This window comes from Fontibacter flavus (assembly GCF_042432905.1).
Taxonomy (GTDB): Bacteria; Bacteroidota; Bacteroidia; order Cytophagales; family Cyclobacteriaceae; genus Fontibacter; species Fontibacter flavus.
Map to the genome: position 1 here is coordinate 57,672 of NZ_JBHLWI010000040.1, position 57,671 is coordinate 115,342.

Annotated in this window: 45 protein-coding genes and 1 other RNA gene (1 of these 46 only partly in view); 27 read left to right on the forward strand and 19 right to left on the reverse strand. The window is 40.5% G+C overall.

The features are described 5' to 3' along the window. Positions 1–414 carry the end of an acyl transferase gene (locus ACFFIP_RS14725; RefSeq protein WP_382388453.1) on the forward strand. 582 nt of this gene lie to the left of the window's left edge, so the window shows 414 of its 996 coding nt (coding positions 583–996); the start codon falls outside the window, past its left edge; it ends in the stop codon at positions 412–414. Positions 415–601: 187 nt separating this feature from the next. On the opposite strand, the gene ACFFIP_RS14730 is transcribed toward ACFFIP_RS14725, so the two are convergent. Both ACFFIP_RS14730 and rnpB read right to left on the reverse strand, forming a co-directional pair. Continuing rightward, positions 602–1,759, reverse strand: coding sequence for a sigma-54-dependent transcriptional regulator (locus ACFFIP_RS14730; RefSeq protein WP_382388454.1), 1,158 nt, complete (start codon positions 1,757–1,759; stop codon positions 602–604). Between the two features lie 18 nt (positions 1,760–1,777). Beyond that, an RNA gene (gene rnpB, locus ACFFIP_RS14735) (RNase P RNA component class A) lies at positions 1,778–2,175 on the reverse strand. A gap of 369 nt (positions 2,176–2,544) precedes the next feature. Here rnpB and ACFFIP_RS14740 point away from each other — a divergent pair. From ACFFIP_RS14740 to ACFFIP_RS14750, 3 genes are all read left to right on the forward strand, one after another. After that, positions 2,545–4,983 (forward strand): TonB-dependent receptor domain-containing protein, encoded by a 2,439-nt coding sequence (locus ACFFIP_RS14740; RefSeq protein ID WP_382388455.1) that lies wholly within the window; start codon positions 2,545–2,547, stop codon positions 4,981–4,983. A gap of 299 nt (positions 4,984–5,282) precedes the next feature. Next, entirely contained in the window at positions 5,283–5,435 is a 153-nt protein-coding gene (locus ACFFIP_RS14745; protein WP_382388456.1) for a hypothetical protein, read from the forward strand. Between the two features lie 67 nt (positions 5,436–5,502). Beyond that, positions 5,503–6,066 (forward strand): DUF3109 family protein, encoded by a 564-nt coding sequence (locus ACFFIP_RS14750; RefSeq protein WP_382388457.1) that lies wholly within the window; start codon positions 5,503–5,505, stop codon positions 6,064–6,066. A 20-nt stretch (positions 6,067–6,086) separates the two neighbouring features. On the opposite strand, the gene ACFFIP_RS14755 is transcribed toward ACFFIP_RS14750, so the two are convergent. The 3 genes from ACFFIP_RS14755 to ACFFIP_RS14765 form a co-directional block, all read right to left on the reverse strand. Then, positions 6,087–7,301 (reverse strand): arginine deiminase, encoded by a 1,215-nt coding sequence (locus ACFFIP_RS14755; RefSeq protein WP_382388458.1) that lies wholly within the window; start codon positions 7,299–7,301, stop codon positions 6,087–6,089. Between the two features lie 582 nt (positions 7,302–7,883). Next, positions 7,884–9,602 (reverse strand): lysine--tRNA ligase, encoded by a 1,719-nt coding sequence (gene lysS, locus ACFFIP_RS14760; protein WP_382388459.1) that lies wholly within the window; start codon positions 9,600–9,602, stop codon positions 7,884–7,886. A 122-nt stretch (positions 9,603–9,724) separates the two neighbouring features. Continuing rightward, a complete protein-coding gene (locus tag ACFFIP_RS14765) occupies positions 9,725–10,915 on the reverse strand; it encodes a proline dehydrogenase family protein (RefSeq protein ID WP_382388460.1) in 1,191 nt (396 codons plus the stop codon). Between the two features lie 248 nt (positions 10,916–11,163). On the opposite strand from ACFFIP_RS14765, the gene ACFFIP_RS14770 reads away from it, so the two are divergent. The 13 genes from ACFFIP_RS14770 to ACFFIP_RS14830 all read left to right on the forward strand — a co-directional run bounded on the left by ACFFIP_RS14770 (position 11,164) and on the right by ACFFIP_RS14830 (position 28,112). Next, positions 11,164–12,291 carry an acyloxyacyl hydrolase gene (locus ACFFIP_RS14770; RefSeq protein ID WP_382388461.1) on the forward strand — a complete coding sequence of 376 codons (1,128 nt, stop codon included), beginning with the start codon at positions 11,164–11,166 and terminating at the stop codon, positions 12,289–12,291. A gap of 55 nt (positions 12,292–12,346) precedes the next feature. Then, positions 12,347–13,447 carry a chorismate mutase gene (locus tag ACFFIP_RS14775; protein ID WP_382388462.1) on the forward strand — a complete coding sequence of 367 codons (1,101 nt, stop codon included), beginning with the start codon at positions 12,347–12,349 and terminating at the stop codon, positions 13,445–13,447. A 304-nt stretch (positions 13,448–13,751) separates the two neighbouring features. Next, on the forward strand, positions 13,752–14,849 hold the full coding sequence (locus ACFFIP_RS14780) for a chorismate mutase (protein ID WP_382388463.1): 1,098 nt from the start codon (positions 13,752–13,754) through the stop codon (positions 14,847–14,849). 272 nt (positions 14,850–15,121) lie between these two features. Then, positions 15,122–16,159 (forward strand): 3-dehydroquinate synthase, encoded by a 1,038-nt coding sequence (gene aroB, locus ACFFIP_RS14785; RefSeq protein ID WP_382388464.1) that lies wholly within the window; start codon positions 15,122–15,124, stop codon positions 16,157–16,159. Positions 16,160–16,186: 27 nt separating this feature from the next. Next, positions 16,187–17,392, forward strand: coding sequence for a 3-phosphoshikimate 1-carboxyvinyltransferase (aroA, locus tag ACFFIP_RS14790; RefSeq protein WP_382388465.1), 1,206 nt, complete (start codon positions 16,187–16,189; stop codon positions 17,390–17,392). A gap of 42 nt (positions 17,393–17,434) precedes the next feature. Beyond that, on the forward strand, positions 17,435–17,803 hold the full coding sequence (locus tag ACFFIP_RS14795) for a DMT family protein (RefSeq protein WP_382388466.1): 369 nt from the start codon (positions 17,435–17,437) through the stop codon (positions 17,801–17,803). A gap of 3 nt (positions 17,804–17,806) precedes the next feature. Continuing rightward, positions 17,807–18,622 (forward strand): prephenate dehydratase, encoded by an 816-nt coding sequence (locus tag ACFFIP_RS14800; protein WP_382388467.1) that lies wholly within the window; start codon positions 17,807–17,809, stop codon positions 18,620–18,622. 26 nt (positions 18,623–18,648) lie between these two features. Next, positions 18,649–19,806 (forward strand): pyridoxal phosphate-dependent aminotransferase, encoded by a 1,158-nt coding sequence (locus ACFFIP_RS14805; protein ID WP_382388468.1) that lies wholly within the window; start codon positions 18,649–18,651, stop codon positions 19,804–19,806. Between the two features lie 19 nt (positions 19,807–19,825). After that, positions 19,826–20,671 (forward strand): prephenate dehydrogenase, encoded by an 846-nt coding sequence (locus ACFFIP_RS14810; protein WP_382388469.1) that lies wholly within the window; start codon positions 19,826–19,828, stop codon positions 20,669–20,671. Between the two features lie 210 nt (positions 20,672–20,881). Then, the gene (locus ACFFIP_RS14815) at positions 20,882–21,589 is read left to right on the forward strand and encodes an SIMPL domain-containing protein (RefSeq protein WP_382388470.1); all 708 of its coding nucleotides are present in this window, start codon (positions 20,882–20,884) and stop codon (positions 21,587–21,589) included. Between the two features lie 372 nt (positions 21,590–21,961). Further along, complete coding sequence (locus tag ACFFIP_RS14820; protein ID WP_382388471.1) at positions 21,962–23,482, forward strand: M20/M25/M40 family metallo-hydrolase; 1,521 nt, start codon at positions 21,962–21,964, stop codon at positions 23,480–23,482. A gap of 248 nt (positions 23,483–23,730) precedes the next feature. After that, positions 23,731–26,712 (forward strand): SusC/RagA family TonB-linked outer membrane protein, encoded by a 2,982-nt coding sequence (locus ACFFIP_RS14825; RefSeq protein WP_382388472.1) that lies wholly within the window; start codon positions 23,731–23,733, stop codon positions 26,710–26,712. Positions 26,713–26,729: 17 nt separating this feature from the next. Further along, the gene (locus ACFFIP_RS14830) at positions 26,730–28,112 is read left to right on the forward strand and encodes a RagB/SusD family nutrient uptake outer membrane protein (protein WP_382388473.1); all 1,383 of its coding nucleotides are present in this window, start codon (positions 26,730–26,732) and stop codon (positions 28,110–28,112) included. 249 nt (positions 28,113–28,361) lie between these two features. Here ACFFIP_RS14830 and feoB read toward each other — a convergent pair whose 3' ends face one another. The 3 genes from feoB to ACFFIP_RS14845 all read right to left on the reverse strand — a co-directional run bounded on the left by feoB (position 28,362) and on the right by ACFFIP_RS14845 (position 32,561). Further along, complete coding sequence (feoB, locus tag ACFFIP_RS14835) at positions 28,362–30,485, reverse strand: ferrous iron transport protein B (RefSeq protein WP_382388474.1); 2,124 nt, start codon at positions 30,483–30,485, stop codon at positions 28,362–28,364. 3 nt (positions 30,486–30,488) lie between these two features. Then, positions 30,489–30,713, reverse strand: a complete 225-nt coding sequence (locus ACFFIP_RS14840) for a FeoA family protein (RefSeq protein ID WP_382388475.1) — start codon at positions 30,711–30,713, stop codon at positions 30,489–30,491. A gap of 69 nt (positions 30,714–30,782) precedes the next feature. Next, positions 30,783–32,561, reverse strand: a complete 1,779-nt coding sequence (locus tag ACFFIP_RS14845) for an alpha-L-fucosidase (protein ID WP_382388476.1) — start codon at positions 32,559–32,561, stop codon at positions 30,783–30,785. A gap of 156 nt (positions 32,562–32,717) precedes the next feature. Here ACFFIP_RS14845 and ACFFIP_RS14850 point away from each other — a divergent pair, with 156 nt between their 5' ends. Together ACFFIP_RS14850 and ACFFIP_RS14855 are read left to right on the forward strand one after the other, a co-directional pair. Further along, complete coding sequence (locus ACFFIP_RS14850) at positions 32,718–33,518, forward strand: endonuclease/exonuclease/phosphatase family protein (protein ID WP_382388477.1); 801 nt, start codon at positions 32,718–32,720, stop codon at positions 33,516–33,518. A 184-nt stretch (positions 33,519–33,702) separates the two neighbouring features. Further along, positions 33,703–34,587: a 3-keto-disaccharide hydrolase gene (locus ACFFIP_RS14855; RefSeq protein WP_382388478.1), complete on the forward strand. Its 885-nt coding sequence runs from the start codon at positions 33,703–33,705 to the stop codon at positions 34,585–34,587. Between the two features lie 152 nt (positions 34,588–34,739). Here ACFFIP_RS14855 and ACFFIP_RS14860 read toward each other — a convergent pair whose 3' ends face one another. The 5 genes from ACFFIP_RS14860 to ACFFIP_RS14880 form a co-directional block, all read right to left on the reverse strand. Next, the gene (locus ACFFIP_RS14860) at positions 34,740–35,627 is read right to left on the reverse strand and encodes a dienelactone hydrolase family protein (RefSeq protein WP_382388479.1); all 888 of its coding nucleotides are present in this window, start codon (positions 35,625–35,627) and stop codon (positions 34,740–34,742) included. 178 nt (positions 35,628–35,805) lie between these two features. Then, a complete protein-coding gene (locus ACFFIP_RS14865; protein WP_382388480.1) occupies positions 35,806–36,747 on the reverse strand; it encodes a DUF4097 family beta strand repeat-containing protein in 942 nt (313 codons plus the stop codon). A gap of 34 nt (positions 36,748–36,781) precedes the next feature. Next, entirely contained in the window at positions 36,782–37,810 is a 1,029-nt protein-coding gene (locus tag ACFFIP_RS14870) for a Smr/MutS family protein (RefSeq protein WP_382388481.1), read from the reverse strand. Between the two features lie 21 nt (positions 37,811–37,831). Then, a complete protein-coding gene (locus ACFFIP_RS14875) occupies positions 37,832–38,596 on the reverse strand; it encodes a hypothetical protein (protein ID WP_382388482.1) in 765 nt (254 codons plus the stop codon). Continuing rightward, entirely contained in the window at positions 38,589–39,158 is a 570-nt protein-coding gene (locus ACFFIP_RS14880) for an RNA polymerase sigma factor (protein ID WP_382388483.1), read from the reverse strand. Before ACFFIP_RS14880 ends, ACFFIP_RS14875 begins: the two co-directional genes overlap by 8 nt. A gap of 132 nt (positions 39,159–39,290) precedes the next feature. On the opposite strand from ACFFIP_RS14880, the gene ACFFIP_RS14885 reads away from it, so the two are divergent. Further along, a complete protein-coding gene (locus ACFFIP_RS14885; protein WP_382388484.1) occupies positions 39,291–42,008 on the forward strand; it encodes a cation-translocating P-type ATPase in 2,718 nt (905 codons plus the stop codon). Positions 42,009–42,221: 213 nt separating this feature from the next. Beyond that, positions 42,222–43,325, forward strand: a complete 1,104-nt coding sequence (locus ACFFIP_RS14890; protein ID WP_382388517.1) for an amidohydrolase family protein — start codon at positions 42,222–42,224, stop codon at positions 43,323–43,325. 38 nt (positions 43,326–43,363) lie between these two features. On the opposite strand, the gene ACFFIP_RS14895 is transcribed toward ACFFIP_RS14890, so the two are convergent. The 5 genes from ACFFIP_RS14895 to mltG all read right to left on the reverse strand — a co-directional run bounded on the left by ACFFIP_RS14895 (position 43,364) and on the right by mltG (position 49,320). Beyond that, the gene (locus tag ACFFIP_RS14895; protein ID WP_382388485.1) at positions 43,364–44,563 is read right to left on the reverse strand and encodes an acetate/propionate family kinase; all 1,200 of its coding nucleotides are present in this window, start codon (positions 44,561–44,563) and stop codon (positions 43,364–43,366) included. Positions 44,564–44,716: 153 nt separating this feature from the next. Then, positions 44,717–46,816, reverse strand: a complete 2,100-nt coding sequence (gene pta / locus ACFFIP_RS14900) for a phosphate acetyltransferase (RefSeq protein ID WP_382388486.1) — start codon at positions 46,814–46,816, stop codon at positions 44,717–44,719. A gap of 95 nt (positions 46,817–46,911) precedes the next feature. Then, on the reverse strand, positions 46,912–47,856 hold the full coding sequence (locus ACFFIP_RS14905) for a YihY/virulence factor BrkB family protein (protein ID WP_382388487.1): 945 nt from the start codon (positions 47,854–47,856) through the stop codon (positions 46,912–46,914). Between the two features lie 11 nt (positions 47,857–47,867). Next, positions 47,868–48,275 carry an acyl-CoA thioesterase gene (locus ACFFIP_RS14910; RefSeq protein WP_382388488.1) on the reverse strand — a complete coding sequence of 136 codons (408 nt, stop codon included), beginning with the start codon at positions 48,273–48,275 and terminating at the stop codon, positions 47,868–47,870. A gap of 1 nt (position 48,276) precedes the next feature. Further along, a complete protein-coding gene (mltG, locus tag ACFFIP_RS14915; protein WP_382388489.1) occupies positions 48,277–49,320 on the reverse strand; it encodes an endolytic transglycosylase MltG in 1,044 nt (347 codons plus the stop codon). Between the two features lie 75 nt (positions 49,321–49,395). On the opposite strand from mltG, the gene ACFFIP_RS14920 reads away from it, so the two are divergent. The 6 genes from ACFFIP_RS14920 (at position 49,396) to ctlX (ending at position 56,079) form a co-directional block, all read left to right on the forward strand. Continuing rightward, on the forward strand, positions 49,396–49,800 hold the full coding sequence (locus tag ACFFIP_RS14920) for a (deoxy)nucleoside triphosphate pyrophosphohydrolase (RefSeq protein WP_382388490.1): 405 nt from the start codon (positions 49,396–49,398) through the stop codon (positions 49,798–49,800). A 197-nt stretch (positions 49,801–49,997) separates the two neighbouring features. After that, on the forward strand, positions 49,998–50,627 hold the full coding sequence (locus ACFFIP_RS14925; RefSeq protein ID WP_382388491.1) for an L-threonylcarbamoyladenylate synthase: 630 nt from the start codon (positions 49,998–50,000) through the stop codon (positions 50,625–50,627). 218 nt (positions 50,628–50,845) lie between these two features. Next, a complete protein-coding gene (locus ACFFIP_RS14930) occupies positions 50,846–51,466 on the forward strand; it encodes a WbqC family protein (RefSeq protein ID WP_382388492.1) in 621 nt (206 codons plus the stop codon). Between the two features lie 81 nt (positions 51,467–51,547). Then, positions 51,548–54,082 (forward strand): ATP-dependent Clp protease ATP-binding subunit, encoded by a 2,535-nt coding sequence (locus ACFFIP_RS14935; RefSeq protein ID WP_382388493.1) that lies wholly within the window; start codon positions 51,548–51,550, stop codon positions 54,080–54,082. A 122-nt stretch (positions 54,083–54,204) separates the two neighbouring features. Further along, a complete protein-coding gene (locus tag ACFFIP_RS14940) occupies positions 54,205–55,110 on the forward strand; it encodes a YjiK family protein (protein WP_382388494.1) in 906 nt (301 codons plus the stop codon). Between the two features lie 27 nt (positions 55,111–55,137). Continuing rightward, entirely contained in the window at positions 55,138–56,079 is a 942-nt protein-coding gene (gene ctlX, locus ACFFIP_RS14945; protein ID WP_382388495.1) for a citrulline utilization hydrolase CtlX, read from the forward strand. On the opposite strand, the gene ACFFIP_RS14950 is transcribed toward ctlX, so the two are convergent. Next, positions 56,065–57,627 carry a SulP family inorganic anion transporter gene (locus ACFFIP_RS14950; RefSeq protein WP_382388496.1) on the reverse strand — a complete coding sequence of 521 codons (1,563 nt, stop codon included), beginning with the start codon at positions 57,625–57,627 and terminating at the stop codon, positions 56,065–56,067. The two genes, ctlX and ACFFIP_RS14950, sit on opposite strands and share 15 nt — an antisense overlap. Positions 57,628–57,671: the final 44 nt, after the last annotated feature.

Sequence of the window (57,671 nt, forward strand, 5' to 3'; positions counted from 1 at the left end):
TTGGATATTCCGAAATTGAAAAATTTTTTGGTGATGGAAACAGGTGGGATGAAAGGCAGGCGAAAGGAAATGATCAGAGAAGAAGTACATGATATTTTGAAGCCTGCTTTTGGAGTGGACAGGATACATTCTGAATATGGGATGACCGAGCTGATGTCGCAGGCCTATTCAAAAGGAGATGGGAAATACAATATTCCGGAGACGATGTGCGTTTTATTGCGAGATGTGAATGATCCTTTTAGTTTTTCAACAAAACGACAGGGAGGAATTAATGTGATTGATTTGGCCAATTTTCACTCTTGTGCTTTTATCGAGACGCAGGATTTGGGCAGAATTGCTGAAGACGGAATGCTTGAAGTGTTGGGTAGATTTGATAATAGTGAGGTGAGGGGCTGTAATTTAATGGTCAATTAATTTTGTATTCCTTTAAGAATTAGACATATTTGGTTTTAAAAATTTGAAAAGCATGAAAAGATTAGCAGTTGTTGCAATGGCTTTAGGCCTTTTGACTTTGGGTGCCTGTGCATCGAGCAAACCTTGCCCGGCATATGCCAAAGCAGTTGATAGCAAAGAAATCAGAGGGTAACAAATATGCTGACCGTTAGAAGTCAGCATATTTTTTTACATCATCCAGGCTGATTGTTTTTTCGCCCAAGATCACCAATCGTTCAATCACATTTCTTAATTCCCTGATATTTCCTGTCCATGGGAATTCCTGTAGCTTGCTGATGGCCTCTTTGCTGATGTCTTTTTTAGCAGAGCCATAATCATTGGCAATATCTTCAAGGAATTTTTCCACTAATAAGGGAACGTCTTCTTTTCTGTCTTTGAGCGCTGGAACCTGGATAAGGATCACACTCAGTCTATGGTATAAATCTTCTCTGAAGTTGCCGTCCTCAATTTCTTTTTTCAGGTCTTTGTTGGTAGCAGCCAATACGCGGACATCAACTTTGATATCTTTGTCTCCACCTACCCGGGTGATTTTATGTTCTTGAAGTGCTCTCAAAACCTTTGATTGTGCGGAAAGACTCATGTCTCCAATCTCATCCAAAAAGAGCGTTCCCCCGTTTGCCTGCTCGAATTTTCCAATCCTTTGCTTGACTGCAGAGGTGAAGGCTCCTTTTTCATGACCGAAAAGCTCACTTTCAATCAATTCTGCAGGTATAGCAGCACAGTTTACCGCAATAAAAGGCGCATCAGACCTGTTGCTTTTTTTGTGCAGCCAATGGGCCACGAGTTCTTTACCTGTGCCGTTTGGTCCTGTGATTAATACCCTGGCATCAGTTGGTGCAACTTTTTCAATGGTTTCTTTGACATGTTTAATAGCAGGAGATTCACCCACCATATCCATTTTCTGTGAAAGCTTTTTCTTTAGCACTTTTGTCTCAGAAACCAGATTTTTCTTGTCCAAAGCATTCCTGACGGTCAAGAGGAGCCGGTTGAGATCGGGTGGTTTAGGAATAAAATCGAAGGCTCCCTTTTTGGTGGCCTCTACAGCCGTTTCAATGGTGCCATGAGCCGAAATCATGATGAACTGGGGTTGCTTTTCCATTTCAGCCACTTTCTCCAACACTTCCAATCCATCCATTTTAGGCATTTTGACATCGCAGAGAACAAGGTCAAACTCCTGTTCCTGTATCATTTTCAGGCCTTGTTCCCCATCTTGGGCTTCGGATATTTCATACTTTTCGTATTCCAGGATTTCTTTTAATGTTGCTCGGATGACTTTTTCATCATCAATGATCAGGATTTTCGACATAGTTTTAAGTTTAATGGAAAAAGGTGCAAGCCTGTAAGCCGGGTTCTGTTCATCATTCCAGCGAATGAATCTCTTGTCATTTATCTAGGCCATGATTCACATCAGGGCTCAATCGATCTACCCATCCTGCATAGAGACGAGCAGCCTCTTATGAAACCAGGTTTCATGGCAGGACCTATTTGATCTTTCAACCCATAAGGTTTACCGTGCCCCCTTCATCACTGTCGGGGCGGTGGGCTCTTACCCCACCTTTTCACCCTTATCCACCACGGCGGACGGTATATTTTCTGTGGCACTGTCTGTAACCTTGCCGTCACCAGCAAGGTCCCTTCCCGTTAGGAAGTATGGCGCTCTATGTTGCCCGGACTTTCCTCCCTTCCGGATTGAACCGGAACAGCGACAAGTCGGCTTGCACATTGCAAATTAACGTAATAAATCTAATGTTGGCTAACGTATATTTTTTTTAAAAGGGTATTCTTTTATCTTTTAAAAACAGAAAATCTCCTTTTTATCATGCCAATGACGCAGTTTTGGAATTATTCGAATCAATAAAGGCTTCATTCCAAGGACTTAACTGTACAAACTTATTTTGAAGTGGATTTGATTTTCAGGCTTATTGTTCAGTATTAATAGGATTTATACTAGTCATTGACAATTTCTATTTAAACCAACAGGCAATAAATAAATAATATTGAAATCCGCTAGCCCTTATTTGGATTAAGTTTAAATAGAGAATACTTTTGTGTCGTTAATTGAATTAAATCTAAATAAGGATAAAGAAGAATATGGCTAGATTTTCAGTTGCCTTGATATTGGTTTTTGGATTGATTATTGGCGTTTTTGCCAATGTTGAAGCGGCGACATTCATCGGTGATAACGAAAAATCTCTGGTAATTACTGGCAAAGTGAGTACCCTAGAAGGAGAAGTGATTCCGTTTGCCAATATTTTAGTTGTCGGGACAGTAAAAGGAGCTTATACAGAACTTGATGGCACCTTTCAGATTTTTGATTTGGTCGATGGTGAATACACTGTGAAGGTGTCAGCCGTAGGCTACAAGTCGTTTACAAGAAATGTACAGGTCAGAGGAGGTCAGATCAGTGAACTGGATTTGATATTTGAAGAAACTGGGGTCGAGATGCCACAGATTACGGTTATTGCCAGCAAGGACAGGGTATTTAGTAGGGTGCCTGGTTCTGTCACCTATCTTGATGCCAAAGAAATCCAGACAGTAAACCCATTAAGTGGCAACGAAGTGTTGAGAAGGTCTCCTGGGGTCCATGTGGTGGATGAAGAGGGTCTTGGTATGCGGGTCAATATCGGAATTAGAGGATTGGATCCTGATAGAAGTAGGAGTGTGCTGGTTCTTGAAGATGGAGTACCGGTAGCTTTGGCCCCATATGGTGAACCAGAAATGTATTATACGCCGGCAATGGATAGAATGTCTGGTGTGGAGATTCTAAAAGGATCAGGACAAGTACTATTTGGTCCTCAGACCATTGGAGGTGTAGTGAATTATATCACCGCAAATCCTCCTCAGGAAGAAGAAGGCTCTGTGTATGTACAAGGAGGTCAGGGTGGATTCTTCTCAGGTATCGTCAATTATGGGAATACTTTCGGGAATACCGGGGTTCAGGCCAATTTATTAAGGAAAAGCGCTAATAATGTTGGTGCTACTGAATTTGACATTACTGATTTCAATACCAAATTCTTATTCAATATCAATGAAAAGTCTGAATTGGGGGTGAAATTGGGTTTGTATAACGAGTCTTCCAATGCCACCTACATAGGAATCAATCAGGTGATGTTTGATAGGGGAGGAGAAGAGGATTTTGTGAGAATGGCTCCTGACGACCGCTTAGATGTCAGAAGATATTCTTTGAGTTTTAGCCACCAGTATAGGTTCAATAAGAATGTTAGATTAAGGACGATCGCTTATGGCTATTCTACTACCAGAAATTGGAACAGACAGGACTTTAGTATCAATGATAACAATACTCCGCCGGCCAATTGGACGGGAGTTGTCTGGGGTGATAGAGAGGTTCCGGGAGGTGCAGTTTTCATGAGAGACGGTACTGGAAACAGAAACAGGCAATTTGAAGTAGGGGGCATTGAACCAAGGCTTGAGATCGACCATCAATTGTTCAACACAAAAAATGAATTAATTGTAGGCACCAGGTATTTATACGAAAGGGCCTTTGAACAGAGAGTAAACGGTACCAGGGCAGGTGTCAAAAGTGGCAATTTGGTGGAGGATGAAGTAAGGACCGGATATGCGCTTAGTGCTTATTTTCAAAATAAAGTAAACATCACCAAAAAAGTAGATGTGAATGTTGGCTTGAGGTTTGAAAACTTCGATTATGATAGGGACATCAGAAGAAGGAGTTTTGCAGGATTGGGATTGAGGGATACAGTGCTTGTTGCGGGAAATGTAATCAATGAAATCATTCCTGGTGTTGGATTCAATTACCGACCTACACAAAAAATCAACCTCTTTGGAGGTGTTCACAAGGGGTTTGCACCTCCAAGAACCAAAGATGCGATAACTTCTTTAGGAGAAGCATTAGACCTAGAGGCTGAAAGAAGTGTGAATTATGAGTTTGGATTGAGGACAGAGCCTGCAACTTGGTTATTTGTGGAAGCAACTGGTTTTGTGATGGATTTCAGTAATCAGGTCATTCCGGTTTCTGAATCCTCCGGTGGTCTTGGATTTGGTTTGGTTAATGGCGGTGCAACTTTGAACAGAGGAGTTGAAGCTGCAGTAGTGATGGATTTTAGTAATTTATTGGGCATGCGCAAAACCAAATTGACCTATGATATCAATGCAACTTACTTAAGGGCTACCTTTGCAGAGGATAGGTTTATAAATGGGGTGAATATAAACGGTAACAGGACTCCTTATGCCCCGGATTGGTTTGTGAACTCGGCTCTTACCTTGCAGACAGAGTCAGGTTTTGGATTGAGGTTGGTCGGGAATTTTGTCGGAAGGCAATTTGGAGATGAATTGAATACAGCTGAAGCCAGTGTTGATGGAAGGATTGGTGTAATCCCATCTTATAAAGTCTTTGATGCAGTATTCTCTTATGAGGTTTCTAAATGGCATTCAAGATTCAATCTTTCTATCAAAAACCTCACAGATGAAAGGTATATTGCTTCAAGAAGACCACAGGGAATCCGTGTTGGATTACCGAGATTCATCACTGCAGGATATGAATTCAGGTTTTAATCAGTCATCTCCTAAGAAGATTTAGGTTGGGATTCTTTTTATAGATTGGCGCAAGTATTCTTCATTTAAAAAAAATGAAATAATTTTGAAACAAAATAAAAACGTTCAGGTTATGTATTGGAAGGCTTAATAAGCTTTTCTTCATAGTGCTGGGTTGAGCCGTTCTGAGAAATCAGAACGGTTCTTTTTTTATGTTTATCCTGATCATCAACTTGGGTAAATATTACATTTTTTGAGACAAATCAGCTGAAATATATTTTATCCGACCGGGAAAAGGTACAGTTTACACTGATTTTAAGTTGAGTCTGGAAGAAATCACCTCAATTAAAAATGAAGAATATGTTTTGGGTAAGAAAACCATCACTTTTCCTTGTCAGGTGGTGGATAGCAATGGAGCAATTATCGCCTCACTTTCGAAGGATGTTTATGTCAGGAAGAAGGGTTGGAAGTAGTTTAGGTTGGCTATAGGTTGAATTTATCCCAATATGCCTACCTTTGTGGTCCAAAATTGATAAAACAATGATACTTGTAGGAAATGCCGTTATCTCAGATGATATCAAAGAGCAGTTTTTTGTTTGTGATTTAGAAAAATGCAAGGGGGCTTGTTGTGTGGAGGGAGATTCTGGTGCGCCATTGGAGGATGATGAGACGGGAATTCTGGAAGAGATTTATCCCGTAGTGAAAGATTACATCACTGAAGAGGGTAAAAAAGTGATAGAAGCCCAGGGTACTTGGGTGATAGATAAGGATGGTGATAAGTGTACTCCTACCATTGGAGATAACAGAGAGTGTGCCTATTCCTTATATGACGAAAAAGGCGTCTTGAAATGTGGTATTGAGCAAGCGTATTTAGATGGTAAAATTGATTTCAAAAAGCCAATCAGCTGTCACCTTTATCCAATCAGAGTAACCAAATATGACCAGTTTGATGCCCTAAATTACGACCGTTGGGATATTTGCAGTCCAGCTTGTAGCTTGGGGAGTAAACTTGGGGTTCCTATCTACAAATTTCTTAAGGATGCCCTGATTAGAAAATATGGGTTGGCCTGGTATGAAGAATTGGTCAAAGAGATTGAAGGATAGTGTTATAACTCCTCAAAATCCTATACTCTTGCCCTGCTCAAAGGCAATGTCATACATCTAGGACCGCCTAAGCCCCTTGACAATTCTGAGGAGGGGATTTCAAGAACTTCGACTCCCATACTTCGCAATGCTCGGTTGGTGTGGATATTTCGATTATAAGAAATCACTCTTCTGGGACCTATGGCAAAGACGTTAGCCCCATCAAACCATTGCTCCCTCATGGCATAATCAGGATTTCCATTGGCAGTGGATAGAATTTCCAAGTGAGGAATTTCTTTTTCCAAGACGGTAAGAAGTGACTCATTTAATACCTTCCGCTTGATATGGATTTTGTCTCCATTATTTTCTTTCAAGGTATAGAGGGAGGTTTGTAATACAGCATTGAGTGCATCCGGATAAGTTAAAACAAGATTTTCATCCAGGATAGTGAATACAGTATCCAAATGCATGTATTGTCTTTTTTTGGGCAGGTGGACTTCATACACTCGTTCTACTGTTCCCTCAGCCAAAAGTGACTTGGCAACATGGTAGATGGCTTTCTCATCCGTCCGCTCTGAGTTTCCAATAGCAATGGCTTTCTTGGATAATACAATGACATCCCCGCCTTCAATGCTTGGAGGATTGTCATGTCCATTGATGGGATAGATTTTGTTGACATGCTCTTTGAATTCAGGATGGTTTTCAAAAATTATTCTCAACAGGTCAGCTTCCCTTTGTCTTCCCTCCATTTTCATACTTGAAAAAATGATGCCGCCAGGTGTGATGGCCATCGGGTCCCTTTGGAAATATAAGTTGGGGCTCGGTGGGATTACAAAAGCATAGTCCATCAATTCTTTGTTGGGTAGCTTTGGGATTTTTCGTTTCAGTTCATGGACTTTGATGCCTGCAGTGAGTACAGTAGCACATTCAGCAGTGGAAAAGCGCTCCAAAATAGGTTCTTTGAAATCGGGAAGGCCGGATTTTTTCAGGGCTTCTTCCATGAGTTTTTCAAGAATGCTCCGATCTGAAAGGGTTTGGATCAAGAGTTCATGTAATCGGTATACATGGGCTCCTGTAGTCTGCTTGATCAAATCTGTGAAATAATCATGCTCTTTTTGCATGGCTTCCAGGTAGGGCACGTCTTCAAAAAGCAAATATTCTTTATTGTAAGGGGTCAACCTGTCTATTTCCTTGCCGGGTCTATGCATCAGGACAGCCTTAAGTGTCCCAAATTCGGAATTCAGTCTTAGATTCATGGTTCAAAAATTTATCTTCCATCTTAAAATTAACGTAAATAAATGGTTTTTTAGATGAAAAATTATCAATAATTGCTTTAATTTTTGGTTTTTTGTTAAAAATAGGACTTGATTTAACCTGTGATTGACAGGGGTTCTATTTGTAAGAAAGAAAGCGTCATTTTTCTCTTCAACTTTTTAAGTAAAAAAAATGTGGCTTGAATTGGTCTTGTAAAGAAAAAAATGGAATTCAAATAAATGGATATTCTGTCTAAATGAAAATGTTGAGGTTTTCAATATGTCTTGTCGTTGGTCTGATTGGTACTTTTCTTTCGGGACCGTATGATTTGGATATCATGATTTATGACTCCTATTATGTTATTGGGTGTGCAGTACTTTGGGTAATAATGGGCTTATTTTGGTTTGTGAAAAAATAAAACCGGGCCTAATGACCCGGTTTTGCAGATTAAATATCTAAAACTAACTCAAGCGGCATTGATTTTTCATTCTTTTCTATTACTGATTATGGATCAACCCATATTAATAAGTTGTCTAAAAGACCTCAATTCTCAAGAGTTTTTAAGAAGATATACCATCTTTGGTTCAAGCTAGCCATTGCTCAACTTCTTCTTTGGAGGGGTTGGCAACTTCTAATTTGAGTTTTTTCCTTCTTCCACAAACGTCATTGAAGAGTTTGTTTGCATCCTGTTCTTTCAATTGCTCAATGGTATAGATATTTAGGTCTCTGATGGCAGGAATCAAGCCGACAGGGATACCCAATTCCATAAAGTCCTCATCTGAAGCAATTTTTACTTTTTTCTCCGGTCTCATCTGAGGGAAGAAAAGGACTTCCTGGATGGTGGACTTATTAGTCAACAACATGGTCAGCCTGTCAATGCCAATTCCCAGCCCTGAGGTTGGAGGCATACCGTATTCCAGAGCTCTCAGGAAATCTTCATCCATGGCCATAGCCTCGTCATCACCTCTTGCTGCCAGTTTCAATTGATCTTCAAAACGCTCCCTTTGATCAATTGGGTCATTCAGTTCTGAATAAGCATTGGCTATTTCTTTGCCATTGACGAAAAGTTCGAACCTTTCCACCAATCCTTCTTTAGTTCTGTGCTTTTTAGCCAAAGGCGTCATTTCAACTGGGTAATCTGTGATATAGGTCGGTTGTATCAAGTGGTCTTCCACCTTAGCGCCGAAAATTTCATCAATCAATTTGCCTTTGCCCATACTGTCATCGATATCAATGCCCAGGTCATGGCAGACTTTTCTAAGTCCGTTTTCGTCCATTTCGCTGACATCTACACCTGCGTACTCCTTGATGGCGTCAAACATGGTCAGCCTTCTGTATGGTCCGGCAAAATCAATTTCATTTTCACCGACTTTAACCACTGTGGTGCCATGAATGGATGATGTCACCGTTTCGATAAGTTCTTCTACCATCTCCATCATCCAAACGTAGTCTTTGTAAGCCACATATATTTCAAGGGATGTGAATTCAGGATTGTGGGTACGGTCCATGCCTTCATTTCTGAACATTTTGCCGAACTCATAGACACCATCAAAACCACCTACGATCAATCTTTTCAGATAAAGCTCATTGGCAATCCTCAGGTAAAGCGGCATATCCAAAGTATTGTGATGTGTCTGGAAAGGCCTCGCTGCAGCACCTCCATGTACCTGTTGCAGGATTGGCGTTTCAACTTCCAGCCATCCATGATCATCAAAATAACTGCGCATGTTGGTGATGATTTTTGAACGGGTCAAAAACACCTGCTTTACTTCCGGATTTACCGTAAGATCCACATAACGCTGTCTATATCTTAATTCCGGGTCAGTAAAGCCGTCATAAACATTGCCTTCTTCATCTCTTTTTACCACAGGAAGTGGCTTTACAGACTTAGAGAGGATTTTTAACTCAGTCACATGAAGGGAAATTTCACCGGTTTGGGTGGTGAAAATGTATCCTTTTACACCGATAAAATCTCCAATGCCCAACAACTTCTTAAAGACAGTATTGTAAAATGTCTTGTCGTCTTCCGGGCAGATGTCATCTCTTCTGATATAAATCTGCAGTCTTCCTGTAGAATCCTGAATTTCTGCAAAGGAAGCAGAGCCCATGATCCGGCGGCTCATCAACCTTCCTGCAATTGAGATGCTTTTGTAGTCGGTTTTGTTGTTTTCGTAGTTTTTATGGATGTCTTCAGCGGTGACATTGATTGGGAAGGTTTCGGCTGGATATGGATTAATCCCCAGTTTCATCAATTCTTCCCTGTCTTTCCTTCTCTCTAACTCCTGTTCGCTTAATAACTGCATTGTAAATATAGATTTGAGATATATGGTGAAATCATCTGTTCAGGATGTTTTGATGTATCCATCACTTTTTTTAAATATGATGATTTTTAGGTTTCGATTACTCTTTTAACTTTTTTGTTTGATTAATGGTTTTTCAGAGCCTTTCTTCTGGCCATTTCTTTTCGGATCAGGTCAAACTCCCTACTGCTTTGTCCCGCCACAGAGGTGTTTTCCTCAGCTCTCCTTGACAGGTAAGGCATGACTTTTTCTACTGGACCATATGGTACATACTTCACTACATTATAGCCTGCATCAGCGAGATTGAATGAAATATTGTCACTCATTCCGTACAATTGGGCAAAATAAACCCTTTCATCATTCTCGGTCAATCCAAACTCAGAGATGAGTTCAGCTAGATAGTGATTGCTACGTTCGTTATGCGAACCGGAAACCAAATTCATGGTGGCAATATTTTCAATGCAGAACCTAACAGCTGCATCATAGTCCCTATCTGTAGAAGCTTTATCTGGTTGGATAGGGCTTGTGTATCCCATTTTGTCAGCTCTTTCTCTTTCCTTTTCCATATAAGCCCCTCTTACCAGTTTCGCTCCAAGGAAATATCCTTTTTGAGTTGCAATTTCATGGGCATCCTTAAGTCTCTGAAGCATGTCATGGCGGTACATTTGGAAAGTATTGAAAACCACACAGCTTTCTTTGTTGTATTTTTCCATGGCTTCATAGACCATTTTGTCCAAAGTGTCCTGATACCAGGAATCTTCAGCGTCTATGAGGATTTTGGTTCCTGCATCATAAGCTGCGCGGCATAATTCATCCACCCTTTTTTGAATTTTTCGGAAAGCTTCCTGCTCCTTATTGCTCAGCGTTTTACCTTCCTGCACTTTGGTCATGATCTGATAATCTCCAAGTCCTGTCACCTTGAATACCGCAAAAGGAATATTCGGGTCATCAGCAGACCTTTGGATGGTTTTCAGGATTTCATTTTTGGTGGCATCAAAACTTGCTTCATCTCCTTTTCCTTCTACAGAATAATCCAAGATGGTTTTGACATTGAATGAGGCAAGTTTTTGTACAGAGACTTCACAATCTGAGATGTTTTCACCTCCGCAGAAATGTCCGAACATGGTTGCTTTCATTAGGCCTTTGATAGGTAATCCTAAAGCAAAAGACCAATTGGCCAACTTGGTTCCCAAGCTTACAGCCAAATTATTGTTGACAGTGGCAAAGATGTAATACATCTTCCTCAATTCGTTATCCGATTTAGAGGCAAAGGCCACTTCTAAATTCTCAAAAGAAATTTTGGGTTTTACTGGCATATGGGTTGGATCAAGCTGCAAATATATCAAAAAAACTCCAGTCAGATAGCGTTTGTTTGGTTATTTGCAGCGGTTATTTTGATAGTTATTTCACTGTTTCAAAATGTGTTATTAGCTTTTAAAAATAGAAAATTCCTGGATAAGGAATTTGGTAATAGTTAAAATACTTTCTCTTTTTGCGGGAGTATTTTGGCTAAAAACCTTTATTTGTCGTAGAAAATTTTTGCGCGTATTATTCCAATCTAGGTATGAAAAGCACTTATGCAATTATTTTGTTATTGTTGATTCCGTATCTGACTGTTGCTCAGTCTTTTTTTAATTTGAAAAAAGATCCTCCAAGGTTTGTTAAATATCTTGATTTGAGTTTTGAAGGGGGGCCTATGTTGGGAAATGGGACGGAATTTGGAGATATGGTCAGGAATAGATCCACTTACCTGGGACTTGATGCTCGCTTAGGATTTAGACAGGGGGCAGAATCTACCTATGCAAAGGTGTACAGGTTTCCGATATTTGGAGTGGGTTTTTATGCATCTACTTTTCATAATGCAGATGTAGGTGAACCAAATGCCCTGTATTTTTTTATGGAAACGCCTGTGAGTCGTAATATTGATAAGAACTGGAAGCTCAATTATTTTTTCTCTTATGGGCTTTCGTATAATTTTAATCCTTTTGATCCGGAGGAAAACCCGCTTAACCTATTTATTGGCTCCAATAGGAATGCTTATCTTCACCTTGGTTTCAAACTTTCCAGAAAGTTGACAGACCGCACAGACATAGATGCTTCTTTAGGGTTTAAGCATTTTTCAAATGGTGCATCGAGCCTTCCCAATTCAGGTATTAATTTGATCCCGTTGTCTTTAGGAGCTTCTTACAGGCTGACTAAGGACCATGATAAAGATTTTAGCCATACCCAATTGTCCCAGCACCAAAGGAAAACGGTATTGCATGTATATGTTGCACCTGGGGTTAGGGAATACTTTATCGGCGATGCCAATAATTTAAAGCTGGCAAGCGGCGTACATGTGTTGCGTGAGATTTCCTATAAACATAGATTGGGAATCGGGTTTGACCATTTTTATTCTGCAAATGCAGAAAGTAGGTTGGCCAATGGGATTAGTTCTCCATTTTGGGATTCTAATTCCTTTGGTGTATTCGCTTCTTGGGAGTGGCTATTGACAGAGCATCTATATGCACCGATGGGAATAGGGGCATATCTGCACCGAAATTCCCACAATGATGAGTGGAACTGGTATTATCAGAGAGCAGGTTTGCGGTATAGGTTCAACAATAATATGTTTGCAGGGGTGAGTATCAAGGCCCATAAAGGAAAGGCAGATTTTTTTGAATGGACCTTGGGATACTCTATTTTTAAATAATTATGATAAACTTACCGGCGAAATTCAGTGTTTTATCTCCAAAACAAGATCAAAATTGGAAATCAAGAGCTTAAAAGACTGGGGACTATCCCCTCAGCAACCTTTTGTCATCGCAGGACCATGTAGTGTCGAGACACCTGAGCAACTGGATAAGACAGTTTCTGCTTTGGTAAAAAACGGAATCGACATGATCAGAGGAGGAGTGTGGAAGCCAAGGACCCGGCCAAACAGTTTTGAAGGTGTGGGAAGTATTGCCCTTCCCTGGATAAAGGAGGTCAAAGAAAAATATGGGGTGAAATTTGCTATTGAGGTGGCAAGTCCTTTTCATGTGGAGGAAGCATTGCGCTTTGGAATAGATATGCTGTGGGTAGGGGCAAGATCGACGGTCAACCCCTTTACTGTTCAGGAAATAGCCAATAGCTTAAAAGGTGTAGATGTACCTGTTCTGGTAAAGAACCCCGTTAATCCAGATCTTGCATTATGGATTGGTGCTTTGGAAAGGATCAATCATGCAGGTATTACAAGGTTGGGAGCCATCCATAGGGGCTTTTCTAATTTCAACGATACTGTTTATCGAAATAGTCCCACCTGGCAGATACCTCTTGAACTCAGGACCCGTTATCCTCAAATTCCCTTGATCAATGATCCAAGTCATATCAGTGGAAAAAGAGATTTGATTCCCCATATCGCACAAATGGCTTTGGATTTGAATTTTGACGGATTGATCATTGAGTCGCATATAGATCCCGACCAAGCATGGTCTGATGCTGCCCAGCAGCTAAAGCCGGAGGCTCTTGCGGAATTGATTGGCCAACTCCATACCCGATTGGTTTCTGTGGATAATCCTGTATTCGAGTCTCAGCTAGAAATTATCCGTGAGCATATTGATGAGGTCGATAGGGAGATTCTTGAAGCATTGAGCAGAAGGATGAGGTTGGTGGAAAAAGCAGGGGAATACAAGAAAATGAACAATGTGGCTATTTTCCAAATGGAGAGATGGAAGAAGGTGTTCGAGACAAGGCCTGAATGGGCGAGGGCCTTACAGGTCAATCCTGAGTTTGTTAAAGAATTATTCCAGCTTATCCATACAGAATCCATTAAGAAACAAGAGGAGATCATGGGCGTAGCCTTCTATTCGGAAGAGAAGAAAAAGTGATACGGAATATTATTTGGAATTTGTTGAAAAATTTATTCAAATTGCCTGAATGATGAATGATGTTGGCTCCTGTTGAATAAATTTTAAAAAATTATTCAAAAATTGATTTGTTTTTAAAGAAGTACCCTTTACATTTGAAACATGTTAATCGCAGTCTTCGCATATTTTACCTTCTTTTACTTTTACTTTCGTCCTGAAGGTCGAATCGGAGCTGCTTATTGTCTGGTAAAAAAATAAAAATCTATAAACCAAAGAAAGCCCGATTCGAAAGAGTCGGGCTTTTTTTATTTAAACCTAAATTGTCATGCAAGACCACTTACAAATCAAAGACTGGGGATTAGGCCTTCAAGGTCACACCATCATCGCAGGCCCATGTAGTGCCGAAACACCTGAACAGATTGAAAAAGTCTGTTTGGATATGAAAAAGGAAAATATGGTACCGGATATGTTCCGCGCAGGGATTTGGAAGCCAAGAACTAGGCCAGGATCTTTTGAAGGAATTGGTGAAGATGGTCTTAAATGGATGGAGATAGTAAGGCATCATCTGAACATTCCGATCACTACGGAAGTGGGCAATGCAGCCCATGTCGAAATGGCTCTGAAGCATAAAGTAGATGTCCTATGGGTAGGTGCAAGAACAACAGTTAATCCTTTTGCAGTTCAGGAGATTGCCGATGCCCTTAGAGGTGTGGATATTCCTGTGATGGTCAAAAACCCTATGAATCCTGATCTTCAGCTTTGGTTAGGGGCTCTTGAAAGGTTCTCTGCTATAGGCATCAAGAAACTGGCTGCCATCCATAGGGGATTCTCAGATTCCTATGATAAAAGGTTTAGGAACAAGCCGAACTGGTCTATGCCTATTCACTTAAAAAGAGAGTGGAAGGGAATGGAAGTGATCAATGATCCAAGCCATATAGTAGGTAACAGGGAAGGGATTCTGGAAACTGCCCAAAGGGCCATCAATTTCGGTTTGGATGGCTTGATGATTGAAACCCACCATGACCCGGATAATGCATGGTCTGATGCCAAGCAGCAGGTGACTCCGGCAAGATTAAAGGAAATTCTTTCCCAAATTGACTTCAAGGACACTTTAGGAGAGGAAAATCCCGGTGAAAGATTGAATGATCTAAGGGTAGCGATTGACCATCTTGATGATCAGTTGTTGGATTTATTACAGGAAAGGTTCTCCTTAATCGATCAGGTAGGTGCATACAAAAGAGAGCACCATTTGACTGTATTTCAATCTGACAGATGGAAATACGTGATGGAGTCCAGAACACAAAAGGGAGTCGCTAAAAATCTCAGCGAAAAATTCATGAAAGAATTGTTATACACCATTCATGAAGAATCAGTAAAAAGACAGGAAAAGCAGTTGCGTGCTGCTGACCCGGTTAAAAAATAACCATCAACAGTGATCAGACATGCAGGAAATTAATCCCTGCATGCTTGATCATAAAAGATAGAAGAACTCAGTTTAGATGGCCTCTCTATCATCGTTAGATTGCTTTCGATGGCATTTGAGCAGGAATCCATTGAATGTTCCCTATTCGGATATTAAGTGCCGTTTTTCAGGAAACATTTGAATTCAACTTCTTTAAGCTGCCTTCTTGACATTATGCTGAATCCTTACGTAGTTATTGATTTAATCATTAGTTTTGTTAAAAACAATTCAAATTGGAGTCCATTATATTTTCCAACAATATAGCCGAAGACCTGAAATCCTATCTGGGACAGCTTCATTTTTCCCAATTAGGAGTAATCACGGATTCGCATACAGCGATTCATTGTCTTCCAGTGATAGAAGGGAGTTTGCCGGCCAATACTAAAAAATTCAGTTTCCCCGCGGGAGAAGCGAATAAAAACCTTGAGACCTGTGTGCATATATGGCAATGGATGACAGATGAAGGTTTTGACCGAAAATCGCTCATCATCAATCTTGGTGGAGGGGTAACGGGAGACATGGGCGGCTTTTGTGCTGCCACTTATAAGAGAGGTGTAAGCTTTATCAATATTCCTACCTCCTTATTATCTATGGTCGATGCCAGTGTAGGTGGGAAGTTGGGGATTGATTTCAATGGTTTCAAAAATCATATCGGTGTGTTTACACAGCCTGATGCCGTGATCATTTCAGATTTCTTTTTGAAGACGCTTCCAGAGCGTGAATTAAGGTCGGGCTATGCTGAAGCCCTGAAACATGGATTGATCAGGAATTCCAATTATTTTCATTCACTTAAGATTGAAGGCTGGCAAACCCAATCATGGAGAGAAATCATTGAAAAATCCATCAGCATCAAAAAAGAAGTGGTGGAAAAGGATCCAAAAGAATCCAGTTTGAGGAAAATTCTCAACTTCGGTCATACCATTGGACATGCTTTTGAATCCTTTTACCTGGATTCAGAAAGACATTTGCTCCATGGAGAAGCCATTGCGATAGGGATGATTTGTGAAGCGTATCTTTCATATATCAAATGCGGGCTCCACAGGGGAGAAATGGAAGAAATAGTCGGGGCCATTCAGTCGGTATATGGGTTGATTGAAATTCCACAGGAGGATATTGAGGATATTATGATGTTATGCTATCAAGACAAAAAGAATGAAAGAGGGACGCTTAACTTTTCACTCTTGAGGCATTTGGGTAATTGTGATTATAACATTGCCGTCAATCTGGATGAAATCAGGGCCTCCATCCAATATTATCAAACATTGAAATAAGCTTTCAACTCTAAAAGCCTGCTCAAATTGAAATCCATAGTACTTAATCAAATAGCTTCATTTTCATCTGTCAAAATCCCTTTGCCTTCATCCAAGAGCGAAAGCAATAGGGCTTTGGTCATAGATGCCCTTACGAAAGGAGAGAATCAGCTCCAAAATTTAGCGGAAGCTCGTGATACCCAGACCATGATCCGCTTGTTGAAGGAAAATCCTCCTATTTTTGATGTGCTGGATGCCGGGACTACCATGCGCTTTTTAACAGCCTATGCTGCTGTGACAGGTCAGCATAAAGTGATGACAGGGACGGCAAGGATGTGTGAGAGACCAATTGGGATTTTGGTCGATGCCCTTCGCGAAATAGGAGCGGAGATCCATTATATGAATGTGGAAGGTTATCCTCCCTTGGCAGTTCATGGTCTCAAAGAACAACTGACTCATCGTGTAAAAATCAGAGGAGATGTGAGTAGTCAGTATATATCTGCCCTGTTGATGATTGCGCCAATTTTACCCGAAGGTCTGGAACTGGAACTGGAAGGGAAGGTAGGATCCCGGACCTATATTGAAATGACCATCCAATTGATGAAGTCATTTGGAGTGGACTGCATTTGGGAAGGGAACATCATCAGGGTAGCCCATCAGGATTACCGTCCAACTGTCTTTTCAGTGGAAAGTGACTGGTCGGGCGCGAGTTATTGGTTCAGTTTAGTAGCATGTGCTGAAAAAGGCGAACTGTTTTTGGAAGGTTTAAAGGAAGAAAGCCTTCAAGGTGATTCCAAGATAGTAGAGATTATGGACAGGCTAGGGGTGAAAACCGAGTTTAAAGCAGGTGGCGTTCATTTGAGCAAGCAGCAGGTCAAAGGATTGACTTCTTGGGATTTCAGTGATTGTCCCGACCTGGCCCAGACGGTGGCAGTCTGTTGTGCCATTATTGGGCAGAAATCGGTGTTCACCGGGCTAGAAAGCCTGAGGATCAAGGAGACAGATAGGATATATGCGCTTCAGCAGGAGTTGGCAAAGTTCAATGCCATTCTGGAAGAAACTGCACCTGAAGAATTCACAGTCATTCCTTCAGTGGAAATGCCTCATGAGGTAAAAATACACACCTATGATGATCACAGGATGGCCATGGCATTTATGCCCCTCATGACCAAAACCAGGGTGGTCATTGAAGAGCCTGATGTGGTCAATAAATCTTATCCGAGTTTTTGGAAACATGTGGATTTGATCCGTTAAACATTACTCAAAAAAACAAAATCAGACAAAACAATTTGGTGAATGAAAGGGATCCTGACCATATTTCTTCTGGTGTTGTCCAACACCTTCATGACTTTTGCCTGGTATGGGCATTTAAAGTTTAAGGAACTTCGTTGGTTTGAGAATTTAGGTTTGATTGCTATTGTCCTGATCAGTTGGGGAATAGCCTTTTTTGAATATATCTTTCAAGTACCGGCCAATAGGATTGGATTCAAAGAAAATGGCGGTCCATTTTCCTTGGTCGAATTAAAAGTGCTTCAGGAAGTAATCACCTTGGTAGTCTTTATGATTTTCACATTTTTGTTTTTTAAAAATGAGAGTATAAGGGTAAATCATGTGATAGGCTTTGGTTTTCTGGTATTGGCCGTGTATTTCATTTTTAAAAAATAGCTTATGAAAGTCGGTATACAAGGGATTCCAGGTTCATTTCATCATCAAGTTGCGCTCAATTGCTTTGGAGAAACTTGTGGTATTAGTGGCTACAGGACATTTGAAGAGGTGGCCAGATCAGTGAATGAGGGTAAGGATGATGTCGGTGTAATGGCCATCGAAAATTCAATTGCTGGCGCCATATTGCCGAATTACGAGTTGATAGACCGGTATGGATTAACCATTATTGGAGAGTATTATTTACCCATTTCCCATAATTTGATGGCCTTTCCTGGGCAGCAGATGAGCGATATCCAACAGGTCAAGTCACATCCCATGGCATTGCTTCAGTGTAAGAAGTTTTTTGAAGCCTACCCATTGATCAGTTTAATGGATGATGTGGATACAGCCTCTGTTGCAAAGAGAATTTCTGATGAAAAGGTTAAAGGGATAGGTGCTATAGCCAGTACCAAAGCTGCAGAAATATATGGTCTTGAAATCCTGGCGTATGATATACAAACAGTCAAGGATAATTTTACCCGCTTTATCCTTCTGAAAAAGCAACCAGAAAAAACTTCTGAAATGCCAGATAAAGCGTCTATTAAGGTGACCATCAGGAATGAAAAAGGGAGTTTGGCAAAATTACTGTCGCTGTTGAGCGATTGTGACATGGATCTCAGCAAAATCCAGTCTGTTCCAGTGATGGATAAACCCTGGAACTACGCTTTTTTTCTCGATATGCAGTTTGCCGATTATGATAAATATCAAGAAGCATTGAAAAAGGTCGTAGCAAGTGGTGGCGAAGTCAAGGTGTTCGGAGAATACCTTAATAAAAAGTAAGGTGTAAAAATCTATTAATTAAGGGAATGAAAGGTTTTTCCAATAGGATAGCAAGCATAGAGGAATATTATTTCTCCACTAAACTGAAAGAGGTGAAAGCGCTTCAATCAGCCGGAAAACCTGTGATCAATATGGGGATTGGAAGCCCGGATTTGCCACCTCACCCTTCAGTCATAGAGGCTTTGAATCAAACGGCATCATTCCAGGATTCACATGGTTATCAAAATTATCAGGGCATACCTGCTTTGCGAACTGCATTTGCGGATTTTTACCAAAAACAGTACGGGGTGAACATCAATGGTCTTGAAGAAATATTGCCTTTGATGGGTTCAAAAGAAGGGATATTGCATATATCAATGGCTTTTTTAAATGAAGGAGATCAGGTCTTGGTCCCTGATCCAGGTTATCCTACCTATACTTCGGTCAGTAATATGTTAGGGGTAAATCCGGTTTACTATAACCTGAAAGAAGAAAACCAATGGTTGCCTGATTTTGGGGAGCTGGAGCGTCTAGACTTAAGCAAAGTAAAACTAATGTGGGTAAATTACCCCCATATGCCAACCGGGACAAGGGCGGTTTCGGAGGTGATGGAAAAGTTGGTGAAATTTGCTAAAGACCATGATATTGTTTTGGTGAATGACAACCCATACAGTTTGATCCTGGAAGAAAAGCCATTCAGCATCTTTCAGATTCCTGAGGCCAAGGAAGTTGTGTTGGAATTAAATTCCTTAAGTAAGATCAGCAATATGGCAGGTTGGCGGGTAGGTGCAGTCCTAGGGAATAGGGACTTTATCCAGGCAATCACCAAGGTCAAAAGTAATGTAGATTCAGGGATGTTTCTGGGTATCCAAAAAGGAGCTATTGCCGCTCTTGGGCTGGATAAGGATTGGTACAGGGATCTAAACCAGATTTATTTGAGAAGAAGATTACTGATCTGGGAGCTTGCAGATCAATTGGGGTTAAAATATACACGAAATACGGCAGGCATGTTTGTTTGGGCAAAACTTCCGGAAGGACAGGATTGTCATCGCTTCGTTGATGACCTTTTATATCACAAGCATCTTTTTGTCACACCTGGCGATATATTCGGACAAAATGGGGAGGGTTGGATAAGGTTTTCTCTTTGTGTCCCGGAAGCAAAAATCAAAGAAGCTATCATAAGATTGACAGATTATTCCACTTGAAATTTCAAACACGATTAAAATGAAAAAAATACACATTATTGGACTCGGTTTGCTCGGCGGCTCATTTTCATTGGCCTTAAAGAAAGTCAAACCCGAGATCCATTTTACAGGATATGATAAGGATGCCAAGAACCTTCAAGATGCTTTTACTTTGGGTATAATAGATGAGGCGAAGGATAAAGCAGATCCGGATACGGATATCGTGATTTTGGCAACTCCAGCGGATTCCTTGGAAGGGATTTTAAAAGAAAGTCTGGATCAGGCAGGACAAGATACATTGATCATGGATTTTGGCTCTACCAAAGCGAAATTATGCCAATCTGTGGCCAACCATCCCAAAAGAAGCCAGTATTTAGCTGGTCACCCGATCGCAGGGACAGAATACTCCGGCCCTAAGGCTGCACAGGAGGATTTATTGGATAAGAAAGTTTTTATCATTTGTGAGATGGAGAAAACCGACTTGCATCTTAAAGGAAAGGCCTATGAAGTGCTGGAGGCTTTGAATATGAAGTTGAGGTTTATGGATCCGGAAGAGCATGATAATCAGCTTGCATTTGTGTCACACCTTTCCCATATATCCTCCTTTATGTTGGGTAAAACTGTTTTGGACAAAATGGAAGATGATAAAAATGTATTTGATATGGCGGGAAGTGGTTTTGCGTCCACTGTTCGTTTAGCCAAGTCATCACCAGCGATGTGGGCGCCAATTTTATCGGAAAACAAAAAAAATATTCTCGAAGCATTGAGTATGTATATCTCAAATTTGTCGAAATTTAGAGATAAGATCATTGCAGATGATGTTGAGGGACTGTATTTGGAAATGGAGAAAATCAATGCCATCAGGGATATTTTGGATTTGAAATAGTTAAAAATTCCAAAAAACCAGATTGCGGTCTGCTTTTTGAGCTATCATTTTGTAGGAAGTATGGGCATATCAAGTTAAGGTTTCATAATTATTAAAAGGCCTGTACTTGACCAAATACGGATGAATAAAGGATGTAGAAAACCTCATCTTGCTGATGAAGCATTCCTTCGAAATTATTGAGGAATTACGAAAACTTAAATATCCATTGTTATGAAAAAAGCGTTCCTGTTGCTCCCCGTTTTATTTTTATCTTTAGGTCTTATGGCACAAGATATTCCATTGATAGAAGTTGAAGGTTCAAGTGAAATCAGCATCATGCCCGATGAGGCATTGATTCAGATTTCCCTTTCAGAGAAAGCCATGAAGGTAGCTGATGCTACACAGGCTTTGAATAAAAAAACCAAATCCATAGAGGATGCGCTGAAAAAATCAGGTGTTAAAGATTTTAAGTTTTATGTGGACAATTACTACGTCTATGTAAACAGGATTTATACCAAAGGCACTTCTAAGGACAGTGGTTATGTGGCCTCCCAAAACATCAAAGTTCTGGTCAATGATATTGAAAAGGACTTGGCCAAGATTACCGAAACCTTGCATCAGACCGCCAATATGGGATTCAATGTGCAGCTGAATATTTCTGATAAACTTAGGAAAGATTCTCAGGATAAATTATTGGAAATGGCCATCGCCGATGCCAAGAATAAAGCAGAACTCATTGCCAAAAGTCTTGGAATTGAAAAAATCCAGGTGCAGAAAGTGAATTATACCACTCAGGGCAATATGTTCTATCCTGTGATGAGGGAATCCAAAATGTTAATGGCATCTGATTCAGCAGCAATGATGGAAGAGCCAGTCTTCAGACCTGAGGAAAGGAAGCTGACGGACAAAGTTTTTGTCTCCTTTACCTTTCAGCGATAACATTCAGAATACTTATTTTCCTACTTCAGGTACAAAGGCCTCTTTAAAGAGGCTTTTTTATTGTTTGAAAAGTGATGTATCTATTTGAATTGTACAAATTTTAAGACAAATTTTCCTTTGAATAAGTGAAAAATACCCTGTGCAGGGGATGTTTTGGTGTTTTGGGTTTTGGTATATTTGTATCGGGTGATTAAGCGACTTTTCAGACAATTTTTTCTAAAGACATTTGTAACTGAGCAGGGCACACAAAACTTAATTTTTTTAACCTGCTTAACTTTCACACTGTTTTGAGAACAAGAAAAAACCATTTGTCAAAATGGTTTTTTTTTATTTGCGCTAAGCCTTAAATTAGGAAGATTACTAATCCAGAATATGAAAAAAATCTTAACACTAGTCTTTGTATACGTCAGTGCTATTTCTGTAACATTGGCCCAACAAAAAAAACAGCTTGATCTTGATGCGGTTACGGAAGCTCATTTTCTTAAGGGTATTCAAAATTTGCAGGATTTAGTTTCCATTCCTAATGATTCCAATGATCCTTCACAACTGGTACCCAATATTACCTGGTGTGAAGAGAATCTGGATGGCAGGGGGTGGAATACCAAAAGGTTGGAGACGGGTGGCTTTCCCTTACTTTTTGCTGAGAAGATGGTGCCAAAAGCCAAAAAGACAGTACTCTTTTATTTCCATATTGATGGGCAGCCTGTTGATAGAAAGCGATGGGAACAGGCAGATCCTTATCAGCCTACATTGAAAAAGTTGAATGATAGCGGTAAATGGGAAGCGATGCCGATGGAAGTTCTGGAAAACTCTTATGATCCTGAATGGAGGATTTTTGCCAGATCATCTTCAGATGATAAAGGTCCATTTGCCATGTTTTTGACTGCATGGGATGCGATGGTTGAACATGGCAAGATGCCCAATTATAATGTGAAGATTATTCTTGACTTTGAAGAGGAAATAGGGTCGCCTTATTTGCCTGAATCAGTAGTAAAGTATAAAGATATTCTGGCTGCTGATATGATGTTGATCATGGATGGTCCCAGACATTTGAGCAATGAACCTACTCTAAGTTTTGGAGCAAGAGGTATTTCACAGATTACGTTGACCGTATTTGGACCTAGGGCGGCACAGCACAGTGGACATTATGGCAATTATGCTCCAAATCCGGCCTTCAGGCTTTCCCAACTTCTGGCTTCTATGAAAGATGATGAGGGGAGAGTAATCATTCCGGGTTTTTATGATGGTATTCAATTAACGGATGCTGAAAAGGCGATCTTGGATCGGGTTCCCGATAATGAAGCAGATATCAAAAGGAAGCTGGGTATTGGAGCTACAGATAAAGTTGGCGGTACCTACCAGGAATCCATTCAATACCCTTCCTTGAATATCAGAGGAATGGCTTCTGGATGGGTTGGCGATGAGGTAAGAACGATTGTACCGGCAGATGCCACAGCTGAAATTGATATCCGCCTGGTTCCGGAAAGTGATCCGGAAAGGTTGTTTGCTTTGGTGAGAAAGCATATTGAGGACCACGGATACCATGTTTTAGACCGTGATCCGACGGATGCGGAAAGGGTGAAATATCCAAAGTTGATCAAATGGGAGGGAAGTGTTTCCTATCAGGCTTTTAGGACACCTTTTGATTCAGAGCCGGGGCTTTGGTTGGAGAAGGCATACATGAGGGCTTTTGGCAAGGAGCCTATCAAAATCAGGATCAGTGGAGGGTCCTTACCAATTGCACCATTTGTGGATGCGCTTCAAGTGCCGGCGGTGACTGTCGTGACCGTAAACTCAGATAATAATCAACATGGGCCCAATGAGAACATCAGACTGGGCAATTATAAAGAAGGGATCAAAACAGCCTTGGCTATCCTGACACAGGAATTGTAAACTGTATTTGTTGCCGAAAAGAAAAAAACCTGATCAATCAGGTTTTTTTCTTTTCGGCGGCAGTAAATTGATAACTATAAAGAAATTAGATGTTTATGATCTAAGGCAGATTTTTTGAAAAAATACAGGTTGTCAGGTGAGAGTAGATTTTTTCGATTTTTTTACCATTCATGGAGATTTTTTGGATTTAATAATTTGGTATTTCTTATCTTCATGTGGTAGTATATACTGCATTTTAATTATACCCTATGAAAAAATTTTACAAATTCAGCACAACCCTGCTTCTCCTTCTGCTTACGGTAGGATGGAGCTGGGCACAGTACTCCGTGACGGGTACTGTGACAGATGAGCGGACAGGAGAGCCTCTGATTGGGGCGACTATCCTTGTCAGGAATACCACAACGGGTGCCGTTACGGACCTTGATGGTAGATTTTCAATCAATGTTCCTGGGAACCAAGAAGCAGTCTTGGTTATTTCTTCCCTAGGTTATTTGAGTAAAAATGTCAACGTGAGCCCTTCATTGAACACAGTGAACGTGCAGTTGCAGCAGGATGCCACCAATTTGGAAGAAGTTATTGTGACCGGTTTGGCCTCCTCAGTGAAGAGGAGTAACTTGGCAAATGCAGTTTCTTCGGTTTCTGGAAAAGACCTAGTGGGTACCACAACTATTCAGACTACAGATGGTGCCCTTTATGGTAAAATTGCCGGTGCCACCATCAGATCCAACTCAGGTGCTCCAGGAGGTGGTTTCTCCATACAATTAAGAGGTATCTCTACTTTGAGTGGTGCATCCCAGCCCTTGATTATTTTGGATGGGGTGTATATCAACAATTCTTTTCAAAGAACAGGTAGGGCCTCTGTAACGGGAGCAGGTGCATCAAACCAAGATGATGGAGCCAACCGTCTAGCTGATTTGAACCCGAATGACATTGAGTCAATTGAAGTATTGAAAGGCCCGTCCGCAGCCGCTATCTATGGAACCAGGGCAAATGCCGGTGTAATTATCATTACTACCAAAAGAGGTTCGGAAGGCAAAACAAAAGTGTCTTTATCCCAGGATATAGGTTTCGCGAAGCCTTTGAAACTGTTGGGTGTTGATGATTGGAGTGAGGAGAAAATCAATTTCTTTTTCCCTGAAGCAAGGAGGCCAATTGAATTAGAAAGGTTCAGAGCCGCTCAGTCTACCAATACCTTTATTGATTATGAAGATTATTTCTACAACAATACTGCTACCTTATCTAATTCAAGAATTACAGTCACAGGCGGTAATGACAAGACGAAATTCTATGTCAGTGGAAATATTGCTTCTGAAGATGGAACGATCAGAAATACAGGTTTTGAAAGATATTCTGTGAGAGCAAATATTGATCATAAGATTTCCAATGTGTTTAAGTTGGGTGTTTCTTCAAATTATATCAGAAGTAATTCGGATAGGGGTTTTACAGGTAACCAAAACAACTCAGGGGCGAGTATTGGATACAACATTTCTTATGTTCCTAACTATTATGACCTCAGAAGAAATGCGGACGGCACCTATCCGGTGAATCCTTATTTCTCTGAAAACCCAGTCGCAGTTACGGATAATGCCATCAACAACTCTACAGTCAACCGTTTTGTACAATCATTCACATTGGATGCGGATATTTATAAGTCTACTAACAGTTTCCTGAAGTTCCAATTGGCTGGTGGTTTGGATTTCCTTCAAAACACATCTTTGGTGTACCTTCCTGAATTCCTTCAGTTCCAAAGAGCGCAAGCGAATCCAGGTGATGTACTTTGGGGCAAGCAGGAAAGTTTCAATACCAATATCCAAGGTGTATTGGTGTACAACTGGAACTTGGGTAAGGTGAACATGAATTCCCAGGCTGGTTTGGTAAGACTTGACTTTAAAAATGATGCCCTTTTCAATAGAGGCAGGGGATTAGCACCTGGGCAAACCAATATCCAACAAGCCACTGTGCAGCAAATTGACCAACAGTTCTTCTCTGAAATTCAGGAAGCAGGTGTTTTCTTGCAGCAAGAGGCCAACTATGAAGATAAGATTATCGGTACTGTTGGTATCAGATGGGATAAATCAACATTGAACGGTGATCCTAATAAATTCTTTGCTTTCCCAAGAGCTTCCTTGGCTGTTAACTTGGCCAATTTTGATTTCTGGACAAATAAGTCAACCGTATCAGCTTTGAAACCTAGAATTGCTTATGGTGAGACTGCTGGTCCTGTAGCATTTGGACAGACTTTCACCCCACTTGGAGGTGCTAATATTGGTGGGTTGCTTGGTTCAGTAGTTTCTGCTCAGATTGGAAATACCCAAATCATTCCTGAGTCTGCAACAGAATTGGAATTCGGTGTGGATGCTGGATTTTTCAATAACAGATTGGGATTGGAAGCGACTTACTACATTAAGAACACACAGAACAATATCCAAAATCTTAACCTCTCTCCTTCTACCGGTGTGACTTCTACTCCTAGTAATGAGGCAGAGTTACAGAATAAAGGTGTTGAATTGGCGCTGTTCGGTACTGTTGTAGATAAGCCTAATTTCAGATGGACTTCAAGAGTATTGTATTGGCACAATAGACTGAATATGACAAGATTGGGTATACCTACTTATTTGGCGGGTGGTTTTGGTTCTGCATTGGGTACTTTCTTATATGCGCAGGGATATTCACCGACAACCATAGTGGGTACACCGGCTGATCCAAATATTCCAGGAGGCTTTACTATTTGGGGAAATGCTCAGCCGAAATTCAATATGTCCATGGTGAATAATTTCACATTTGCCAGAAATTTTGAATTCTCTTTCTTGATGGAATACAGAAAAGGAGGTGATAACATTAACTTGAGTACTTTCTTGACAGATTCCGGCGGTACCACAAAAGGCTGGTTTGACGATGATGATGGTGATGGAGTTCCTAATGGGAGACAAAGACCACCAGCACCTTTCAACAATGCAGGTAGATGGGTTCAGGATGCTACTTTCTTGAAAATAAGAGAAATAGGGCTTTATTATAACGTTCCTAAAGCATCTTTGACACAAATGTTCGGCAACAGTGTAGAAAATGTTAGGATTGGTACTTCTGTAAACAATGCATTCCTATTCACCAATTATTATGGTTATGATCCGGAAACATCTACTTTCGGTGCTCAGGCTGTGGCTAACAACGTGGATATTACTCCTTATCCAACTCCAAGAAGGATATTCTTCCATTTGACAATTGACTTCTAAACCAAAAGCTGAGAATCATGAAAACATTACATAAATATTTAGGAATGGCGGCATTGGCAGTAGGTAGCTTAATTGCCTGTAATCCGCTCCAATTGGATGAAATTATTGATCCCAATAACCCTTCAGTTGAAAGTGTCAGTAATAACGCATCCAGAGAACAGATACAATTCTTGTTGACAGGACTGGAATTCAGACATAGGGGCTATGTCACCAATGTTTCCCAAGCATGGAATGCCTTTGGTAGAGAAACATGGTATCTTAATGGATCTGATCCTAGGTTTCAAACTGATTGGTTGGGACAGGCAGGAAGGACGCCAGATAGGGCATACTTTGGCTTTGGTGCTACAGGAGGTGGCTCTTGGGCTTCCCCTTATCAGGCGATTAAGCAAGCTGATGTATTGATTGCAGCTGCTCAAAACGCATCTACACTTTCAGCTACAGATCGCAGTGCAATTGCTGGATTTGCTAAAACCATCAAAGGTTATCAGTTCATGATACCAGCAAACTTTGTATATCAGAATGGTATCAGAATTGACGTTGCTGACCCTTTGAATCCAGGTCCCTTTGTGACTTATGAAGCTGCATTGGATCATATCAAAACCGTGCTGGATGAAGGTGATCAGGACCTTTCCTCTGCTGGAGGAGGTAATTTTCCTTTAAGACTTACTCCTGGATTTGCAAGTTTCAATACCAATGCGGCATTGAGACAGGTTAACAGAGCAGTAGCCGCTAGGTTGAATGCTTACAGAAAGGATTGGCAAGGTGTTTTGACTGCTTTACAAGGCTCCTTTATGGATTTGAATGGTAACCTGAATGCAGGTCCTGCCCATCCATTTGGTGCACCACCTGATGCTTTCAATCCATTATACTATGTGCCAAACGCATTGGTGACTACAATGATTGTGGTCCATCCTTCCGTAATCCGTGATGCAACTCCGGGTGATCTCAGGGTTGCCAATAAAATGCTGGAAAGAACAGCTCCTCCTGTGACCGTATCTACTGATGCCGGTACATTGGAAGGTAGGTATCAGGATAAAAGATGGGCTTCCAACACTTCACCTATTCCATTCATTAGAAATGAAGAATTGATTTTGTTAAAAGCCGAAGCACATGCTAATCTTGGTCAAACAACAGAAGCTGTTCAGGCAATAGACATTATCAGAAATGCTGCTGGAATTGGTCCTTATACAGGAGCCACTACCCAAGATGCCCTGATCAATGAAATCCTTTATCAAAGAAGGTATTCTCTTTGGGCTGAGCCTTGGGGCCATAGATGGATTGATGCAAGAAGGTACAATAAGTTGAATGAAATTGATGTTTCATTTGATGGTGGTACAGTCTTTACACAGTTCCCTCACCCTCAGTCTGAATTGAATTGGGATAGCTATATTGGCAATTAATCCAATAATCAATAAACAAAAAGGGCGCTTCAAATGAAGTGCCCTTTTATTATCTTTCACTTTTTTAGAAGTTCTTTTGAATTGAATGGAAGATTAAAGAAAAGATGCTAGATAGGCTTCCTGAATTATCCGCATTTCTCGCAAACGCAATTTCCACTTTTCTTCTTTTGGTTGGGTTTAAAAATTTTTATTAGCCAAAGACCTAATACCAGTGCGAATAGTCCGAAAACCAATATTTCCTGCCACATATTAAGAGAATAAATTATAGGTGATCAATGCTGCCAGATAAGCAAATCCAGTCATGACGATAGTTTGAAGGGCTGGCCATTTCCAGCTTTTTGTCTCCCGATACACGACTGCCAAGGTGCTCATACACTGCATGGCAAAGGCATAAAAGACCATTAAGGAGAATGCAGTCGCTTTATTGAATACTTTTTCTCCAGTATTAGGGTTGACCTCTTGGTCCAGTTTTTCTCTAATGGTCAATTCATTTTCCAAATCGCCCCCAATGCTATAAATGGTGGCAATCGTAGCCACAAATACCTCCCGTGCTGCAAAAGAAGTGATCAGGGCAATGCCGATCTTCCAATCATAGCCCAAAGGTTTGATCACAGGTTCAATACCTTTTCCCAAAATTCCGATGAATGAAGATTCCAACGCTTTAGAGGCATATAATTCCTCAATAGGATCATGCTCCTCCTCTGCGCTGTTGGCCAACAGTTCTTCTTTTTCTTGAGCCAGTGCAGCCATTTTTTCTGCCGGACCATAGGAGGCCAGTACCCAAAGTACAATGGAAATGGATAAAATTACTTTTCCCGCTTCAAAGACAAAGGTTTTAGATTTACTGTACATGGTCAGCAAAACAGCTTTCCATCTCGGGAAACGATAAATCGGCAGATCTGTCATGAAATAACTGCTTCCTTGATTTTTTAAGATGAAGTTCAGTATCAGGGCACCCCCCAAAGTACCTATTACCCCCAAAAGATACATGGCCAAAAGTGCCAATGCCTGCAGACTGATCCCAAAATACGGTTCATCAGGTACAGTCAGTCCGATCAATATGATGTAAACAGGTAGCCTTGCGGAACAGGACATCCAAGGAGTGACTAATATGGTAATCAGCTTTTCCTTCACATTACTGATACTTCTTGTGGCCATGATGCCTGGAATGGCACAGGCCAAACCTGAAATCAAGGGAACCACACTTTTACCATGAAGGCCAAAAGGCCTCATAATCCTGTCCATCAGGAATACAACCCTTGACATGTAACCGGTGTCCTCCAAAAATGCCAGAAAACCAAATAGTAAGGCAATTTGCGGGATGAAAATAACGATCCCTCCAATTCCAGGAATGATACCTTCAGCCAAAAGATCAGTGAAAATCCCCGGAGGAAGATGATTTGAAATCCAAGAACCAAAAAAAGCGAATGTTTCATCTATCAGATCCATAGGTACCTCTGCCCAAGCAAAGATGGCCTGGAAAATCAATAACATCACTGCCAGGAAGAACGCATAGCCCAAAACTGGATGCAGCAAAAATTTATCTAAGGATAGGGTGAAGTTTTTGGATTGAACAGGTGTCCTGATGATACACTTTTCAAGAATACTGTTTATTTTTTGATAACGGGATTGGGTTTCCTGAACTTGAACCTGACCGTAGCTTTCAACAGGCTTTGAAAGGTGTTGCTGTATCCAAGTGAGGTCTTCCTGTGAAATAGTCTTGTCAAAAGCTGAAAAAACCAAAAATTGGAAAGCCTGGTAAGGAGTTTGGAATCCGAACTTTTGTCGGATCAAATCCAATACATTTCCTTCTATGAATGTATCGACTGCGAGGAATGGTTTAGCTTTTTCAAATTTTTCACCTGAAATAAGGTCCCGGATTTTATCAATTCCTTCACTTTTTCTAGCATCTGTCAGTACTAAGGGGACTCCCAGAGCCTTATACAGTTCAAAAATTTTGATTTCAATCCCTTTTTTGATGGCCAAATCCTGCATATTGATGATAAAAGCAGCTGGAATGCCTAAATCCATCACCTGAGTTCCCAAAAGCAAGCTCCTTTCTAGGTTGGTACCATCCAATACCACCAATACAGCATCAAGTTTCCCTCCATCATCCAGTCCGTTCAAAACCCTGTGGGCAATAACTTCATCTTCTGATTTTGGATAAAGACTGTAGGTTCCCGGCAAATCAATAATTTCGAAACTTTTTTCCCCTTTTCTGTAGTATCCGGTAGTTTTATCAACGGTAACCCCAGGATAATTGCCTACTTTCTGACTCATCCCAGTAAGCTGATTAAAGATGCTGGACTTTCCCACATTTGGGTTTCCAATGATGGCAATTTTCCGGATTTTGGAAGGAGTTAAGGTTTCCATGGATTAAAGGGGACTGACCTCAAGAAGACTTGCCTCTTGCGTTCGGAGAGCAATGATGTTTCCATCTATCAGAAATGCAATTGGACCCTTAAAAGGAGCCTTCTTGACGACCGTAAGCTGTTTGCCCGGAAGAAAACCCATTTCAAGAAAATTTATGGTCAAAGGAGATGATTTGATTTCCTCTAATCTCGCATTCTGTCCTATGGCCAATTGGTCAGCAGTTAACATGAGCAGGTTTTGATTTGGCCTGCAATTTAAGCTTTATTTGGATTGAATAAATATAAAATCCTAAAAGTTTTACTCGATCCAGATCCAATTTAACCTCAGCTTTTCACCTTTGTCTAACTTGGCATTTAAAGTAATAGTATAATATCCGGGTTCAGGGAAGTCCATTCTGCTTAAATGGGAATCCACAAACTCTTCTGTGTAGAAATTCTCATTTGGTTCGACCACAATTTTTCCGGTTGGTGACAAGAAAGCCTGAATACTTTTTTGTGTATCGTTGCCTACACTGATTTCAACAGGAGTTTTGGAGGGGTTGGCATAGGAAATACTCAGTTGTTTTTCCCCTGCTTCCTTCATATATACCTGCCATTCAAGTTTTGTTTCTTTTTCCAGTGAAATGTATTCAGGAGAAACCCTGTCAAGTTTGGTGGATTTATTGAGTTGCAGAAGTTCATTGGAATAATTCAATGAGACTCCTCCAAAAGAGGACTCTGCTGCCACTTTAGTTTCTAATTCCAAATTGTTTTCATATTCCAATACCAAAACCGAAATGTATGGATCGGGCTGTTTATGAGGTAATGCTATATGTAGGCTAGGTCCTGACTGCTTGAATTCTAAAGGATTTTGAAGCTTATCCGAAAGCAAATAAACAGAGGAAGGTTTGTTTAGGATGCCAGTGAACCTGAGAATTCTATCCAAAGGCCAATTGAAGACATGAAGGTAGACCTTATTGGCAGTCCCTTCTCTTTTGTAAGTGATTTTACCCCAGTCATATTGCCTAGCCCTCAATTCTAAACCTCCTGCTTTGTAAATTGACTCCCCATTGATGGCAAGCCATTTGCCCATGTCTTCCAATCTTGAAATGGATTCATAGGGCAATGATCCATCTGCTCTAGGGCCAATATTCAACATGAAGTTTCCGTTCAGGCTTACATTATTGATCAATGCCTGCAAAAGTTGATTCGTGGATTTCCAGTCATTCTCCAGGGCATGATATCCCCAAGAGTGGGCAATTGTACCAGGGGTCTGCCAAGGGTTGTTTTGATAGACCGCACCTAGTTGGTTATCGCCCAAAGTTTCAAAGTCAATTTCAGGATCCGAAACCGGTAATCCTAGTCTTGAATTGATCAAACAGGCAGGCTGAAGTTCCCTGACCATGTCGATTATTTGACGCAATTGCCTTTCCTTGACAATGGTCTGCTGATGAGGAATCCACATATCAAACCAAAGCATTGCGATATCACCATAATTAGTAAGGAGTTCTTGTATTTGAGGGATTACTTTCTCTTGCCAATATTGGTCAAACTGCGCATCAGTAAGGTCTTTTGTCAATTCCCTGTTGTGGTCCCAGCCATAGGGATGTTCCCAGTCTACCCAATGAGAGTAGTAAAACCCCAATTTCATATCATGCTTTTTACAGGCATCAGCAAGTTCAGCAATGATGTCCCGGCTCTTGGGGTCGTAGTTTTTGAAGCTATACGAACCGACTTTTGTGTCCCATAAGGCAAAACCATCATGATGTTTGGCAGTGATGGTGATGTAATGCATCCCTGCGTTTTTCGCCAAAAGCACCCACTCCTCAGGATTGATATCATCCCAGACAAATCGCTCTGCTAATTTCCCATACTCTTCAGTAGGAATGCGGTTTCGGTACTTTATCCATTCAGCATAGTTGTTGAAATGTCTGATTTTTTCCCCTTTCCAAAGACCTTCAGCACCACTGTAGAGGCCCCAATGGATGAACATTCCGAATCGGGCATCTGTCCACCAATCTGTCCGGGATTCCTGAGCCATCATGCTCTTTGGGAGCAGTAGATTAAAGGCAAAAATGAAATAGAAAATCAGTCTCATTTATTTGTATTTATGTCAATCCAAAGCTAAGTAACATTGATGTCCTTGGTTGGTATGAAATTAACCCTTTTTTCAATTTTGTTTCCATCTTCTTTGGAAATCGAACATATCAAGAGGAAAATGCTTAATTTAAGAATCCTTTCAAAGTTTTAGGATATGGACAAATTATTGATCGTATTTCTCTTTTTTATTTTGATGATACCAAATTCTATTGCCCAGCAACATCCTCTTGAACTGAGGATCATGAGCTATAATATCTATCATGGAGAAAACCCCTATCAAAGGGGGACTTCTAATATGGGTGATGTTACAGCACTGATCAAAATGATTAAGCCAGACTTTTTGGCATTGCAGGAGGTGGATAGTATGACGTTGAGGACAGCAGGTTTTGCGGGGAGCAAACTCGATTTGACAGACATTTGGGCAAAATCATCTGGTATGAATGGTTTTTTTGCCAAAGCCATTGACTTTAGTGAGGGTGGATATGGGGAAGCGGTTCTAGTCAGGCAAAATGCTGTTTTTGAATCGGTATCTCTACCCACCCCTATGGGCGGAGAAGGAAGGAGCATGGCTGTGGCTCATGTAGAATTTGAAGATGGACGTAAGATTACCTTTGCTGGCACCCATTTATGCCATGAATTTGAGGAAAACCGCACTGCTCAGGTCAAAGGGATCAAAGATTACTTTAAAGGATATTCACACCCTGTCGTGGTAGTGGGTGATTTTAATTTTGAGCCTTTAGAAGGAGGATATGTGCTGATGAGTGAGGATTTTCTTGATGCGGCTAAGGTTTTTGGTGAAACAAAAAACACCTATCCTACAGATCAGCCCAACATCAGAATAGATTATATCTGGCTGGTCAAAAATGCCACCTGGCATGTCAAGGATTTCCAAGTAATGGAAGGTATTGCCCACTCAGATCATTTGCCAGTGTATACAGTGGTAAGCTTTCAATAGTGACCAAATGAATAACCATTTTTGTCATGATTGAAAATTATCAAAGAACTATCAGGTTTATTGACCAGAAAAGCATTGAAAATATGCTCTTTTCTGTAAAATGCTGGCTGGTTTCGGTTCTCAATCAATAACTTGACCAAAAAGGGATATTTTGAATCAGAGATTTCTAAATGATAAAACCAGCATGATGAAAAAATCAACAAAACAAATTTCAACTCTCATCTTGACCATCTTTGCAGTTTGCAGTCTATCCTGTTCTCCTGATTCCAAAAAAGAGGAAGCCGTTGTAGGAGAATGGATGCAGCTTTTTAATGGTCAGGATATGGATGACTGGATAGTCAAAATAGCCAAGCATGAGCTACATGACAATTTTGCCAATACTTTCCGGGTAGAGGAGGGGATGCTGAAGGTCAGGTATGACGGTTATGAGGCTTTTAATCAGCAATATGGGCATATTTTTTACAAAGAACCCTTTTCACATTACTTACTCCGAGTGGAGTATAGATTTGTGGGTGATCAGGCTCCTGAAGGTGAAGGTTGGGCTTTCAGGAATTCCGGCGCAATGTTGCATTGTCAGGATCCGGCCACTATGTTGAAGGACCAGGATTTCCCTATATCAGTGGAAGGCCAATTGTTGGGCGGTGATGGCGTCAATGAGAGGTCGACGAGCAATCTCTGTACTCCAGGAACGAATGTGGTGATGAATGGGGAATTGTTTACGCCGCATTGTGTGAATTCTACATCGAAAACCTACCATGGTGATCAATGGGTGACTGCCGAATTCCTGGTACTTGGGGATTCTGTAATCCATCATATTTTGGAAGGGAAATCTGTACTTACTTATTATCATCCGCAGATAGGGGGAGGGAATGTCAACCCTGTTGATCCCGAAGTGAAAATTGATGGAATGCCACTAAAGGCTGGCTATATTTCCCTGCAAAGTGAAAGTCATCCCATTGATTTCAGGAAAGTGGAGCTATTTGATTTGGTCTCTTTTCAAAAAGATCAGATTAAATTGAAGGAAGTCCTGAACCAACTGGGTTATGGTGCTTTCACAAAAGAGGATTGATAAAATATGTATATTTGCTATTCTAGCGCTAAACAAATATCGACCAATTTTCAGATGACCGGATATTTGTGGATAATCATTTTAGCTAGATTAAAAACAAAAGTATCACAGGCTCTCTGTGATACTTTTGTTTTTGAAGAGAGTAAAGGTTTTTATTTTAGATGATTTCTAAAGAATTCAATGGTTCTTTCCCAGGCTAATTTGGCAGCAGCCTCATCATACCTAGGTGTAGAATGGTTGTGAAATCCATGGTTGGCACCTGGATAGAAAAAGACCTCGTATTCCTTGCTATTTTCTTTCAATGCTGCTTCATATGGAGGCCATCCTTCATTTACACGGGTATCCAGTTCAGCATAATGTAGCTGTAAGGGAGCTTTGATATTAGGAACAAGTTCAGCAGGAGCCTGACCACCATAAAATGGAACAGAAGCCTTAAGGTCCGGTCTCTTGACCGCCATCATGTTGCAAATCCACGCACCGAAGCAAAAGCCTACGATACCGACATTTCCGGTACAATGTTCATGTTCCTTCAGCAATTCAAAAGCTGCAATAAAGTCTTCAAGGATTTCATTTCTGTCCCTTTTCGCCTGCATGGTTCTTCCTTCATCATCATTTCCAGGATACCCCCCTAAAGGATACAGTGCATCCGGTCCAAAGGCTATGAAGCCATCCACTGCAGCTTGCTTAACGGTGTCTTCAATATACGGATTCAAACCTCTGTTTTCGTGGACCACAATGATTCCGGGTATTTTTCCTTTTGCATCGGCAGGCCTTGCCAATAATCCTCTCATTTTTCCGCCTCCTAAAGGGGAATCATATTCCACATATTCAGTGATGATTCTCGGGTCATTACTGTCGAACCTTTTGGTTTTGAGGTAATCAGGCATCAAAAAGGACATCAAAGAGCTCACTGTAATACCTCCAACAGCAAATGCGGATAGTCGCTTTACAAAGTCCCTTCTTTCTATTCTATTATGGCAATAATCGTCGTAAAGGGTGAAAATTTCCTGCTTTAGATCTTCTTTCTTGATAGGTTTCATAATACAAATGTTGATAGCTAATAAACCAGATTGGTCAAATAAAGATACAATTTAGGGGAATATTTGGATAATCCTTCTGATTTTAAGGCTCTTCGGGAATTAATAGGGGTGATAGGTTGCAAAAAAAAGGGGCACTGCGTTTGCAATGCCCCGTTTATTAAAAGTCAGGTAATCTGTATCAATTTTGAATAGTGATGTTGCCGGAAGTTATATTGCCTTTGATGCTATAATCAGCACCATTGTCAATATTCAAGCCCCTAGTCGACCTGGAGTTACCAACGGTGATATTGCCTGAGGTAGCGTTCAATTTATAATTGAAGTTTGCCAAATTGGAATTGGTCTGGATTTTGAAATTACCAGAGGTTCCGTTGATGCTGGTTTCAGTTCCAAGCCCTGAATTAAGTGCATTTAAATTACCTGAAGTAAGTCTAAGCTCACCCAGTTCCGCTACATTTTCCAGTTTGGCATTACCGGAGGTCAAGCTGATATTCATTTTGCCGACTATATTGTTGGCAGTAATGCCACCGCTGCTGGATGCATATTGAATATCACCTTTCACATCCTGAAACTGGGCACTTCCAGAGCCGATATTTCCTTTGATATTGCCGGCAATTTGTTGCAGACGAATGGAGCCTGAGCCAGCTTTAACTTCAACATCTCCTTCAATATTATTTCCCGTTATTTTTCCTGACCCAACCGAAAGGGATGTGAGGCTGGATTTAACATTTGAAGCATTGACAGTCCCCGAACCACCTTTGATATCTAGTCCCATGTTTTGGGGACCTTGGATTTTGATATACCCTTTAGTCCTAATGTTTGTCCAATTGGTTCTGGTAGTAGTGACTTTATGGCTTATTTTCAAAATATTTCCGGCAGTCACAAAAATAATATCCTGATCATGAAAAGTTGATTCCAGGAAAGCGTCCACTGAAATTTCGTTGGATTGGCCTTCCCCGGAATATTCTACCTCTAGAGCTCCGCCGTTTACTTCGATCCTGGTAATGCCTGAAAATGATTTCTGGACATCAACCAAAGTTTTCATCTGTGCGAATCCCTGCTGGAATCCGGTTAGCAGCATCAGTAGAATTGCTGAAAGTGAAAGTTTAAGATAGTTTTTCATAGTATGGCTTGGTTTAATTTTTGATTCAAATTATTTAGAATATGATGCCAAAAGTGATGGGGTTAAGTTCAGGTCCTGCACCTTCTTTGAACAGTGTATTCAAATCATAAGTCCCGAAGAAATTAATGCGCCCTACACCTATTTCTCCCCTGATACCATATCTGAAGTTATTCAGATAAGCTCCAGTGGATTCAAAATCTTTTCTTCTTCCACCTCCGTCAAGGGGACGATAAACATACTTACTCCTTCCTCCCATACGGTAGCCGGCATAAGGTCCAAAAGCTATTCGGAATCCTCTTTCACCTTGGTCATTCATCTGTCCAAAGTCCAGTTTGAACAAAGACATCGCTGTCAAGTAGGAAGCTGTAATTTTACTTTTGAAGCCATTTACATCAGTTCTTTGAATAAAATCAATTTCCCCATCTCCTCTTACAGCCTGCGTTTGGCGGTTGTCAAATTTAAAATTGTACCAATTGACACCCAATCCCAAATCCCAATGAAAACCTTTGCTGATTCTTTGACTGGCCATCCAGTTGAGGCCTACATTCCAGCTTCCCCAACCTTTTACGGAGTAGTCAGCAGAACTTAGTCCTTGTGAAATTGAATTGTTTTCAATGTAATTGTTGATGCCGAGGTCTACATTGAAATAGGTACGGAAGGGAGGGTCACTTTTTTTTCTGGTTCCTGTTTCTACTTTCACTTTGGTATCCCCTCTGCTTTCATCAACAGTAACCCGTACACCACCGATCATAACTTCGGTTTCTAAACCGTCTTCACGTACACGGACTACCTCTCTGTTGCCTTTTCTGTTTTGTACTTCAACTACTACCAATTCTCCGGTTTTTTCATCTACTTCCAAATCCAGTTCTCGGATGATTTGGTTGATGTTCATGGTTTTGAGCCTTTCAAAGTCCTCTTTGTTGTCCACTAAAATGACAATCTTACCAGATTTTCCAAATTCAACAATAATGCTGTCATTCTGAACCAACAAGTGATCATTGGACCTACCAAAGGCAAGCTGGACTAATCCCAGCATACAAAATAATAACAGGTATTTTTTCATCGCTATATTTTCTAAATATGGTTATTTACTTCTTTCTTTTTTTGGGGTATTACTGGCAAAGAGGTTGGCTTTTGCATCCTGCAGGTCTGCAAATCCCTGTTCCACCTTGTTTAAAAACCCTCCGATTTTATCTACTTTGTTTTCTATTTCTCCAATTAATCCAAGTTTTTGACTCTCATCCTTCAAACCGTTCGATTTGATAGTGATTTTATAGGGTACTTCGTCCTCGAAACTTTCTTCGTAAGACTGTTCCTCAATGGTTTGCAAAGCAATGCTTTCATGCAGATCTAAGTCCGGTAGGGAAAGCTCAGGAACACTTATAATGGGGTCTAGCTCTCTTTCCCTCTCTGCGGAGGCCATGAAGTCATTTTTTGGTTCTGAAGGTCTCTTTTGATTGTCATTGTATTGTTGACTTGATGATCCTGTTGAACTCTTTTTATTCTCCAGGGCTTTTGCTTCAGTTTTATCCAGGAATACTTCGCTCTGCAATTCCTTTGTAAGTTCTTCAACAATCTCAGGTTCTTCAGCCTGTGTAAGCACCACTTCTGCAAGCTGAGGAAGGGGCGTTTGATCAGCATTGATGGTTTGCCAAATGATGTAACCCATTCCTAATAACAAGACAAAGGCAGCAGCCATCTGCATCCATGGGAAGGCAGCTAATCCGCCTTTTTTTTGTTCATTCAATCTATTTTCAAGCTTTTCCCAAGCCAATTTGGATGGGGTTTCTTCATGGTTGAGCAACTTATCTCTGAAAAGCTGATCGAATTTTTTCTCTGAATTAGCCATTGATTCTCCTTTCTTTGGTTTGTTGGTCGGCTATTTTCTGTTTCAATACATTCCTAGCCCTGTTGAGCTGGGATTTAGAAGTAGATTCTGTGATTCCGAGCAAATCGGCTATCTCAGCATGACTATACCCTTCTATGGCATAAAGGTTAAAGACCGTTCTGTAACCCACAGGGAGATCTTTGATCAATTCCATTAAATCTGCTGCTTCCAAATGGTCCAATTCATATACTGAATCAGCATTTTCCAAATGGCCTTCTACATGGACTTCCATGTTCAGATGCCTATTGTTTCTAAGGGTAAGTAAGGATTGGGTTACGATGATGCGTTTCATCCATCCTTCAAAACTCCCTTTGGATTCAAACTGTGAAAGTTTTTCAAAGATCTTCATGAAGCCTTCAATCATCACGTCTTCTGCCAGGTCTCTGTCTTTGATGTATCTCAAGCAGATGGCAAGAAACTTTTTGGAATAAGATTCATAAAGGTGCTGTTGCGCCTTTCGCTCACCTTTTAGGCAACCTTTGATGATGTCTTGTTCTGATATAAAAGTTTTCTTGAACAGCATTGTTGATGGCTTTCAAATAGGTAGATACAGGTCAGTAAAAATAGGTTGCACTGGTTTGTGAAAAAAGGTTAATTTTTTTTGTTTGATTCTCATTATGAGTTAAGTATTTTAAGGAAGATAATTTCAAATAAAATGCAGCTACAGGGAATAGGAAAAGAAAAGTGGCATTCTGTTGAGGAGAATCAGGTTTTACGTGAATTGATTGCTTCCCGTCATGGTCTTCCTTTATCAGAGGTGGAGGAGAGACGAAATTTTTATGGTGAAAATAAGTTGCCGGAAGTAAAAAAAGTCACCTTGTTCCAAACAATTCTTCATCAATTCATCAATCCATTGATCTTTATTCTTTTAGCTGCTGCTCTTGCCTCAATTCTTATTGGAGAGATTACCGATTCGATTTTTATTTTTTTTGTCATTATAATCAATAGTGGTCTGGGTGCTTATCAGGAATACAATGCGGAGAAGAGTGCAGAAGGGTTAAAAAGTTTGTTGAAAATAAAGGCCAGGGTAAAAAGGGCGGGGGAGGATGTGGAAATTGGAGCTGAAGAGATTGTTCCTGGTGATATTGTTTATTTAGAATCAGGAATGAAAGTTCCTGCAGATATCCGCTTGCTGGAAGTCTTCAATCTCAGTGTAGATGAAAGTTTTCTAACAGGGGAGTCTATTGCCAATCTGAAAAACCATGCGTTAATTGATCATGATGTGGACTTAAGGGAAAGAAGCAATATGGCTTATGCAGGTTCTACGGTAGTGTCTGGCAGAGGAATGGGTGTGGTGGTGGGAACAGGAGTTATGACCCAAGTAGGTCAGATTTCTAAGGATGTGAAGGAGTCTACTTCTGCAAAACCCCCATTGGTACTCCGGATGGAAAGATTTACAAAACAGGTTTCGATTTTTATTGTGATATTGAGTGTGTTGCTTGGTGTTTTATTGAGGATGGGAGGGATGGATTTTGCCGGTATTTTTTTCTTTGTCGTGGCCATGGCTGTATCTGCTATTCCTGAAGGGTTACCCGTGGCACTTACCATTGCGCTTTCAGTAGCCTCCAATCGTATGTCTAAGCGGAATGTGATAGTCAGAAAACTTACTGCTGTTGAAAGTTTGGGAAGCTGTACCGTGATTGCCTCTGATAAAACCGGTACCTTGACGGTAAATCAGCAGACAGTCAGGAAGATTGTACTGCCGTTTAAAAAAACCTTTTTTGTTTCAGGTGAGGGCTATAACGGTGTGGGAGAGGTAGTTGAAGAGGCACTGTTATTACCTGTATCTTTGCATAGCATAGATCCTTGCCTAGCAAGGCTGAATAGAATTTCAGTCTTGGCAAATGAAGGTTCATTGAATCCAAAAAATGATCAGTGGGAACATTTTGGGGATGCCATGGATGTGGCTTTGCTGGGGATGAGTTATAAAATTGGTGTTGACCCAAATGATATAAGAAGGGAGTTTCCGATTGTTCAGGAGATTCCTTATGAGTCTGAGCGAAAATATTCAGCTGCATTCTGGAAGGAGAATGGGGTACTTCATATAGGTCTCAAAGGAGCTGTAGAAACGGTTCTGGGTTTTTGTTCAAGGATGAATGATGGAGAGTTTTCAAAACCCTTGGAAAAAGAACATGTCCTACTTCAGTTGGAAGAATTGGCGCAATTAGGGCACAGGGTGCTGGCATTTGCAGGATCGCCTTTGTCTGATTTTATAAGGAAAGAGAATTACCAGGATGAAGATTTACCTGATTTGGAATTTTATGGGCTTATCAGTTTTATAGACCCTCTTCGTCCGGAAGCTAAAGATGCAGTGATCAAATGCAAGGAAGCAGGAATCAAAGTTGTGATGATTACCGGGGACCATCCATCCACGGCAGCTAGTATTGCTGCTGAACTTGGAATCCATGAAGAGGTGAAAAGGGTCGTTACCGGTAATTTATTGGAGGATGCAGGACCATATGATAGCCCAGCTTATAAAGATTTGGTGGAGAATGCCTCAGTTTTTGCCCGTGTATCCCCAAAGCAAAAACTCGAAATCGTAGATGTTTTGATCAGGGATGGTGAATTTGTAGCTGTGACCGGCGATGGGGTAAACGATGCTCCGGCCCTGAAAAGGGCAAATATCGGTGTAGCGATGGGTTCAGGGACAGATGTGGCCAAAGAGGTTGGTTCAATGATCGTAGTTGATGATAATTTTTCATCCATTGTGGCTGGGGTTGAAGAAGGGAGATATGCTTATGATAATGTCAGGAAAGTAATTTATCTCTTGATTTCAACTGGGACGGCAGAAATTGTGATGTTTTTGATTTCTATAATTGCGGGCTTACCACTTCCTTTATTGGCTGTACAGCTTCTTTGGTTGAATTTGGTCACCAATGGCATCCAAGATGTGGCTCTTGCTTTTGAAGGTGGAGAACCGGGGGCTATGCAAAAACCTCCAAGAAAGCCAAAAGAAAAAATATTCAACGCTACCATGATTAATCAGACCGTTTTATCTGGTTTGACGACAGGTATTATTGTGTTTACATTCTGGTATTGGCTGAATGGATTGGGCAGTATGATTGAACTGCATGCCAGGAACCTGGTGCTGCTTCTGATGGTATTTATGCAGAACCTACATGCTTTTAATTGCCGATCTGAAGTTACCTCTGTTTTTAAGATTCCAATCAGCAGGAATTACTTGCTTGTCATTGGAATTATTGCTGCGCAGGCGATTCATATAATAAGCATGCAAATTCCCTTGATGCAACGTGTTTTGAGAATTGAGCCGATCAGTTTTAATGAATGGCTTCAAATTTTACTTTTGGCGGTGCCGATTTTGATTGTGATGGAATTGTATAAGTTTTTGAAGAATAGAAAAGCAAAACAGTAAGTGATGCCAAAAACCAAAGGAATTTGAAAGCTTATTTTTGAACGAAACCATTGATGTTTAATACAATTGCCAAAATTTGATGGATGGCATGGATAAGATGGATAGTTTTTTCAATTTCCCATTGTCATTGTGACTGCTTAGGCACTTTTCAAAAAACCACAATTATAATTCGCTATGCAAAACTGTTGGAGAAAATTTGGTCAAAAATTAAAAATGGCTGCGGTGGTGTTGGCTTTCCTTTTGGGAGAAGGCACCATTGCACAGCAAATGGGTTTTGAGGAATACAATCCTCCTTCCACATTGGTTGTCCCTGAAAATCCGGTAAAAAGAGCCAAATTCCCCTTTATAGATGTACACAGTCATCAATGGAATGTGGCGCAGGAGACGGTTCACCGACTGGTAGGTGAAATGGATGAATTGAATATGGCAGTGATGGTCAATCTGAGTGGCAGGGGAAGAGGAGGGATAGGTTCTGATCCTGATGGGCAGGAATATATGTTCTCCATGATCAGAAGATTTAATGGTGTAGCTCCCGGGAGATTCATTGTATTTACCAATCTTTCCTTCCATGACTTTGGCAGTCCTGGATGGGTTCAGAAAGCGGTAGCCGACTTAGAGAAAGATGTTCAAAATGGAGCAAATGGCCTTAAAATTTACAAGAGTTTGGGCCTTTCAGTAAAAGATATCAATGGGAAAAGAGTAGAAATAGATCATGCGGATCTGGATCCTGTATGGGCAAAATGTGGGGAATTAGGTATCCCTGTTCTGATTCACTCTGCAGATCCTGAACAGTTTTGGGAACCCATGGATGCCAATAATGAGCGTTGGTTGGAACTGAAGATTAACCCCAATAGGAAAAGGGGAAATGACGATCCGGCTCCTTTCGGCCAATTGTTAGCAGAACAGCATAATGTTTTCAGAAAACATCCCGGTACTACTTTTATCAATGCGCATATGGGTTGGATGGCCAATAATCTTGATAAAGCGGAACGTCATCTGGATGAATTTCCAAATGTCTATTTTGGGATAGGGGCTGTAATCGCTGAATTTGGTAGACAACCTAGGAGGGCTAAGGCCTTTTTTACCAAATATCAGGACAGGGTGGTTTTTGCGAAAGACGCTTATAACAAAGAGGAGTTTTATACCTATTTTCGGGTATTGGAAACTGAGGATGAATATTTTCCATACTACAAAAAGTACCATGCCTTCTGGAGTATGTATGGGTTGGGCTTGCCTGATGAAGTGCTGAAGAAACTTTACTACAAAAATGCCATCAAGATCATTCCAAATATAGACAGCAGTAGGTTTCCAGATTGATTAAAAAACTAGGGACGGAGAATTTTCCGTCCCTTTTATCATTTTTGGATCAGGGCATAGGTTTGTTGGCCTATTTCTAATTCTTCATTTGTAGGAATGACGAGTACTTTGACTTTTGAATCTTCAGTATTGATTTCTCTGATATCAGCGGTCCTGAGTTTGTTTTTTTCTTTATCCAATATTATTCCAAAGAAGTTCATGTCTTTGCAAACAACCTCCCGCATTTCTGCGTCATTTTCACCAATTCCTGCAGTAAATACCACGGCATCCAGTCCTTTGAGGACAGCAGTATAAGTGCCAATGTATTTTTGGATCCTGTAGGCATACAGGTCATAGGCCAATTTTGCATCTTCATTGCCTTCTGAAACAGCGTTTTTAACATCCCGCATATCACTGAATCCGCATAGGCCCAGTAAGCCGCTTTTTTTGTTCAAAATATCGTTGACATCTTTGGGAGAAAAACCCCTTTCATTGATCAAATGAAAAATGATGGAAGGGTCAATATCCCCTGAACGTGTCCCCATGACCAATCCTCCCATTGGCCCAAGTCCCATACTGGTATCAACAGATTTGCCACTGTCAATAGCAGTCATACTGCTGCCGTTTCCAAGGTGTATGGTAATGATTTTAGCTCTTGGATTTTGTAAATACGTTGCTGCTTTCTTTGACACATATTGATGGCTCGTACCATGGAATCCATAAGCCCTGATGCCCAGTTCCGTATACATTTCCTTGGGGATGGCAAAACGGTAAGAAAGGGGCGGCATGCTTTGGTGAAATGCTGTGTCAAATACTGCCACTTGCTTGGCCTGAGGGAAAACGCGCTCCGCAACTACAATCCCCAAATGATTTGGCGGATTATGCAAAGGTGCCAAGGCAAATAATTCCTCGATTTTGGCTTTGACCTCATCTGTAATGAGGGTTGTGGTGGCGAATCTTTCACCGCCATGCACTACTCTATGCCCTATGGCTTTGACCTCTTCAGTACTTGAAATTACTCCGGCATCTTGATCTGTGAGTAATTTAGTGACTTGCAGCAGACCTTCCTCATGGTCCTTGATAGGCAGCTCCATTTTGAAGACCTTCTCTAGACCTTGAGGGAACACTTTGTGGGTAATGGTGGATTGTGGTAAACCAATCCGGTCTACTAGCCCTGAACAAAGAGGTGACTCGTTTGGCATTTCAAACAGTTGATATTTGAGTGAACTACTGCCTGAATTTAAAACTAATATCTTCATAGATTAATTTTCTCTCTTCTTGTTACTAAGTTGGAAATCATTCTCGGTACTTCTTTGATTCTAAATGTTTCCGAAATCCGACTTTTGAAATTCAATTTATTGAATTCGTTTACCTTGCTATCGACTCTAATAGCTTTCATCTAATCAGAATGCTCAGTCTTCCTGTGCTTGAATTGCAGTAATGACTACGGTGTTGAAAATGTCATCAACGGTACATCCACGGCTGAGGTCATTGACGGGTTTGTTAAGTCCTTGTAGCATTGGGCCAATGGCGATGGCGCCTGTTTCCCTTTGAACAGCTTTGTAGGTATTGTTACCGGTATTCAAATCCGGGAAAATCAGTACGGAAGCATTTCCCGCCACTTCAGAATCAGGCATTTTTTGTTTACCGGTGATTGGATCCACAGCGGCATCATATTGTATAGGGCCTTCTACCTTGATTTCAGGTCTTTTTTCTTTGACGATTTCGGTAGCTTTTCTGACCTTCTCCACATCTTCACCCGTTCCGGACTGACCCGAGGAGTAAGATAACATCGCTACCCTTGGTTCTATGCCGAACTTGGAACTGGTATCTGCAGAAGAGATGGCTATTTCAGCCAATTCTTCCGCAGTAGGGTTGATATTGATTGCACAATCTCCAAATACTGTTACCCGATCAGGTAAGCACATAAAAAACACTGAAGACACTAAGGAAATGCCTGGTTTGGTTTTGACAAACTGTAATGCTGGCCTAATTGTATGTGCAGTGGTATGGATTGCGCCGGATACCATTCCATCCGCATGGCCTTTATGAACCATCATGGTTCCAAAATAGGCCACATCAGTCATCAGATCTTTGGCTACTTCCAATGGCATATTTTTGCCTTTTCTGAGTTCAAACAAAGTGTTGACATAATCATCATAATAGAAAGATTCCTGTGGATTGATGATTTGGCAGTTTTCCTGATTGATACACAAGCCAAGGCGGCTGATGCTGGTCATGATCTCATTCACATCTCCTAAAAGTGTAACATTGACAATGCCTTGTTTTACCAATCTGTCTGCAGCTTTTAAAACTCTTTCATCTTTTCCTTCCGGTAAGACAATGTGTTTCTTTTTACTTTTTGCCCAGCTGACCAATTGGTATTGGAACATTCTTGGAGTCATGCCTACTGGTTTGAAGGCGGCGATTTCTTTTTCCAGGGCATCCATGTCCATGTATTTTCTGAAGGTGTTTACAGCAATATGGATTTTTTCGGTATCATCAGCAGAGATTTTGGAATGGATAGCTGCCACCTTCGTAGCGGCATAAAATGAAGGTTCTTCTACCCTTAAGATTGGTACCATAATGTTTGAGCCTTCAATCAACCTGATGACGGATTCTGCAATTTCAAAACCTCCCGTAAGGACGATACCGGCTATTTTGGGGTAGTTTTTGGATAGGTTGGCCTGCAATGAAGCCATAATGATATCCGCACGGTCTCCTGGGGTGACGATCAGCACATTCTGCTTGATGTGGTTCAAGAAGTTGGCAATCTGCATTGCTCCAAAAATAAAATGATCGGCTCTGTTGGTAAGGTAATTTTCGCCAAACATCACCTCTGCATTCAAATGTTCTTTTACTTCCTTCATGGAAGGACTTTTCAGTTCTGTGATTTTTGGGATAACCGTAACGAGCATGTCTTTTTTGAGCTGCTTCTGAAGTTCTTTTTTGACTTCATCCACTTCATCTGGATCTACTTTGTTGACCACCACAGCAATCACTTTGACTTTCCTATGAAGGAAGTTTTTGATGGTGACAATGGCTGAATTGGTGATTTGGGAGATGTTTTTGCCATCACCGGAAGTCACTATCACAACTGGCGTGCCCAGGTTTTTGGCGATGGTTACATTGGCGTCAAACTCAAAAGCAGTGCCCTCTCCCAAAAAATCACTCCCTTCAATAATGGTGAAGTCGTAAGCTTCTTCCAGACTTTTGTATTTGCTGATGATCGTATCAATGATTTCTCCCTGAAGTCCAGCTTCTGCTAAGGTATTTGCTTCTTCTTTGGTGTAGGCATATGATTTGTCATATTGAATGGGAAGTTTGAAATGATTGATCAGGGTATCAATATGGGAATCTTTTTTGACGGTAGGTTTATCATTGATGATGGGCTTGAAGTAGCCGATTTTTTGGGTTTTGGCAAGCAGCATATCCACCAGGCCTAAGGCAACGATGGATTTTCCACTGAATGGTTGAGCTGTGGCTATGAAAATACTTTTATTGTTTTCCATGTCGGAATAGGTTTAGATTTTGGACAAAATTAAAGGCTCCGGTCAGTCTTAATGTTGACCAAATAGGGTACAAAACATGACTTTAATCATGAGATTTAATTTGCAAGTTTGGCAGAAACTGCCCGCCTTTCGGCTGCTTTATCCAAACTTACATTTATTTCAAAACAAATCAGAATAATCAAAGAGGTTATGAAAAGCCATAACATGACGGCAATCATCGCACCAATTGATCCATAGAGCTTGTTGTAGGTAGCGAAATTGTTGAGGTAATATGAAAAAAGATAAAACCCGAAAGTGATCAAAAAACCAGCTGTCACTGAACCTGTTGAGAAAAACCGCCATTTATCATGGACGGCGGGTGCAAACCTGAATATGTACGCTGTGGCAATTGTAAAAAGTGACAAAAGCACAAAGAAGCGAAAAAACGCCAGCATGTAGTAGTATAGACTGCTGGATACCAATTCCCATTCTGAAATCCGGTAGAGGATACTGCTTCCAAAAATCATGATGACTACTGCGGCACAAATAGACAGGATCAAAACCATTACAATACTGACAGCAATTGCTCGGGTAGTCCAAAAGGAACGGTTTTCTTTTGTTCGGTATACGGCATTGAATGCATTCATCATCGAAACCACACCATTTGTAGACAGGAACAAGGCTAGAAAAAAACCAAGGGATAGCAAACTCTGTCTAGGCTTCGAGACAATGTCCATGATAGTGGCTTCAGCTTCCTGATAAATGCTGTAAGGGATGATTTCCCGGATGAACATGAGGATATTATTAGTCGTCACATTTTCAAAAAAAATCCCTATGTAGGGAATCATATTCAGCAGGAAAAGCAGCAAAGGAAACATGGCCACAGTAAAACTAAAAGCCATAGCCCCTGCTCTTTCGCTGATTTCATCTTTTTGGACCTGGGCAATAAATATTCTCCCTACGTCATAAAGGTTTTGATCAGGATTTCCAAAATGGAATTTCCTCAACAGTTTGGCCTTTCGGGTGAATTTTATTGAAAATAATCGAATCCTTTTTTTCACTTAAAAATGGATTATTGAAAATATGGCTGCAATAAATCTAACAAATATTGTGGAGGTCTGCAGGGTCTATGGCTTTCTTTTTTCAAAAAGGTTAAAGTAGTCCAGCCTTTGGTGATCAACTCATTGGCTTCATTGAAAACCTCATACTCAAATTTTATCCTTACACCAGGTAAAGAAGGTATACTTGTTCTGATGGTAAGCAATTCATCGTATTTTCCGGGCTTGATGAACTGTGTGTGGAGTTCTAAAACGGGCATGATTATCCCATCATCCTCCATTTGTCGGTAGGAAAAACCAGCAGATCTCAAGGCCTCAACCCTGGCGACCTCAAAGTACATGGCATAATTTCCATAATATACATAGGCCATCTGGTCAGTTTCAGCATAGCGCACGCGAACGGTGGTTTCAGCTTGGAACATATTAATAGATTTTTGCTTGGTTTAATGCATTTTGGTATCTCCTGGCATTGTTGAGATGCTCTGTCAGATTAGTTGCAAAAGCATGATAACCGGAGAAATCATCTTTTGCACAGAAATATAGGTACTGATGATTTTCGTAATTGAGCACTGCATCCAATGCTGATATTTCAGGCAGGTTGATTGGTCCTGGAGGTAAACCAGCGTATTTGTATGTATTATAAGGGCTGTCAATTTCTTTATGGATGTTCAGCACTCTTTTGATGCTAAAGTCTCCTGCTGCAAATACCAGCGTTGGGTCGGCTTGTAAAGGCATTTTGATTTTAAGGCGGTTCATATAGACACCTGCTACCCTTGCTCTTTCATCTGCTTTTTGGGTTTCTGCCTGAACTATAGATGCCAAAGTGGAAACCTCCAGTGGGCTGAGTCCTATTTTGGCGGCTTTTTGTTTTCTATCTTCAGTCCAAAATCTTTCATACTCTTTATACATCCTATCAAATAGATTTTCAGGACTGCTGTTCCACCACATTTCGTAAGTGTTTGGAATAAACATGGCCATGATGGTTTCTTCTTCAAATCCGAATTTTCGGATGTAAACAGAATCCATCACCAGATTCAAAAATTGATCTTCTGATATTTCCAGGTTTCTGGTGATTTTTTCAGCAAGGTCTTCCTTTACTCTTACATTGTTAAAAGTGACATTCACCGGAGTTTGTTTGCCTGAGCGCAATAATCTCACCAGATTGAGGTTGTTTGTCCTTGGGGGGATGGTGTATAAGCCTGGCTTTACTGCTTCCTGATATTTCATCACTTTTGCCACGAAACTGAATGTGATCACATCATTGATAACATTGTTGTTATAAAGGCTGTCGGACACATTTTTAAAGACCGCATTACTGGGGATTTTCAGGGTGTATGGCTCGTCTTTATCGATCAGGGCATTTGGACTGAAAAAGGCCTGATAGAAGTAAAAAGAAAGGGAAGTCAGCAAAACCGAAAAGGTAATGATGACGATGAGGTAGATTTTTGTTTTTTTATCCTCGAACATATTTTTGACTCTGATAAAGGGAATAACGGCAAAAATAGAGATTTTTGTTCACAGGGCTAATTTTATCCTCATTCTATGAACAATCAGATTGAAGTTACATGTGCGATCCTTCTTGAAGGAGATAAGGTTTTGTGTGCGCAAAGGAGCGAAGAGATGGCCCATCCCTTGAAATGGGAATTTCCGGGAGGGAAAATTGAAGAAGGGGAGTCTCCCGAAGAATGTCTAAAAAGGGAATTGAAGGAAGAATTGAATCTCGACATTGAAATAAAAGAGGCTTTTAATCCAAATTTACATATTTATCAGGCTGGGAAATTGATCAAGTTAATGCCGTTTTTATGTAAATATTTAGGAGGTGAATTGGTGCTCAAAGAACATAAATCGGTTATTTGGTTACCAGTTGATCAGATAAAAAAACTGGATTGGGCCGCCGCGGATATTCCAATTGTGGATGATTTCATAAAGTGGTTTGCCAAACAATAGGTTCTTCGAGCAATTAATAGGAATAGGATTTTTCTTTTCCATATGAGAGGTTTTTAGCCTCTTTTAAATTTTGAGTTACGGCAAGCTTAAGTTAACTTCGATAAGAATTAGGATTCGGGCGGCAATTTGGAGTGATAACTTAGTTTAACCCCTTCCAATAAACTAGTCAAAGAATCTAAGATTAAAATTTCACTATAATGGCAGCAGAATTCATCAAATTATATCCGGAAAATCCCGAAATAAAAAAAATCCAAAGGATTGTTGAAGTGCTTCGTGATGGCGGTGTGATAATATATCCTACGGATACCGTTTATGGGATGGGCTGTGATATTCATAAGCAGAGAGCGGTAGAGCGAATTGCACAGTTAAAGGGAATTAAACCCAAAAAGCATAATTTTTCATTTATCTGTTATGATTTGAGTGATATTGCGGATTATACAAGGGCTTTGAGTACTCCGGTATTTAAAGTAATGAAAAAAGCACTTCCAGGTCCTTATACTTTTATTTTGGAAGCAAACAATCAAGTTCCAAAGATTCTTAACAGCAATAAAAAAACGGTAGGGATCAGGGTTCCGGATCATCCAGTTCCCAGGCTTCTCGTCAAAGAACTGGGCTCACCTATCTTGACAACATCCATCCGTGATGAAGATGATGTTGTGGAGTACAGTACTGATCCTGAACTTATCTATGAAAAGTATAAAGACTTGGTAGATATTGTAATCGATGGGGGATATGGTAAGAACGTAGCATCTACGATTCTCGACTGTACCGGAAATCAGATTGAAGTAGTGAGGGAAGGCTTGGGTTCCGTAGAAGACATATTATAAAGTTTAAAAAATAATATGTATATCCGGAATAGCACCACTCATCAATTTAAAAGTGGATTATTAGCAAACCGATATTTATGGATATTGGATCCAGCTCAGCGGAGAAGTTATTCAAGGATATTGGTTCGATATCATAGGTTATTCTAAAAAATATGTTTTGCTGGCATAATTGCGGATAATCATAAAATAACATTGAATCTGTCACCATAAACAAATAAATGGGAATAATTACCGAGTTGTTTTATTTGCCTTCACTGGAATATTTTACAGCGATTTTGGATCAAGAGGAAATATGTATAGATGGGTTGGAAAGGTATCAAAAGCAAACCTATAGAAATAGGACTCAAATTTTACTGGCCAACAAAGTTGAAACACTATCCGTACCTGTACTTGGAGGTAACAAAAAGATACAATACCGGAATGTAAAGATTGATTACCATCAAAAATGGAAAAATGTACATTTAAGGGGATTACAGTCAGCTTATGGCAAAGCGCCTTATTTTGAATTCTTTTTTCCTTACCTTGAAAAAGTCTACCAGAAAAATCCGGTTTTTTTGTTTGACTTAAACATGGAATTACTGACAGTTTGTCTTAAGTTGTTAAAGTTGGATGTCAAACTTTCCGTTTTGGAAAAAGAAGGTCAAAATCAGTCATTTACAGATATTCGGGGGCTTTTAGATGCGAAGATTGATTTTAGTGAGAGGGGGATTTACAGGGTTAGGGAATATCCGCAACTATTTGGCGCAGACTTTGAACCTAATTTGAGTATTGTGGATCTTCTTTTCTGTGAAGGAGTGAATGCAGGAAACATTCTTCGTGCTTCACAAAAAAATGATTGAACAATAGTTAAAAGGATTGTGTTTTTAAAACAAAATCGGTAACATTAATACGGATTTCAAATCAAATTAGAAAGGATATACATGGAAGCAAAATTTTCAAACAGGGTCAAAGAGGTGATCTCACTTAGCCGCGAAGAAGCTTTGCGGTTGGGTCATGATTACATTGGTACAGAGCACCTCTTGTTGGGAATGATTCGAGAGGGGGAAGGCGTGGCTGTTTCCATACTAAAAAAACTGGGAGTTCCATTAGAAGAACTCAGAAATTCCATTGAAAGGGCAGTAAAAGGAACTGCGAACCACAATGTAAAAAACCTTGCCAATATTCCTTTGACAAGGCAGTCAGAAAAAGTATTGAAGATTACGTATTTGGAGGCAAAGATCTTCAAAAGTCAATTGATTGGAACAGAACATTTGTTGCTTTCCATCTTGAGGGATGAAGATAATATTGCTACCCAGATATTGCATAAGTTTGATGCCAACTATGATTCTGTCAAAGAAATGCTGGAATTTCAGACAGATACAGGACCAAGATCTAAGGCAGAAGCTGATGATCCGGATGAGGATGGATCTAAACTATTTGGCTCTTCATCAGGAAGCGGATCCTCTGGAAGTGCAGCTAAAGGTTCAAGTGAAAAATCAAGAACGCCTGTTTTGGATAATTTCGGAAGGGACCTGACCAAAATGGCAGAGGATGATAAGCTTGATCCAATCATTGGTAGAGAAAAGGAAATTGAACGTGTAGCCCAGATTCTCTCCCGAAGGAAGAAGAATAACCCAATTCTGATCGGTGAACCCGGAGTTGGGAAAACTGCCATAGCCGAAGGCTTGGCTTTAAGGATTGTTCAGAAAAAAGTGTCCCGCGTACTGTTCAATAAGCGCGTAGTGACCTTGGATCTTGCATCATTGGTGGCAGGTACTAAATATAGAGGGCAATTTGAGGAGAGAATGAAAGCTGTGATGAATGAGCTGGAAAAGTCCCCGAATGTTATCCTCTTCATTGATGAATTGCATACTATCGTCGGTGCTGGTGGAGCAAGTGGATCACTGGATGCTTCAAATATGTTCAAACCCGCTTTGGCAAGGGGTGAAATCCAATGTATCGGTGCGACTACACTTGATGAGTACAGGCAATATATTGAGAAGGATGGTGCACTGGCAAGAAGGTTTCAGATGGTGATGGTGGACGCCACCAGTCCTGAAGAAACCATTCAGATCCTTAACAATATCAAGGATAAATACGAAGATCACCACAATGTCATCTACACGCCTGAGGCGATAGAAGCTTGTGTGAAATTGTCCGACAGGTATATTTCTGACAGATTCCTTCCTGACAAAGCGATTGATATTTTGGATGAAGCGGGAGCCAGAGTCCACATCAATAATATTCATGTTCCTGAAGAAATTCTCAAGCTTGAAGATGAAGTTGAAAAAATCAAGATTGAGAAAAACAGGGTAGTCAAAAGCCAAAAATATGAAGAAGCTGCCCAATTGAGAGATAAGGAGAAGAAACTACTTGAACAATTGGAAACAGCTAAAGTGAAGTGGGAAGAAGAGAGCAAAACCAAACGCTATGTTGTGGAGGAGGAAAATGTGGCAGAAGTAATCGCCATGATGACTGGAATTCCAGCTAAGCGTATTGCCCAAAACGAAGGTGCTAAATTGCTCAATATGGCGCAGGACCTTCAGGCTAAGGTAATCGGTCAGGATGAAGCGATCAAGAAATTGGTGAAGGCGATCCAAAGGACAAGAGTAGGCCTAAAAGACCCTAAGAAACCGATCGGATCCTTTATTTTCTTAGGGCCAACCGGTGTAGGTAAAACTGAATTGGCTAAAATGTTAGCGATGTATTTGTTTGACAAAGAAGATTCCTTGGTGAGAATTGATATGTCGGAATATATGGAGAAATTCAGTGTTTCCAGATTAGTGGGGGCACCTCCGGGATATGTAGGATACGAAGAGGGTGGACAATTGACCGAGAAGGTTAGAAGAAAGCCATATTCTGTAGTCCTGCTTGACGAAATCGAGAAAGCTCACCCTGATGTATTCAATATTCTTTTGCAGGTATTGGATGATGGAATCCTGACAGATGGTCTGGGTAGAAGAGTGGATTTCAGAAATACCATCATCATCATGACATCCAATATTGGTGTCAGAGACCTCAAAGATTTTGGTTCAGGAATTGGTTTTGCATCCAAGTCCAAGCAGCAAAGCATGGATGATGTGATGAAGTCTACCATTCAAAGTGCATTGAAAAAAGCATTTAGCCCGGAATTCCTTAATAGATTGGATGATGTGGTCGTGTTTAACTCTCTCAGCAAAGATCATATTCACAAGATCATTGATATCAGTTTGAACAAGCTGTTCAGCAGAATAACAGATCTAGGCTATAAGATTGAATTGACTGATAAAGCAAAAGATTTCTTAGCTGAAAAAGGATATGATCAACAGTATGGGGCAAGGCCTTTGAACAGGGCCATTCAGAAATATCTGGAAGATGCCTTAGCTGAAGAAATCCTTAAAGGGGAACTTTCTGAAGGAGATGTAATCCTCGCAGATTACTCCGGAGAAGGGGAGGAATTGACCATTACAGTGAATAAAAAAGAGAAAGCTGAATAAGTTGAAATAAATAGAAAAGCAAGCGGTCGATTGTAATTGACCGCTTTTTTCGTTTTAACAAGGCTTAACATGAGCAAGGAGCCTTTAGCTTATTTTTTGCGTATCGATTAAATATGAACTCCATGAACTATTATTTATTCAAAGCTATCCTGATTTTCTTTTCATTGCCTTTGGTGATTTCTGAAAAAATACCTCAATCAAAAGTTTTACCGATTATACCTGATTATATGGACTCGCTCTATTCCGGTCCAAAGGCAGTTGGAAAATTATCGAACAAAGAAATTGACGAAGCTAGCGGTATTGCTTTTTCCAGAACACATGAAGATATCATCTATACCCATAATGATAGTGGGGGTAAGCCCTATATATACATGATTGATACTTATGGGGGAGAGAAAGGAAAGATAATTTTAGAAGGCGTTAAGAACAGAGATTGGGAGGATATTGCAGTAGGCCCTGGGCCTAACCCAAATCTCCATTACATTTATGTTGGTGACATTGGAGATAATAGAGGTGTTTATCCTGAAATATTCATTCATAGATTAGCTGAACCTAAACCATTCACTTCAGAACTCAGAATCAAGCCAAAGACATTGAAATTGACCTACCCTGATGGTCCCAAAGATGCCGAGACCTTAATGGTTGATCCGGTTTCAAAGGATATTTTTATTCTTTCCAAAAGGGATAGTAGCAATACCCTATACAGGATTCCGACTACCGCTTTCGAAAAGGATGAGTATGTATTGGAAAAGGTGATGGAACTGCCTTTTACCATGTCGGTTGGTGGGGACATTGCTTTTGATGGAACTCAGGTTCTTATAAAAAACTATTTAACTGTTTTCTTTTGGGAAAGAAAAACAGGAGAAACTATTCCGGAAGCCTTAAGCCGGGAACCTTTGATTCTTCCCTACAAGCCAGAACCTCAGGGAGAAGCAATTGCTTTTCACCCTTCAGGAAGGAGTTATTATACGCTGAGTGAACAAAGGTTTAATATCAGGCCTGTGCTTTATAGGTATAACAAAAAATAGGTATTTTGGGGCTTTAAAATCAAAATCATGACTTATCAAACCACCTCATCTATTTTAATGGTCCGTCCGGCTAATTTTGGGTTTAATCCCGAAACTGCCTCAAATAACTTTTATCAACAAAAGGATGAAAGGGATTCCCAAGAAATTAATGCTGTGGCTCAAGAAGAGTTTGATGGATTTGTTGAATTGCTTCAGCAGGCAGGGGTCAATGTGATCGTGGTAGAAGATACGGCAGAACCTTTCAAGACAGATGCTGTTTTTCCGAATAATTGGTTCAGTACCCATGAAGATGGCAAGTTGATTCTGTACCCAATGTTTTCTTCCAATCGAAGGTTGGAAAGGCGAAAAGACATAATAGAGTTGCTGATGCAAAAAGGTTTCCAGATTTCAGAAATAATTGACCTTTCTTTTTTTGAAAAAGACAATCAGTTTTTGGAAGGAACAGGTAGCCTTGTATTGGACCGGATCAATAAAATAGCCTACGCTTGCAGATCAGTGAGGACCCATGAGGTTCCTTTGGCATATTTTTCAAGGTTATTAGACTATCAGATTGTGGATTTTGACGCTGTCCAACTGGTAAATGGTGAATATTCTGCTATATATCATACCAATGTCATGATGCATGTAGGGAGTGAATTGGCTGTTGTCTGTCTTGACAGTATACCCCTTGCTTCAGACAAGCTGAAAGTTCAGGAGGCTTTGGGAAAAACAGGAAAAAGAATAATTCCAATTACGGCCAAACAGAAGTTCGGTTTTGCAGGGAACATGTTGGAGGTGAGGAATGCTTCAGGGCAGAAATTTACAGTTATGTCAGAGTCTGCCTTTCAGTCTCTGAGCAAAGTTCAGCTTCAGACCATCAAACGATATACGGAAATCATTATTCCCAAAATCCCCATCATTGAAAAACTTGGCGGTGGAAGTGCCAGGTGTATGATGGCAGAGATTTTTCTACCATCAATGAAGGCCTGATACTTTGATTGTTTTGATCTTAATCGTATCCACTTCTATATTCCTGCTTGGAGCATTGATCTTAAAGTTTTCAATAGCTTCCAAAACATCATAATCGATGATTTTTGAATTTGAGCCATCAATAATGACATATTTCCCGTCAGGAATTTCTTCCAAAGTTTTGATCAAAGCACCTTTATTCAGGAAACTCACTTCTTCAGAAAGTGTAATCCTTATAGTGTTACCATCCTCTTCGTTTTTTTCTTCAAGCAAATGTGAGTTTTGGAAGTTTCTCAACAAGATGTACACAATAGCTACACCCATTCCCAGACCAATACCTATCAACAAGTCAAATACCACAATGCCAAGGATTGTGATGATAAATGGCAAAAACTGATCCCATCCCAGTCTGGCCTGGGTTCTGAATAAGGAAACTTTCGCAAGCTTATAACCTACTTGTAAGAGTATGGCAGCAAGGCAAGCAAGAGGAATCAGGTTTAATACACCAGGTATAAGGATGGCACTACCGAATAGAAGAACACCATGGAAAACTGCAGATATTTTGGTTCTGCTGCCAGCACCAACGTTAGCGGAACTCCTGACGATAACAGCAGTAACGGGGAGTCCCCCGATCAGGCCATTGGCAATATTTCCCACACCTTGTGCGAGGAGCTCTCTATTGGGAGGGGAAACTCTTTTGTAAGTATCGATTTTATCCGCTGCTTCCAAACTCAGTAACGTTTCCAAACTTGCTATTACACCAATAGTGAAGGCTGCTAACCAGACATCACTGTTTCCGATCTGGGAAAAATCAGGAAATGTGAAAAGGTTGATAAATCCATCAAAAGAGCTGATCTTAGGCAATACCACTTTGTCCTCAATATCCAAATAAAGAGAGGGAACGAAGAATTTGAAAAACTTATTCAAACCAACCCCAAAGACCACAACAAGGAGGGGAGCGGGGATGGTCTTAAATATTTTGATTTTTTTGATAAAAGGTTTGTCCCAAAGAATAAGGATGGTAAGGGAAACCATTGTAATGATAATTGCACCCAAATCAAACTCTTTGGTGAGGTTTCTCAGGTCCATTACCGCCCCTATATCATTGATGAAAGGAATATATTGGGCAAGATCTTCAGTTTCATTTACACCAAAAGCATAAGGAATTTGCTTGATGATCAGGATGATACCAATACCCGCCAACATTCCTTTGATGACAGAGGTAGGGAAATAATAACCGATAACGCCAGCCTTTAGGATACCCATAGCAACTTGGAATACCCCGGCCAAGATTACTGCCAAAAGGAAAACTTCAAATGATCCCAACTCAGTGATGGCGTTCAATACGATTACTGTTAAACCAGCGGCAGGTCCCGACACAGATGTGTGAGATCCGGAAAGAGAACCGATGACTATACCTCCAATGACACCAGCAATAATTCCAGAAAATAATGGAGCACCCGATGCCAAGGCAATGCCTAGACACAAGGGTAGTGCGACAAGGAAAACCACCAATCCTGCTGGAAGGTCATCGTTTAAATGTGAAAAAAGTGCTTTTCGGTTACTCATATTGTTGTTTTACGATTAGTTTAAACAAATGGATTCTAATCCAT

Bases quoted from the DNA above. Each gene is read 5' to 3' on its own strand.
- ACFFIP_RS14730 (WP_382388454.1), bottom strand. From the start codon at position 1,759: ATGTCGAAAATCCTGATCATTGATGATGAAAAAGTCATCCGAGCAACA.
- ACFFIP_RS14740 (WP_382388455.1), top strand. From the start codon at position 2,545: ATGGCTAGATTTTCAGTTGCCTTGATATTGGTTTTTGGATTGATTATT.
- ACFFIP_RS14750 (WP_382388457.1), top strand. From the start codon at position 5,503: ATGATACTTGTAGGAAATGCCGTTATCTCAGATGATATCAAAGAGCAG.
- ACFFIP_RS14755 (WP_382388458.1), bottom strand. From the start codon at position 7,301: ATGAATCTAAGACTGAATTCCGAATTTGGGACACTTAAGGCTGTCCTG.
- lysS (WP_382388459.1), bottom strand. From the start codon at position 9,602: ATGCAGTTATTAAGCGAACAGGAGTTAGAGAGAAGGAAAGACAGGGAA.
- ACFFIP_RS14765 (WP_382388460.1), bottom strand. From the start codon at position 10,915: ATGCCAGTAAAACCCAAAATTTCTTTTGAGAATTTAGAAGTGGCCTTT.
- ACFFIP_RS14770 (WP_382388461.1), top strand. From the start codon at position 11,164: ATGAAAAGCACTTATGCAATTATTTTGTTATTGTTGATTCCGTATCTG.
- ACFFIP_RS14780 (WP_382388463.1), top strand. From the start codon at position 13,752: ATGCAAGACCACTTACAAATCAAAGACTGGGGATTAGGCCTTCAAGGT.
- ACFFIP_RS14795 (WP_382388466.1), top strand. From the start codon at position 17,435: ATGAAAGGGATCCTGACCATATTTCTTCTGGTGTTGTCCAACACCTTC.
- ACFFIP_RS14800 (WP_382388467.1), top strand. From the start codon at position 17,807: ATGAAAGTCGGTATACAAGGGATTCCAGGTTCATTTCATCATCAAGTT.
- ACFFIP_RS14805 (WP_382388468.1), top strand. From the start codon at position 18,649: ATGAAAGGTTTTTCCAATAGGATAGCAAGCATAGAGGAATATTATTTC.
- ACFFIP_RS14810 (WP_382388469.1), top strand. From the start codon at position 19,826: ATGAAAAAAATACACATTATTGGACTCGGTTTGCTCGGCGGCTCATTT.
- ACFFIP_RS14815 (WP_382388470.1), top strand. From the start codon at position 20,882: ATGAAAAAAGCGTTCCTGTTGCTCCCCGTTTTATTTTTATCTTTAGGT.
- ACFFIP_RS14820 (WP_382388471.1), top strand. From the start codon at position 21,962: ATGAAAAAAATCTTAACACTAGTCTTTGTATACGTCAGTGCTATTTCT.
- ACFFIP_RS14825 (WP_382388472.1), top strand. From the start codon at position 23,731: ATGAAAAAATTTTACAAATTCAGCACAACCCTGCTTCTCCTTCTGCTT.
- ACFFIP_RS14830 (WP_382388473.1), top strand. From the start codon at position 26,730: ATGAAAACATTACATAAATATTTAGGAATGGCGGCATTGGCAGTAGGT.
- feoB (WP_382388474.1), bottom strand. From the start codon at position 30,485: ATGGAAACCTTAACTCCTTCCAAAATCCGGAAAATTGCCATCATTGGA.
- ACFFIP_RS14840 (WP_382388475.1), bottom strand. From the start codon at position 30,713: ATGTTAACTGCTGACCAATTGGCCATAGGACAGAATGCGAGATTAGAG.
- ACFFIP_RS14845 (WP_382388476.1), bottom strand. From the start codon at position 32,561: ATGAGACTGATTTTCTATTTCATTTTTGCCTTTAATCTACTGCTCCCA.
- ACFFIP_RS14850 (WP_382388477.1), top strand. From the start codon at position 32,718: ATGGACAAATTATTGATCGTATTTCTCTTTTTTATTTTGATGATACCA.
- ACFFIP_RS14855 (WP_382388478.1), top strand. From the start codon at position 33,703: ATGATGAAAAAATCAACAAAACAAATTTCAACTCTCATCTTGACCATC.
- ACFFIP_RS14860 (WP_382388479.1), bottom strand. From the start codon at position 35,627: ATGAAACCTATCAAGAAAGAAGATCTAAAGCAGGAAATTTTCACCCTT.
- ACFFIP_RS14865 (WP_382388480.1), bottom strand. From the start codon at position 36,747: ATGAAAAACTATCTTAAACTTTCACTTTCAGCAATTCTACTGATGCTG.
- ACFFIP_RS14870 (WP_382388481.1), bottom strand. From the start codon at position 37,810: ATGAAAAAATACCTGTTATTATTTTGTATGCTGGGATTAGTCCAGCTT.
- ACFFIP_RS14875 (WP_382388482.1), bottom strand. From the start codon at position 38,596: ATGGCTAATTCAGAGAAAAAATTCGATCAGCTTTTCAGAGATAAGTTG.
- ACFFIP_RS14880 (WP_382388483.1), bottom strand. From the start codon at position 39,158: ATGCTGTTCAAGAAAACTTTTATATCAGAACAAGACATCATCAAAGGT.
- ACFFIP_RS14885 (WP_382388484.1), top strand. From the start codon at position 39,291: ATGCAGCTACAGGGAATAGGAAAAGAAAAGTGGCATTCTGTTGAGGAG.
- ACFFIP_RS14890 (WP_382388517.1), top strand. From the start codon at position 42,222: ATGGCTGCGGTGGTGTTGGCTTTCCTTTTGGGAGAAGGCACCATTGCA.
- ACFFIP_RS14895 (WP_382388485.1), bottom strand. From the start codon at position 44,563: ATGAAGATATTAGTTTTAAATTCAGGCAGTAGTTCACTCAAATATCAA.
- pta (WP_382388486.1), bottom strand. From the start codon at position 46,816: ATGGAAAACAATAAAAGTATTTTCATAGCCACAGCTCAACCATTCAGT.
- ACFFIP_RS14910 (WP_382388488.1), bottom strand. From the start codon at position 48,275: ATGTTCCAAGCTGAAACCACCGTTCGCGTGCGCTATGCTGAAACTGAC.
- mltG (WP_382388489.1), bottom strand. From the start codon at position 49,320: ATGTTCGAGGATAAAAAAACAAAAATCTACCTCATCGTCATCATTACC.
- ACFFIP_RS14920 (WP_382388490.1), top strand. From the start codon at position 49,396: ATGAACAATCAGATTGAAGTTACATGTGCGATCCTTCTTGAAGGAGAT.
- ACFFIP_RS14925 (WP_382388491.1), top strand. From the start codon at position 49,998: ATGGCAGCAGAATTCATCAAATTATATCCGGAAAATCCCGAAATAAAA.
- ACFFIP_RS14930 (WP_382388492.1), top strand. From the start codon at position 50,846: ATGGGAATAATTACCGAGTTGTTTTATTTGCCTTCACTGGAATATTTT.
- ACFFIP_RS14935 (WP_382388493.1), top strand. From the start codon at position 51,548: ATGGAAGCAAAATTTTCAAACAGGGTCAAAGAGGTGATCTCACTTAGC.
- ACFFIP_RS14940 (WP_382388494.1), top strand. From the start codon at position 54,205: ATGAACTATTATTTATTCAAAGCTATCCTGATTTTCTTTTCATTGCCT.
- ctlX (WP_382388495.1), top strand. From the start codon at position 55,138: ATGACTTATCAAACCACCTCATCTATTTTAATGGTCCGTCCGGCTAAT.
- ACFFIP_RS14950 (WP_382388496.1), bottom strand. From the start codon at position 57,627: ATGAGTAACCGAAAAGCACTTTTTTCACATTTAAACGATGACCTTCCA.